Below are 57,671 nucleotides of genomic sequence, written 5' to 3' on the forward strand. Positions count from 1 at the left end.
CTGACTCTACATAAATCCAGCTTTCATCAGCTAACCACTGATTTTTTTCTAGGAGCGTGATGGTTTCTCCAAGTAGCCCTTTACGAAAAGGAGGGTCGATAAATACCACATCACAAGGCGTTCCTATTTGGCTGAGAACGCTGAGACTGCTGTTATTAATAACGCTCGCATTATCAGCTTCTAAGCGAACTTTGTTCTCACTAAGAAGCTTGGCATTTTGTTTATCAAGTTCAATAAACGTGACGTGCTCGGCAAAGCGAGATAAGGCTTCAAAACCTAAAGCACCGCTACCTGCGAAACAATCAAGACAGCGAGCATCACGGATCACTGGCATTAGCCAATTAAAGAGCGTTTCTTTGATGCGATCTGTGGTGGGACGTAAGCCCTCACTATCGCGTACAGGTAGTTTTCGCCCACGCCACTTACCACCAATGATACGAATTTGCCCCAAGGAGGCTGTTTGTGGTTTTTTTGCCATAATATGTATAGTTGCTTAGTTCATTGAGGAATGTATAAATTATTGGGGACTATTGTAGCGCTTCGGTTTCACGGTTTTAACAGAAAAATAAGAATAAATTGTCAGGATTTTTCTTTCAGATATGTGTTGCTGCGCGATGAAATGATAGACTGCATGTAATTTTATTGCGATTTAATTTTTAAACGCCATGTTTTTACCGCGAGGAGTGTAGTGGCTGATGGCTAAAGATAAGAAAAAAGGCTTTTTCTCATGGTTGGGATTTGGTCGTAAGAATGAAGAAGAAACCCAGCAACCTGATGTCGAACTGAAAAATGATGTTGTTCATGATACTGAGCAACAGGATGCCGCCACAGCAGAAGCTGAGCGTCAACATCAGGCAGAGCTTGATGCAATTAAAGCGGCGGAAGATGAAGCAGAGCGCCAATATCAAGCTGAACAAGATGCGATTACGGCTGCTGCTGAAGAAGCAGAACGCCAGCATAAAGCGCAATTAGAGGCGATGCGCATTGCGGCAGAAAATGCAGAGCAAGAGCGTCAAGCAGCAGAAGAAAAGCGTATAGCAGAAGAAAAAGCGGCTAGAGAAGCGTTAGAAGCCCAGGCTTTACGCCAAGCAGAAGAAGCCGCGGAACGCCAACGTCAAATCGAGCAGGCTGCGATTAAAGCTGCCGAAGAAGAAGTTGAACGTCAGCATCAAGCTGAGTTAGCCGTTATCAAAGCCGCAGAAGAAAAAGCGGAACGTGAATACCAAGCAGCGGAGGCCGCTCGTTTAGCGCAAGAGCAAGCTGATCGCGAACGACAAGAGGCGGAAATCACCCGTCTGGCGGAAGAAGAGGCAGAGCGCCAACGCCAAGCTGAACTCGCTGCTATCAAAGAAGCGGAAGAGAAAGCGGAACGTGAACGCCAAGAGGCGGAAGCGGCTCGCTTAGCGGAAGAAGAAGCTGAGCGTCAGCGTCAAGCTGAACTCGCTGCTATCAAAGAAGCGGAAGAGAAAGCGGAACGTGAACGCCAAGAGGCGGAAGCGGCTCGTTTAGCGGAAGAAGAAGCGGAACGTGAACGCCAAGAAGCGGAAGCGGCTCGCTTAGCGGAAGAAGAAGCTGCTCGTATAGCAGAAGAAGAGGCTGCTCGTATAGCAGAAGAAGAGGCTGAGGCGGCACGTTTAGCAGAGGAAGAAGCAGCTAAAGCTCAGCCAGTTGAGCAAGAGAAACCGAAAAAAGAAGGCTTTTTCAGCCGTCTAAAGAAAGGCTTATTAAAAACACGTCAAAATCTAGGTTCGGGTTTCCTTGGTCTATTCAAGGGCAAAAAAATCGATGACGATCTTTTTGAAGAGCTAGAAGAGCAGTTATTAATTGCGGATGTCGGTGTTGAAACTACCCGTAAAATCATTGATAACTTGACTCAGCACGCTTCCCGTAAAGAGTTAAAAGATGCCGAAGCGTTGTACGGTAAGCTGCGTGAAGAAATGTCTGATATTTTAGCCACGGTAGACAAACCATTAGAGATCGAAGGTAAAAAACCTTATGTTATTCTGATGGTTGGTGTTAACGGTGTGGGTAAAACAACAACAATTGGTAAATTAGCACGTCAGTATCAATCAGAAGGTAAGTCCGTCATGTTGGCAGCGGGTGATACATTCCGTGCCGCGGCGGTTGAACAACTGCAAGTGTGGGGCGATCGTAACAATATTTCAGTTGTTGCTCAGCATACTGGTGCTGATCCTGCTTCCGTGATTTTTGATGCGATTCAATCCGCTCAAGCAAAAGGTGTCGATGTGTTGATCGCCGATACTGCAGGGCGCTTACAAAATAAAGCGCACTTAATGGAAGAATTGAAAAAAATCGTCCGTGTGATGAAAAAGCTTGATGAGTCAGCCCCTCATGAAATTATGCTGACCCTCGATGCGAGCACGGGACAAAATGCGGTTAGTCAGGCTAAAATTTTCAATGACGCCGTAGGTTTAACCGGTATTACACTGACAAAACTCGATGGTACAGCAAAAGGTGGCGTAATCTTCTCAATCGCTGATCAATTCGGTATTCCAATCCGTTACATCGGGATTGGTGAAGGTATTGAAGATTTACGCCCATTTAAAGCCGATGACTTTATCGAGGCTCTATTTGCCCGAGAGGAATAATTTTCGATGATCCGCTTTGAACATGTGAGTAAAGCTTATCGCGGTGGCCGCCAAGCGCTCCAAGGGGTAGATTTCCATCTACGCCCTGGGGAAATGGCATTTTTAACGGGTCACTCAGGCGCAGGTAAAAGTACATTACTTAAACTGATTTGTGGTATTGAGCGCCCAAGCGCGGGTCATATCCTGTTTAATGGTCATGATATCAGCCGACTAAAAGACAGAGAGATCCCTTTTCTGCGCAGACAGATCGGCATGATTTTCCAAGATCACCATCTGTTATTTGACCGCACAGTTTATGACAACGTGGCGATGCCGCTGATTATTTCTGGTGCAAGTAGCGAAGATATTCGCCGACGTGTGAGCGCTGCATTGGATAAAGTCGGTTTGTTGGATAAAGCGAGAAATTTCCCAATCCAACTGTCTGGTGGTGAACAGCAGCGTGTGGGAATTGCGCGTGCAGTGGTGAATAAGCCAACGATGCTTCTCGCGGATGAACCGACAGGTAACCTTGATAACGAGTTATCTGAAGGCATTATGCGTTTATTTGAAGAGTTTAACCGCGTGGGTGTGACCGTATTAATGGCAACCCACGATATTGCGTTGATTGAACGCCGTAATTTGCGTGTATTGACCTTAAGCGAAGGTCGGATGCTTGGAGGTCAACATGGCTAAGGATGTCCGCAAAGCGAAGCCAGAACGTGCCATGCAATCAAAAAGCAAAGCACTCAAAGGCGGCTGGCGTGAGCAGTGGCGCTACTCTTGGCTAAATGCACTGGCTGACATGCTACGTCAACCGCTGGCAACCTTTTTAACTGTGATGGTCATTGCCATTTCATTAGCGTTGCCAAGCCTGTGTTATATCGTTTGGAAGAACGTTTCCCAAGCAGCTGAACAGTGGTACCCGACGCCTCAGTTGACGGTCTATCTGGATAAGTCTCTCGATGAGCAAGGTGGACAAAATGTGGTGACTCAGCTTGAAGCCCTTGATGGTGTTGCTCATGTGAATTACTTATCTCGCGACCAAGCGATATCTGAATTCCGTAGCTGGTCTGGCTTTAGCACCGCATTAGATATGCTAGAAGAGAATCCACTGCCAGCGGTGGCAATTATCACCCCGAAACTGGATTTTGAAGGTTCGAATGCTCTAGCAACACTGCGCGACCGTGTCAGTCAAGTTAACGGCATTGAAGAAGTTCGAATGGATGATAGCTGGTTCTCACGCCTAGCGGCATTAACACGGTTGGTAGGGCAAGTTGCATCAGTGATTGGCATTTTGATGATTGTTTCATTGTTCTTAGTGATTGGTAATAGTGTGCGGTTAAATATCTTTGCCCGTCGCGATACCATCAATGTGATGAAGCTGATTGGTGCTACTGATGGCTTTATCATGCGACCATTCTTGAATGGCGGGGTTGTGTTAGGCGCATTGGGTGCGGTGATCGCCCTCATTATGACATTCTTACTTGTGTGGCAGTTGTCTGATTTAGTGGCGCAAGTAGCAAGTGTATTTGGTACGCAATTCCACATTGAAGGGCTGTTGTGGGAAGAGGCTCTGTTGATTATTCTAATGTCTGCAATTGTGGGCTGGGTAGCAGCATGGCTGGCAACATTACAACACTTACGCCATTTCAGACCTGAATAATTTAATTGTTCCCATCGGTGCTAACTTATTGGTCCCGATGGGAAAAATAAATTTCTACGAACTTCTTTTCTAATTATGTGTCAGATATTGACCTGCGGTTAACTATTCTTGTATATAATTTATTTAACGCGGCTAAGCTGATAGACTACGGTTTGTCTGTATCGAATCTCTCCCATTTCAGTACAATTCATAGAGGATCTTAATGACCAAAGACATGCAATCATTAGCGCTTGTTCCACAAGGAAGTATTGAAGCTTACATGCGAGCTGCCAATGCTTACCCGATGCTGACCGCAGAGGAAGAAAAGGAACTGGCAGAAAGGCTGCATTACGATGGTGACCTCGAAGCTGCTAAGCAACTGATTTTATCCCATTTGCGCTTTGTTATTCACATCGCGCGTAGCTATGCAGGCTATGGTTTACCACAAGCTGACTTAATTCAGGAGGGCAATATCGGCCTGATGAAGGCTGTGCGTCGTTTTAATCCTGAAGTGGGTGTGCGTCTGGTGTCTTTCGCCGTGCATTGGATCAAAGCGGAAATTCATGAATACGTTTTACGTAACTGGCGTATCGTTAAAGTCGCAACAACAAAATCCCAGCGTAAGTTATTCTTTAACTTAAGAAAGAATAAAAAACGCCTTGGTTGGTTTAACCAAGAAGAGGTGGATATGGTTGCGCAAGAGCTAGGCGTGAGCACCAAAGATGTACTGGAAATGGAATCCCGAATGGCGGCGCAAGACATGGCATTTGATATGTCTGATGACGATGATAGCAGTGATTTCGGTGGACCTGTTGCGCCCGTGCTTTTTCTTCAAGATAAGTCTTCTGATTTTGCCAATACCATTGAAGATGATAACTGGGAAAGTCACGCAACTGACCGTTTAGCTGATGCGTTAGCCTCATTAGATGAGCGCAGCCAAGATATCATTCGTGCTCGTTGGCTGGATGATGACAACAAAACGACGCTGCAAGAGCTTGCCGACAAATACGGCGTTTCTGCTGAGCGTGTTCGTCAGCTTGAAAAGAACGCCATGAAAAAGCTGCGTCTTGCTATGGAAGATGAAGACGACGAGATGTAATCTCTCGTGTTTATCAACGTTATCTGCATTTATTTCCGCTTTATTAGCCTGGAATTTAAATGCAGATAGCTGATTCATTAACTGTTTTTGATAATTTTCGTTAGCGAGAATAGAGCTCTAAAGGTAGCCCATCTGGATCTGCTAAGAAGGTAAAACGCTTCTGAGTATACGGATCGATTCTTACCCCCTCACACACCACCTGATGTTGTGCCAAATAGGCAATCCATTCCTCGATATTATCCACTTCAAACGCTAAATGACGTAATCCAGTTGCTTCAGGATAACTGAGTCTTTTGGGCGGATTAGCGAAACTAAACAGCTCAATCTGATAATGCTCTCCAAAAGCTAAATCTGCTTTCCATGAGTCATTCTCTGGACGGTAATATTCTGAGAGAAGCTGCAATCCAAGGATCTGACAGTAAAAATGCTTACTCTTAGCAAAATCGGAGCAAATAATAGCAACGTGATGAATTTTATTAAGTTTCATACTAATGGCTCAATATTTAGCTGCCAATGATGAGTTTCTTCGGCGGGTTGAAAACCACAAGCAACAAGAAATTTCTCCAAAGCGATTTTGTTTTGCGGTTCCACGCCCTGCAAGTCAAAGATCCAATGGCGGATTTCAGGTTGTTGACGGAAAATTTCCTGTAAAAGATATAACCCAACTCCGCGACGGCGAGTGATTTCACGGACATTAAAATCACAGATCGTACCTTGTTGTTGATAAATAACCACTTTAGCCGCTGCTAATAATCGCTCATTAAAACGCGCTCCATAAAAACGTACACCAGACTCAAGATTTTGTTCGAGTTGAGTTCGACTCTGGTCTAGCCAGATTTTCGATAAGTCGATGTATTGTTGCTCAGTAGGATTGACCAGAGGGATGATGGTAAGTCTCATGTTGTTTTGATCCATTTCATGGTGCATGTTGCACGCTATTCTAACAGCAGAGTGATCTGTAACCGATTTTTTAATTTCAAAGAGAAAAATTTGGTATTGATGAATTTTCCGAGTTTCCCTCGGATTAAGCCAAATTTAACCGGAATATAACACTAGCATTTACAAAAAATACACGTTTTATCATTAGCTTTTTATTCTGCAATTGATGTAAATAGCTGCCTCATTCATTTGCTATTTAGCATAATTCTCTTGTTTAATGGTCTGAAATATATAGCCTTATTGGCTATGTTTTGAAATATCAGGCATTGAACCTGTCACCTATAATAATTGATTATAAATCAATCACAAACACTCACAATCATACACAATATTGATGGCGGGGACGCACGAATGAAGAATATTAATAAAGCATTATTAGCGGGTTGTATCGCAATGGCATTAAGCCCAGCAGGATGGGCGAAAGAGATTAAAATTGCAGTCGTCGGCGCTATGTCAGGTCCCGTTGCTCAGTATGGAGATATGGAATTTACGGGAGCTCGCCAAGCTATTGCGGATATTAATGCGAAGGGTGGAATTAACGGCGATACATTGGTTGCCGTTGAATACGACGATGCTTGCGATCCAAAACAAGCGGTTGCGGTCGCCAACAAAGTAATTAACGATGGCATTAAACATGTTATTGGTCACCTATGCTCCTCCTCCACTCAGCCCGCTTCAGATATTTATGAAGACGAAGGCGTTCTGATGATTACCCCTGCGGCGACCAATGCGGATTTAACCACACGTGGCTACCAGTTGATCATGCGTACAACAGGTTTGGATTCTGACCAAGGTCCAACCGCAGCAAAATATATCATGGAAAAAATCAAACCTAAGCGTATTGCAGTGGTACATGATAAACAGCAATACGGTGAAGGTTTGGCTCGCTCAGTACGTGAAAGCTTGAACAAAGCGGGCGTGAAAGAAGTGATGTTTGAAGGGGTCACTGCGGGTGATAAAGATTTCTCTGCACTGGTCGCTAAGCTGAAAAAAGAGAACGTCGATTTTGTCTATTTCGGCGGCTACTATCCAGAAATGGGGCAAATTTTACGCCAAGCGAAACAATCGGGTCTGAACATTCGCTTTATGGGACCTGAAGGTGTGGGTAACTCCTCGTTGTCGAATATTGCAGGCGACGCCTCTGAAGGCATGCTGGTGACATTACCGAAACGTTATGACCAACTTCCAGCTAACCAATCCATCGTCGATGCGATTAAAAAGAAAAAAGAAGATCCAACAGGACCATTTGTATGGACAACTTATGCCGCAATCCAAGGCTTAACCACGGCGATGCAGCGTACAGGCAGCACGGAACCCGATGTGCTGGCGAAAGATCTGAAAGCTAATCCAGTGGATACCGTCATGGGGCAATTAAGCTGGAAGCCAAATGGTGACCTGAAAGGTTTCGAATTCGGTGTGTTTGAATGGCACAAAGACGGAACCTCTACTGCACAAGAGTAGCTCTCATCTGTATTGAGAAATGATATTCAGTGATGAGCTGGGAGCTTGGTAACGGGCTTCCAGCTTCTGCTCTCCATAGAGGGACAGTAGTTTGAAAGGATAATCTTATGTCAGACCAAATTCTGTATTTTATTCAGCAATTCCTCAATGGCCTAACGTTAGGAAGCACTTACGCGCTGATCGCTATCGGCTATACCATGGTGTACGGCATCATCGGGATGATCAACTTCGCCCACGGTGAAGTGTACATGATTGGTAGCTACGTTTCGTTCATTGTCATTGCGGGCTTAATGATGCTCGGTATCGATGTGGGGTGGATCCTCATTGCAGCGGCATTTGTGGCGGCAATTGTGGTATCAAGCTCCTATGGTTGGAGTATCGAGCGGGTTGCTTACCGTCCCGTTCGTCACTCTAAGCGCCTGATTGCGCTGATCTCAGCTATCGGGATGTCCATCTTCTTACAAAACTACGTCAGTTTATCTCAAGGATCCCGCGATCTAGCGTTGCCAAGCCTGATTACTGGGCAGTGGGTATTAGGTGAAAGTGATGGCTTCTCTGCCATTGTCACCAAAATGCAGCTGACTATCTGGATTGTGACCTTCCTTGCGATGCTGGCATTAACGCTGTTTATCCGCTATTCCCGTATGGGACGCGCTTGCCGTGCGTGTGCGGAAGATTTAAAAATGGCAAGTCTGCTGGGTATCAACACTGACCGCGTGATCTCTTTGACATTCGTGATCGGCGCAACGATGGCGGCGGTTGCAGGTGTATTACTAGGGCAATTCTACGGCGTAATTAACCCGTATATTGGCTTTATGGCGGGAATGAAAGCTTTCACCGCAGCCGTATTAGGTGGAATCGGCAGTATTCCTGGCGCGATGCTGGGCGGCTTGATCCTTGGTGTAGCGGAAGCCATGACCTCGGCGTATTTAAGTACGGAATATAAAGATGTCGTCTCATTTGGTTTATTGATTGGTGTTCTGTTGATCATGCCAACTGGCATTCTGGGTCGCCCGGAGGTCGAAAAAGTATGAGAAAAGAAAATTGGATCAGTGCCATTATTGCCTCCGTCACCTTCTTTATTTTAGCCGTATTTATGATGGGGCTAAAATTAGGACTCGATGGGACTAAGCTGATAGTGGAATCAGGGGGAGACGTTCGTTGGAATTGGATCTTTGTCGGCATCGCCATTATCTTTGTGTATCAATTAATTCGCCCTGCATTAAGCAAAGTGTGGCAAGGCGTACCCAAAAAATCGTGGGCGTTACCGGATTTTGACGGTGGCTCGCTTAGACAAAAAATTATTGGGATCGCTATCATTATTGGGGCGATCATCTGGCCATTTTTGGTGTCTCGCGGCAGCGTCGATATTGCCACATTAACCCTGATCTACGTGATGTTGGGGCTGGGCTTAAACGTCGTAGTTGGATTGTCAGGATTATTGGTACTCGGCTATGCGGGCTTCTACGCTATCGGCGCTTACACCTTTGGCTTACTCAATCACTATTATGATTTTGGTTTCTGGGAAAGCTTACCGATTGCCGGCTTAACGGCAGCATTAGCTGGGTTCTTATTAGGTTTCCCTGTGCTGAGGTTACGGGGTGACTATTTGGCGATCGTCACCCTTGGGTTTGGGGAGATCGTACGTATTTTATTATTAAATAATACGGAGATCACCGGTGGCCCTAACGGGATCAGCCAACTGCCAAAACCAACTTTCTTTGGCTTAGAATTTAGCCGTACCGCTAAAGATGGTTGGGACACATTCCATAACTTCTTTGGGTTAGATTACAACCCTGGTGACCGGATCATTTTCCTCTATTTTGTGGCGCTGTTGCTGGTGGTGATCACCTTGATCGTGATCAGCCGCTTGTTACGGATGCCATTAGGACGTGCGTGGGAAGCGCTACGTGAAGATGAAATTGCGTGTCGATCATTAGGCTTAAGCCCGACGCGCATTAAATTAACCGCCTTTACGATCAGTGCAACATTTGCAGGGTTTGCCGGAGCATTATTTGCTGCACGACAAGGGTTTATCAGCCCTGAATCCTTCACTTTTGCTGAATCAGCCTTTGTACTGGCGATCGTGGTGCTGGGTGGGATGGGATCGCAAATGTCGGTGATTTTAGCCGCGATCATCTTGGTAGTATCAAGGGAGATGATGCGCGATCTGAATGAATACAGCATGTTGCTGCTGGGGGCATTGATGGTGCTGATGATGATCTGGCGCCCACAAGGCTTATTGCCGATGCAGCGCCGTCAAATGAAGCTGAAAAATGTGCAGGGAGGCGGATCATGACGACGCCTATTCAGCCTTCGGCTGTACCGTTATTGCAAGTCAGTGGCTTAACCATGCGCTTTGGTGGTTTGCTTGCGGTCAACAACGTGGAGTTGACGTTAAACCAAGGGGAAATTGTTTCACTGATTGGTCCCAATGGTGCAGGAAAAACCACCATATTTAACTGTTTAACTGGATTTTATAAGCCAACGAGCGGGGCGATCCTCTATCGAGACAAGCATCTTGAAGGGCTTCCGGGTCAAGCTATTGCTCGCCTTGGGGTGATCCGTACATTCCAGCATGTTCGCTTATTCAAAGAGATGACGGTGATTGAAAACTTATTAGTGGCTCAGCACCAACATCTGAAAAGCGGTATTTTCTCAGGCTTACTGAAAACGCCAGCATTTCGCCGAGCAGAAGCCGAAGCGGTGGATAATGCGGTGAAATGGCTAGAGCGGGTCAATCTTTCTGAGTTTGCTAACCGCCAAGCGGGGAATCTGGCGTATGGTCAACAGCGTCGCCTAGAAATTGCCCGTTGCATGGTGACGCGACCTGAAATTTTGATGTTGGATGAGCCAGCGGCAGGGTTAAACCCGAAGGAAACTAACGATCTGGATGAGCTAATTGCGGAGCTGAGAACCCATCATAATGTCTCTATCTTATTGATAGAGCATGATATGAAATTGGTGATGGGCATTTCTGATCGAATTTATGTGGTGAACCAAGGAACACCTCTGGCGAATGGAACACCAAACGAAATTCGCCAGCATCCTGATGTGATCAAAGCCTACTTGGGAGAAGCTTACTGATGTTGGAATTTAAACAAGTTTCCACTCATTATGGGAAAATACAGGCGCTGCATGATGTCAGCTTAAATATTCAAAAAGGTGAGATTGTCACGCTGATTGGTGCCAATGGTGCAGGAAAAACCACGTTACTCAGTACGTTATGTGGCGACCCTCGCGCCTCCTCAGGTCAGGTGCTTTATCGCGGAGCGGATATTACTCAGTTACCGACACCACAAATTATGCGCAAAGACATTGCGCTAGTGCCGGAAGGTCGGCGGGTATTTTCTCGTATGACCGTTGAGGAAAATCTGGCAATGGGTGGTTTTTTTGCGGATCGCCACCAATATCTCGAGCGTATTGAACGGGTTTATTCGTTATTTCCACGGTTGCATGAACGTCGTAGCCAGCGCTCAGGAACCATGTCCGGTGGAGAGCAGCAGATGCTTGCCATTGGGCGGGCGCTGATGAGTCAGCCTGAATTACTGTTATTGGATGAACCTTCATTGGGGCTGGCGCCAATTATCATTATGCAAATATTTGACACCATTTTGCAGCTACGGGAAGAGGGGATGACCATCTTTTTGGTGGAGCAAAATGCCAACCAAGCACTGAAACTCGCTGACCGTGGGTATGTGCTAGAAAATGGGCATATTGTTTTGGAAGATACCGGAAAAGCCTTACTGGCGAATGAAGCGGTACGCAGCGCTTATTTAGGCGGATAGTTTAACCGTATCGTCAGTTAACAATCATCAAGCAAAAACACCCCATAAAATATATCGGATATTTATGGGGTGTTTTATTTGGTGGCGATGAATGCGGAAGGTTAAGTATGAAACGCGTGTATCGCCTGTAACGGCTATCAGCTTAATGTGAGGCTTCTCCCATTTTTGTTATTTGCTTGTTTCTGCATAGAAAATCAAATGTATATACAAGTTTTTGTGTAGAAACAGCATCCTAGTTATTGTTGTCTAACTTTTCTCCACATCCCTTCTCCACTGTTGCGACAAAAATTCAAATTTCAATGTATATACTTTGTGAATTAAATGTATATATATTTAATTATCAACTAAGCAAACAGGGCAAAAAGATCATTTTTAATCGTTCTTTGTTTTTATTTAATGAGTTGATTTAAATGTTAAATTCAAAGATTCCCACGGTGTGGGAATGATCTGTTAGCCACTAACTCAACAATGATAAATAACCGAAATTGTTAATTTTGCGTTAAACCAAGTGGATGGATAGGGGATAAAAGAATGTTAAACCGTACAGATTCAACGCGCGTGATCCGTGCCCCGCACGGTAGCCAAAAGAGCTGCAAAAGCTGGCTGACTGAAGCCGTCTACCGCATGATCCAAAATAACTTAGATCCAGATGTTGCTGAGCATCCGCAAAGCTTGGTGGTGTATGGTGGCATTGGACGTGCAGCCCGTGACTGGGAATGTTACGACAAGATTTTAGATGTCTTAAAAACCCTCGAAGACGATCAAACACTGCTGGTGCAATCCGGTAAACCAGTCGGAGTGTTCCCCACTCATGTAGACGCGCCACGCGTTTTAATTGCTAACTCAAACATTGTTCCTCACTGGGCAAATTGGGATCATTTCAACGAATTAGATCGCAAAGGCTTGATGATGTACGGGCAAATGACTGCCGGCTCATGGATCTACATCGGTTCACAAGGGATTGTACAGGGAACCTATGAAACCTTCGTTTCTCTGGCAAAACAGCATTTTAACGGCAACCCAGCAGGGCGTTGGATCCTAACTGGCGGCTTAGGCGGTATGGGGGGAGCGCAGCCTTTAGCGGCCACCATGGCTGGCTTTAGCATGATTGCGGTTGAGTGCGATGAAAGCCGTATCGATTTCCGTTTAAGAACCCGTTATGTAGACAAAAAAGCGACTTCGCTAGATGAAGCGTTGGGCTATATCGAAGAAGCCAAAGCGAGTGGTAAGCCAGTCTCCGTGGGTTTATTAGGCAATGCGGCGGATGTATATAGCGAGTTAGTCAAACGCAATATCACGCCGGATTCAGTCACCGACCAAACTAGCGCCCATGACCCTGTACACGGTTATTTGCCACAAGGTTGGACATTAGCCCAGTGGCGTGACAAGCAACAAACTGCGCCAGCTGAAGTGACGAAAGCCGCGAAGAAAAGCATGGCAGTGCAGGTGGATGCCATGCTGCAAATGCAAAAACGTGGCTCGGCAGCGTTTGACTACGGCAACAATATTCGCCAGATGGCCAAAGATGAAGGCGTGAATAATGCCTTTGATTTCCCAGGATTTGTGCCTGCATATATTCGTCCGCTGTTCTGCGAAGGGATTGGTCCATTCCGTTGGGTGGCACTGTCGGGTGACCCAGAAGATATCTACAAAACCGACCAAAAAGTCAAAGAGCTGATCCCTGATGATAAACACCTTCATAACTGGCTGGATATGGCGCGCGAGCGTATTGCATTCCAAGGTTTACCGGCGCGTATTTGCTGGGTAGGACTGAAAGACAGGGAAAGATTGGGGCGCGCGTTTAACGAGATGGTGAAAAATGGGGAGCTAAAAGGCCCTGTCGTGATTGGGCGTGACCATCTTGATTCTGGCTCAGTTGCCAGCCCGCATCGTGAAACAGAATCCATGAAAGATGGTTCTGATGCCGTCTCTGACTGGCCATTACTTAATGCGCTGTTGAACACCGCAGGCGGGGCGACGTGGGTGAGCTTGCATCACGGCGGCGGCGTTGGAATGGGCTTCTCGCAACACGCTGGCGTGGTGATTGTGTGTGATGGTACCGATGCCGCAGACAAACGTCTTGCTCGTGTGCTGCACAACGACCCTGCAACTGGCGTCATGCGCCATGCGGATGCCGGTTATGACATCGCCATTAACTGTGCGAAGCAGCAAGGTCTTAACTTGCCAATGGTCAAGTAATGTCGAATGCCGGCTCTATGGAGTCGGCACCTTTTAGCCTCACATAAGGAATTCACGATGAATGCGGCAATGACTCAAAAACCACACGGACCGCTAGCTGGGATCAAAGTGATTGATTTAAGCCGTGTGCTCGCAGGGCCTTACTGCACGGGCATGATGGCAGACTTGGGCGCAGAAGTGATCAAAATCGAAGTGCCTGATCATGGTGATGATAGCCGTCATCTTGGTCCTTTTATTGACGGTGAAAGTGTTTATTACGGGCTGATCAATCGCGGAAAACGCAGCATTGAGTTAGATCTTAAAGACGATGGCGATCGTCAGATTTTATTTCAATTGATCAAAGAGAGTGATGTGGTGGTGGGAAACTTCCGCCCCGGCGTCACCAAGCGTCTTGGGATCGATTTCGACAGCGTTAAACAGCTTAATCCCAACATTATCTACGCCAGCATTTCAGGATTTGGGCAAAACAGCCCCCTTGCGAGCTACCCAGCTTATGACATTGTGGCACAGGCTATGTCTGGGTTGATGAGCGTGACAGGTTCCCCTGAGTCGGGTCCTACGCGCAGCGGTGAATCCATCGGGGATGTCTGTGCGGGCGTATTTGCCTCATGGGCGATTAGCAGCGCACTGTTTGCTCGCGAACGTCATGGTGAAGGTGCGCAATATTTGGATGTTGCCATGGTGGATGTGCTGCTCAGTATGCAGCTTACTGGACTATCTAATTTATTTGCCAATGGCAAGGCGCCAAGTTTAGTGGGTAATCGCCATCCTGTTTCAACGCCATTTGATACTTACCAAGCAAAAGATGGTTTGGTGGTGATTGCGATTGCCAGTGAAAAACTGTTCCAACGTTTCTGTGAATGTATGGGGAAACCGGAGTTATCCCAAGATGCGCGTTACTTGAGCGACCCAGTTCGTACGATCAATCAAGCGGCGCTACGTCAAGAAATTGAAAGCTGGACAGGAACAAAGCGTGTCGAGGAAGTGTGTGACTTATTGCTGAATGCCGGGGTTCCAGCCTCACCGATTCACAATTTACAGCAAGCAACGCAAAGCGAGCATGCCGAAGTTCGTCAGGTATTAACCCACTTAAATGATGGCGGTACCCCTCTGATTTCTCAGCCGGTTTTCTTTAATGGTGTGAAACCGAAAGTCACCCAAAGAGCCCCTGCTCTTGGGGAAGGCAATGAACGCTATAAATCGGCAGCTACTACCATAACCACAACAATAAAAAGCGCGGAGACGATGCAATGAGTTTTGATATTAATGAAACCGAATACGCCATTGTAGAGGCCGTTGAAAAAGTGTGTCGCGATATTCTGCAAGCGAACGCTCAACGTTATGACGAAGAAGAAATTTTCTGTGCGGAAAGCTTAACCGCACTGGGTGAAATGGGCTGCTGGGGAATTAACTTACCAGAGCAATACGGTGGTTTTGGCATTGGCAGTATTGCCATGAGCATGATTGTTGAAGCAGTGGCGGCTGCCTGCGCCTCGACATCATCCGCATTGACCGCCCATTTCTTAGCGACTGATTCTATCCTGATTGGCGGAACAGAAGAGCAAAAAAATTATTGGTTACCAAAAGCCGCAAGCGGTGAATTACTGGGTGCGTTTGGATTAACAGAGCCCGCCGCAGGTTCAAACCCCGCGGATATGCGCACGACAGCAACCCGTGAAAATGGCGGTTGGCGCATTCGCGGTAACAAACACTATATTACCAATGCCAAAGAAGCGGATTTTATTGTGCTGTACGCCAAAACAGATGTTGAAGCAGGTGCTCGTGGCATTAGCGCGTTTATGATCCCGAAAGGAACAGAAGGCGTGGCATTTTCTCACCCAGAAAAAACCATGGGGCTGCGTGGTAGCACTATCTATGAATTAGCACTCAACTGCTGGTTACCTGAATCGGCATTGCTGGGAGAAGAGGGCAAAGGGTTCCATACGGCGATGGAAGTGCTGGATAAAGGTCGTGTGGAAGTGGCGGCAACGTCATTGGGGATCGCTCGTGCAGCCATGGAAAGCACATTAGGCTGGGTGAAAGAGCGTCAAATTGGTAAGAAGCCGCTGGCGGCCTATCAAGGGACTCAATGGAAAATCGCCGATATGCATACACAGCTGGAAGCGGCACGAATGCTGACATGGAACGCGGCGGAGCTGAGAGATTCTGGGCAGCGCTTTAGTTTGCAATCTGCCACCGCAAAACTATTTGCGGCGGAATGCGCAGGTTTTGTGACGGATGCCGCGCTGCAACTGCATGGGGGGTATGGTTATATTCGCGATCTACCCCTAGAGCGCTATGTACGAGATGCTCGTATTTTGCGTATCTTTGAAGGGACGTCAGAAATTCAAAAAATCATTATTTCGCGCGCCGTTCTCGACGCTTAATTTTGATGAGTTCGACCCGATAGGTAAGACAGGACTTATCGGGGTTTTTCCAGCTATGAGTATCTAAGCAATAACAGGAGCACTACCCTGACAACAGGATCATGGACTTAAAAACACAACAACAATCAGGTTTAAGAATGTATTTCAATTATTAATGACGGGTAGATAAAACAATAACATACCTGCATCACGTCAAATGTCTGTGCTCACAACATAGAGAATTCATTGCTGACGACTAATTGGTCCATTCTTTAAGCCAGCCTTGCTTAAAGAGGAATTACCATGACAGTTTCCAACGATATCATCGGGCAAAAGCAGTCTCGCCAAGATAATGTTCCGCTTATCGAAGCACGTTCCATTGACTATATTCCTGAATCTGAGCGACACGGAACTTTGTCGAGCCAATTCACGCTGTGGTTTGGGGCTAACTTGCAAATCACCGCAATCGTCACCGGTGCCCTAGCGGTTGTGTTGGGGGGGGATGTATTTTGGTCGTTGATTGGCTTGTTTATCGGTCAATTATTGGGGGGCGCGGTTATGGCGCTCCATGCAGTACAAGGTCCGAAACTGGGTCTGCCGCAAATGATCTCCAGCCGCGTGCAATTTGGGGTTTATGGTGCCGTCATCCCGATTTTATTGGTCTGTATGATGTACGTCGGATTTTCTGCCAGTGGGACAGTATTAGCTGGGCAGGCGGTGGGGCAATTACTGAACGTCAGTGATTGGATGGGGATCGTGATTTTCGGGATTGTGATCATCGGTATCACTATCTGCGGTTACCGCATCATCCATATTCTCGGTAAAGTGGCGAGTGTCGTTGGCGTTATCGCCTTCTTCTATCTATTCTTCCGTCTGTTCTATATGAATGATGTTTCGGTGTTATTAGAGAATCGTCATTTCAGCTGGACGAATTTCCTATTAGCTATGTCGCTGTCGGCTTCTTGGCAGATTGCATTTGGTCCTTATGTGGCGGATTACTCCCGTTATTTACCGACCAAAACTCCAACCATCAAAGCATTTTTAGCCGTAGGTTCAGGGACAGTGATTGGGACTCAAGCCTCGATGATCCTAGGGGTGTTTGCGGCAGCGCTTGCTGGCAATCAATTTGCGGGTCATGAAGTTTCCTACATTGTTGGTTTAGGCAGCACGGGCTTAATTGCAGCGCTGCTGTATATCAGTATTTTCTTTGGCAAAGTGACGATTACGGCTTTGAATGCTTACGGTAGCTTTATGTCGATGGCAGCGATTTGGTGTGGTTTCCGTGGTAAGCATCAGATTTCCCGTGGTCAGCGTCTGTTCTTTATTATCCTTATGGTGAGCTTTTCGACGGCGTTAGGTCTGGCAGGGCAACATTCATTCTTAAAACTGTTCTCGGCTTTCTTGCTGTTTTTATTAGCGTTCTTTACGCCATGGAGTGCGATTAACTTAGTGGATTACTACTGGGTGACGAAAGGTCGCTACGATGTCCCGCAATTATCCAATCCGAATGGCCGTTATGGTCGCTGGAACAAAGTGGGGATCATCACCTATGTGGTTGGCGTATTGATCCAAATGCCATTTGTTGCCACCGGTTTCTACACCGGACCTCTGGTTGATAGCTTGGGCGGCGTGGATATTTCGTGGATCGTCGGTTTAGTTGCCACCAGTATCATCTACTATGTCGCGGTAAAAATTTGGCCAATGTCAGTGGCGCCAAGCCTGATATTGCCAGAAACCAAATAAGGTTTATTTCTTAGGTAACATCTTAATTTTCCAACGATAAAAATAGTCAGTGATGGCGTCCTAGCAGTGAAAATATTCACTGCTATGGGCTCCCTCAACTCAAAAATAGCCGTAACAAAGTACGCGATAGGAGTAGTTATGAAAATTTTAGTCGCAGTAAAACGGGTGATTGACCATAACGTTAAAGTTCGGGTTAAAGCCGATGGCTCGGGAGTGGAGCTGACGAATGTCAAAATGGCGATGAACCCCTTTGATGAGATTGCGGTAGAAGAGGCGGTACGTTTAAAAGAAGCAGGCAAAGTCACTGAAGTGGTGGCGGTCTCCATCGGTGAAGCCACGGCGCAAGATACGCTGCGTAGTGCGATGGCAATTGGGGCTGACCGAGCCATTTTGATTCAAAAACCCACCGAGATGGCACTAGAGCCGCTGGATATTGCCCGCCTTTTACAGCAGGTGGTGAGTCAGGAGCAACCGGATTTAATTTTACTCGGCAAGCAAGCCATTGATGATGATTGCAACCAAACTGGGCAGATGCTTGCGGCACTATTGGGTTGTGCGCAAGCCACCTTTGCTTCGCACATTATAGTCGAGGGGGAGAAGCTGCAAGTCACTCGCGAAATCGATGGAGGCTTAGAAACCTTATCTATGGGATTGCCTGCGATTGTGACCACAGACTTGCGCTTAAATGAGCCTCGCTATGCCACATTACCTAACATCATGAAGGCAAAGAAAAAACCATTAGACATCATCGATATTTCTACACTGAATTTTAGCCCATTAGGGCAAGTAAAAATCGTCAACGTGACTGAGCCGAAAAAGCGTTCTGGGCAGTGCACCATGTTGAATGATGCCGCCACGTTAGTGACTGAACTGCAAGCTAAAGAAGTGATTTAACAGGGAGCCTGAACATGAGCCAATTATCCGTTTTAGTCGTTGTTGAGCACGATAACCAAACCATTAAATCTTCAACCTATAACAGCATAACGGCGGCACGCGAAATCATTGCACAGGGCGGAAGCCTGCATGTGCTGGTGGCGGGAAGCCAAGTGGCTGCGGTAGCACAATCCGCGGCATCCATTCTCGGCGTCGAAAAGGTCATAACCATCGATGCAGAACCGCTCAAAAATGCGCTGGCAGAATCAATGACAAGCGCGGTGGTTGCCGTGGCGCAGGGCTATAGCCACATTATCTTCCCAGCGACCACATTTGGTAAAAATATTGCCCCTCGCGTCGCTGCCACGCTGGGTGTTTCTCAGATATCGGATATTATCCAAGTGGTAGATGCACAAACATTTGTTCGCCCAATTTATGCTGGAAATGCATTGGCAACGGTGCAAAACAATGGCAATCAAGTGGTGATCACCGTACGTAGCTCGGCATTTTCAGGGACGACTGCGACCCAATCACCGGTGGTGATAGAACCCGTTTCTGTTACGCAGTTAACTCAACTTTCGGAGCTGACTAGCCAGTCATTAACCCAGATGAGCCGTGCGGAATTAAGCTCTGCCAAAGTGGTGATTTCGGGGGGACGCGGTTTAAGTTCCGGTGAGAATTTTGCTTTACTGGAAACCATTGCCGACAAACTAGGGGCTGCGGTGGGGGCTTCACGTGCGGCAGTGGATGCGGGTTATGTGCCAAATGATTATCAAGTAGGACAAACGGGCAAGATCGTCGCGCCAGATCTGTATATTGCGGTTGGGATCTCCGGTGCCATTCAACATATTGCGGGCATGAAAGAGAGCAAAGTGATCGTCGCGATTAATAGCGAGCCTGAAGCACCTATTTTCCAAGTGGCTGACTACGGCATTGTGGGGGATCTGTTTGAGATCTTACCTGAATTCGATAAAGCGCTGGCGTAGGAGAGAGCAAAATGACTATCGACAATAGTGCGAATGTTTCGACGTCTTGTGCGCGAGAATCCATGGAGTTTGATGTCCTGATTGTCGGTGGTGGGCCCGCAGGATTATCGGCGGCAATTCGCATTAAACAACTCTCGTTACAAACAGACCGGGAGCTCAGCGTTTGCTTAATTGATAAAGGCGCCGAAGTCGGGGCGCATATTTTATCGGGGGCAGTGATCGACCCCCGAGGACTGAATGAGTTATTACCCGACTGGCAGCAAACCGTTTCTGCTTCGCTCACCTCCGTCAGTGAAGATCGTTTTTTATGGCTCAAAGAAAATAAAACCAGCAAGTTGCCATTATCTTTGTTACCTACTTGCCTGAAAAACCAAGGTAATGTGATTGGTAGCCTTGGGCAAGTCAGCGCAGCACTTGCAGCGGAAGCGGAGCAACTCGGTGTCGATATTTTCCCAGGGTTTGCGGCTACCGAAATCCTTTTTGATGATGCAGGACAGGTTATTGGCGTCACCACTGGCGACATGGGGCTAGACAAACAGGGCAACCCAACGGCTTTGTATCAAGCAGGTATGAATCTGTTAGCCAAAATGACTTTCTTTGCGGAAGGATGCCGAGGGCAACTGGGTAAACAGTTAATTGCCCGCTTCGATTTAGCGGCAAACCGCGGTAAACAGACTTATGGACTGGGTCTCAAAGAAATTTGGCAAATTCCCAAAGAGCAACATCAAGCGGGGCTAGTGGTACATTCAATCGGTTGGCCGCTGGATAACCAAACCTATGGGGGCGGATTTGCTTACCACTATGGAGAAAACTTGGTCGCGGTGGGGCTGGTGGTAGGGCTAAATTATGAGAATCCTTATTTATCCCCATTCGATGAATTCCAGCGCTTGAAAACCCATCCTGCCTTCAGTGCTTTTTTGCAAGGGGGGGAGCGCGTGAGTTATGGGGCGCGTACCATGGTGGCGGGGGGCTTACCCGCATTACCAGAGTTAAGCTTCCCTGGCGGTGCATTAATTGGGGATGATGCGGGCTTTTTGAATGCAGCACGTATTAAAGGCAGCCACTGTGCGGTGAAAAGCGGCATGTTAGCGGCAGAGGCTTTATTTGAATCGTTCGCCGAAGATGTCGTCGATTATGTGGAATTTACCCGTCAATTTCAGCAAAAATTCGAACAAAGCTGGTTGTATGACGAGCTTTATCAGACCCGTAATTTCAAGCCGTATATGAAAAAAGGATTAGTTATGGGGTCGTTGATGTTCGGAGCAGAGCAATGGTTATTAAAGGGGCGTAGCCCTTGGACACTGAAGCTCAAACTGGATGACCACCAAGGGCTTAAACCTGCCAGTGAATTTCAGCCGATCCACTACCCAAAACCGGATGGCAAGTTGTCATTTGATAAACCTTCATCGGTGTTTTTATCCAATACAAACCATGCGGAAGAGCAGCCTTGTCACTTACGTTTAAAAGATAATGAAATTCCTATTCGCGTGAATTTATCCACTTATGCTTCACCGGAAACGCGATATTGCCCTGCGGGGGTGTACGAAATAGTGAGTGAGCAGATGCAGGAGAAACTGCAAATAAATGCACAGAACTGCCTGCATTGCAAAGCGTGTGATATTAAAGATCCTCTGCAAAATATTACGTGGACAGCACCTCAAGGGGGAGAAGGACCTATTTATCAAGGTATGTAGTTTATTGTGACGATATCGTTTGTTGTGATGTTGATGTGTTGATACCTGACGTAATGTCTGTGATGTGGAGATTATCGAACGGTATTTTAGTTGTTTATCAGTCGTTTTGGGGCCAGAGTGCCCCATTTTTTATGCTTGTTATATTTTATGACGGCTTAGCGCTGAAGATTAATTCTCAATGCGGGAATGTAATTTCAATTTATAGCGTGAGCCTGCGCTGATCATATTGACGTAGCTGATCAACGTGTTACCCGTCCATGTGCGGCGACTTAGCTGCAAACAAGGAGCATGTTCTTTGATGGATAAAGCCTGAGCGATAGGCTTATTGGCTAAAATTGCTTCAATGGTGTGCTCCATTTCACTAACAGGGAAATGGCGCTGTAAATAGCCGCTTGGGGTTTCACTATTGCCAAAATGCTGCTGAACAAATTCAGGGGCAATCCCATGATTTACATAGCGTTCTTCTAGCATCAGCGGAATGTCATTTTCAAAATGTAGCATTTTGCAGTAGCCAATATCGCTGCCTTCTGTGACACCAAGTTGTAGGGCAATTTCTGCGGTGGCAGGGATGATTTTTAGCTGTAACTGGTGACCAGCATATTTATTCCCACTAACTGAAATTTCATCAAAAATATCAAAGGCTTTAGTGACGGGAAGCTCATGCTTTTGAGTGGCGACAAAAGTCCCTTTTCCTGCAATCCGATTTAAGATGCCTTTTTGACTGAGTTCAGAAATCGCTTTATTTACCGTCATACGGCTAACATTAAACTGGGCACATAACTCAAGTTCAGTGGGGATCTGAGTTTCAGGTTTGAAAATCCCTAAATCAATACTCCGCAGAATGTAAGATTGAATTTGCTTGTAGGCCGGTTTTGATGTCATCGCGTTTATTCAAATTTGTGGTTAACGGTAGGGATAAAATAACGGTTTCTTGGGATGTAATGTATTCAAAATAACTCATCTGCGCCAGTCTAGCAGTAATTATTTCCTTTACTAGAGCCTGGTTGCATTTTAAGAGTAAAACAGGCATTTATCAGCTTTTAACTGATATAGCTTTGAATCTGTAATTATCTGAATTGTTCTATTATAGGGTAAGTTTAACTAGGGCAATATACCTTTATTTATTATCATAATGTTAAATTAACTATAACAAATAGGCATCATTGATGGGTGTTCAATATTTTCACGTTAAGCTAATTCAGTGCGATTATAAACAGGTTTCACCTGAGGGCATGGTGAGGCTAATAACTTCGGATAAGGTGTTTTTTTTCAATGCTGAAGATTTTGAAAACAGCCAAATATTTTTGGAACGATTGAATAAAGACGATACGTTGATTATTTCTGCTGAACAACTGAATGATGGGAGCTATTGGCTTAATTGGGTGTATCACCCAGAACATGGACGTTTGGAACCCGATAGAAACCTTAAATTCGACAAAGGGTTAGTAAAACAGTACCTGCTATCTTTTGGGCTTGCTGCACTTTTTATTCCCGCGTTTTTTTGCGTGTTTAATGATGAAGAGAGTACATGGTTAATTGTTTTAGGGTCATTATTAGGCATGGCGGCTTTTGTGGGTGCCGTTCTGTTGTCGATGTGTATTTCACAAACCTTCACTATTTTTAGCCGAAAACGAAAAACCATCTTACGCGCATTAGATTTAGTCATAGTGGGCAAGTTTCAGGTAATTTCTGGCGAAAATCTGATTCAGATTGAGGGAATTAAAAACCCGAAACCCAAACCGCTCAAAATAGATTCTCGAAAGCAAAAGCCTATCCCTGAAACCTCATTACAGGTGACAAAAGGCAAAGTAAATATTAAGAGTATCAAGACGATTGAATATTATTATCGCGGGGGAACATACACCCGCAATGAAATAGAGCTTCAAGTGAATAAAAGCCATCTGAACCTCAAGTTAGATGGCTCAAAACCTTTCTTTAATAACCACAGCTTTTTTCTCGCTCAAGGGGATGAGGTAGAAGTCTATCACTCCAAAGTTGAAGATGGTTTTCCCGAGAGCGTCGTATTTGGCCTATATAACCACCAAGATAATTTAGCTTATACGCTGTCTGCTCGAGGTATGGCGCAAGAACGTGGTCTGTATCTGGCGTTGTGGGGGATCACGGGCATTATCTTGGCGCTATTCTTGGCGATTTTTGGCGCGACAGCAATTAGCGATGTTGTCGACAGGGGAAATCACTGGGATTATTGGGATTGGCTGTATTTACTCGATAATGACCTGATATTCATTGGTTTTGCCAGCTCGATAACCCTGGGTATATGTTTCTTAATTGCCCTTGGTATGGCGGCGTATTATCGGTTTTCGAAACGGGGTAATGGCTATTACCAAACCCAAGCTGTCCTGAGCGCATTACGACGCCAACAAGGTAAAGATACTTATGTCATGGAGGTTCGTTAATGAATCCATTTCTAAGTTGGCGTTTTCTGGTGACGGGTGCCGTTTTCTTGGTGTGTTTAGGATCAACACTGATACTGGTATTTGGTGGAAATGATACGTCATGGCAGTGGAAAGAGAACAGCCAAGAGAGCAATGCTTATATTGCGGATTATGATTACGCCAAAACGTATCCTGCGAAAGACGGCACACTGATTATTGCGCAGAAAAATGGTCGTTCATCCTACTATTACAACCGGTCAGATTTGTTCTCGCCTGAACAGGAAGATAGTTATCAGGTGTTATTTGCCAATAAAGATGGCGTGCGTTTTATCACGCAATTTAGCGACAGTTTTTATAACGCGGTGTGTGAAGAGTCTCAGTGCCTTTTAATGGTGCGCGATGGGTATCGAATTGTGAACTTAGCGGGTAATTCGATTACGCCTCTAACGCCTTGGAAAGATGGGTATGGTGAATACATTTATGCGGCAATTACCGGGAAAATGTACCAAAGTGGTCAGGGGGAACCTTATGTCCTGATCGACAACCAAAAGATCTTCACCAGCGCGGATAAAGGGCTTACGTGGCAATATTTAATGGATCCTCGCGAGCTTGTGAAGCGTTTTTATCCTGAAGAAATCGCGGATAATTCGACATTTTCTTATGCGGTTCATGATGGCAATGTGATTGTGTGGTACAGCTACGGTAACGAAATGGGGTCTCTTGAAGTGGTGGTGAACATCGTACAGAAAAACGTGGTGAGCCATCGATGGTTGCCTATTCGTATTAATGAGGCGGTTCAGAATCAGAATGGGGATATTTATTTGGCGGCTCAGGAGCCTTCCCGCCGATTGTTTTCCCTTTATCAGTATCAAGGTGGCAATTTTAAGCTGATCAAAGAAGCGGGTTATAACCATCTGCAAGATATGGTTATCTGGGGTGATGGCTTGCTGGTGATGGAATCAGCGAGAAGCGGGCAGAAATGTTTGATCCTTGATTTTACCAGCAATCAATTGCACCGCCGTTCAGAGTTAGAGTGGTATCAAAAATTATATATTCCTGAATTACGTGGATTCATCGAATTATCAAGTAATTACACTGACTCACCAGAGTTAACCGCGGGCGAGAAGGTGCATTATCGTCTCGCGTATTAATTTCAAAGTATTAGTTTCAAAATAGAATAGGGGCGATATGCCCCTATTTGCTAACTACTCGGTTATCTATGGGCGTTTTCGTGGTAGTAAAATCACGGCTGTTGCTGCTATCACTGCCACTACCGAAAAGGCGATAAAGTTCCAGCTGGTCGCTATCCCCAAACTGGCGATATACGCGCCAAACATAGGCCCTGTCATCGCACCAATTCGAGAGAAACTTAATGCCCAGCCGGTCGCTGAAGCGCGGGCTTTTGATGGGTAATAATTGGCGATGTAGCCTGTTAAAATCAGCGCTGCGGAAATACTGCCGACCCCAGCAAATGCTACAAGTAAATAGTTAATATAGATATTTTGTTTGAAAACCATGCAGCCAATGCCTATTGCGCCGAGCAAGAAGAAAAAGGCAACCGAACCGCGAACGCCGCGTTTATCTGCAATTTTTCCTAAAAATAAGCCCCCCAATGCGGATGCTAAGCTAAATACCACAAGGAAAGTTAGGCTGGAACCTAAGTTATAGCCTTCTTTGCGCATAATCGACGGTAGCCACGTATTTAAGCCATACACCAGCAACATGCCGCAAAATAGCGCTATCCAGAAACATGCGGTTGCGCGCAAATGTGTCCACGCAAAAACTACGGAGACTATCTCTTTTAAACGTTGAGGTTGCTGTTTTTGCTGTGCGGGTGGAGCTTGATATTCAACCTCTAATTTCTGCGCCAGAGATTGTGCTTCGGTGTGGCGCCCTTTGTGGGTCAGAAATTCAAGGGATTCAGGCAAGATGCGTGCCATTGGCCAAATTAACAAAAGCGGTAATGCGCCAAAGCCAATCACACTGCGCCATCCAAATTGTTCTAGCAACCACATGGCGACCAGTGCTGCGCTGAGGATCCCCAATGAGTAACCGGAATACATAATGCCATAGTTAAAAGAACGTTTTTCAGCAGGAGAATATTCGATGGTTAACGCAGCTGCGACGGGAATAACACCCCCGAGTCCAATGCCACCAATAAAACGCATTAGCCCAAACATCCAAGGTGTTGGGGCAAGGGCAGCGGCAAGCATCGTCAATGAAAAGAGTGTGACGCAGGCTAAAAGCATACGGCGGCGTCCGTAAAGTTCACTCAGCGTACCGATAATAAATGCCCCAAAAAACATTCCGACTAAAGCGTAGCTACTGAGAGCGCCAAGTTCTAAAGGGGTGAGGTTCCACTGTTTATATTCTGCGAGAGTGGGAAGAACAGCGCCCATCACGCCAACATCATAGCCTTCAAATAGAATGCTCATCCAGCAGATAAATAACACTTTCGAGGTGGTTTTTGTGGTGCCAAAAGATTTAATCGCGACTGTCTCTGTTGTCATACATCACTCTCTTATGGGGTGCTTTGTTGGGTTGAATGCAGAGTTGCAGGTATTTTTATTATTTAAATTGCCGCTTATACACTCATCTTTTCTGCAATAAATAACAATTGAAAGTGTTAATGAAAAGTTAAAATTATGCACTAAGTGGATAGAGTTAGCAGTAAATATGAAATAGTGATGACGCCTGGGAATTTATCCACAAAATAAAACTCTAATGTGGTATTGCAGTTGTGTTATTACTCAAAAAAAGGCGTTATATGAACTTAAAAGCAGTGTGTCTCGTAGGGTTTGCGATCGCAGCATTGCCAATGTTGGCGTCAGCACAATCAACTTCAGCATTAAAATCCCCAGAAAAGAATGTGTTATGCGATAAATATGTGTGCGTTAGCGCCAAAGAGGGCGTTTCTGTTGCGCTAACGAAAAAATACCTAGGTGATAAACGAGCGAAAGCGATTGAGCAAGGTGGCGATTTTGATAAAACAGCCGTGACGTTTGCCAATGGAATTTTCTGCGATATTAACGAGCAAAAATGCTATGTGGACCGTTACTTTGAAGCGGATGGTAAGCGAAGCGCAGAGTCCAAAGAATACACTCAAAAACTGTTTGGAAAACAATAGTTATATTTAGATTGTTAAAATCCTTACTAAAAGTAAAGCCTTTGTATAAGGCTTTACTTAATTAAAATAAATTCAACTTTAAATGACTTTTTAACGTTAAAAAATTAAGTTTAAGATTACTATCTATTATTTAATTATAAAATAACCTCAATTTATTAACGTTTATTTAATAGTGATTAAAATAAATAATATTGTGACCATAGTCATAGTGCGGAGTAGGATTTAAAGCTTTTTGTGATGCGGATACAAATAATAGACAATTGCTATTATATTTATCTAAGAATTGTTATATACCATACTCAAGGTTGTACTAATTCCTTGCTAATGGGAGCCATAGTATGTTTCTTCTAAGTGAGTTGTTAATGTCGAGGCGCTTCTTCTATTTGAAGAAATGGTTCAATATTGATATTTCTTTAGCCTTTTTCTTTCCGCACAAATAACCTTTCTTTTTTCTCTCTCTTAAGATCTATTCGCTTATTTTTATAAGTTCGAATTTCTGTTTTTATTATTTAATGAAAAATTAAAGGTATTATCATGGCTAAAAGAATCGTAGAACCGTTCCGTATTAAAATGGTAGAAAATATCCGTATTCCATCAAGAGAAGAACGCGAAGCGGCATTAAAAGAGGCGGGTTATAACCCATTCTTGTTACCGAGTAGTGCTGTATATATTGACCTGTTAACGGACTCTGGTACTAACGCAATGAGCGACCACCAATGGGCAGCGATGATCACAGGTGATGAAGCGTACGCGGGTTCTCGTAACTATTATGATTTAAAAGATAAAGTTAAAGAGATGTTTGACTACGACTATGTTATTCCTGCTCACCAAGGTCGTGGTGCTGAGAACATGTTATTCCCTGTTTTACTGAAAGTGAAACAAGAACAAGGCGGCGCGAAAAAGCCGGTATTTATTTCTAACTTCCACTTTGATACTACTGCTGCTCACGTTGAATTAAATGGCTGTAAAGCGATTAACATTGTTACCGAAAAAGCCTATGACTCAGAAACTTATGATGATTGGAAAGGTAATTTCGATATTCAAAAATTAAAAGATAATATTGCAAAACATGGTGCTGAAAACGTGGTAGCAATTGTTTCTACCATTACCTGTAACAGTGCGGGTGGTCAGCCAGTTGCGATGGATAACTTGAAAGAAGTTTATGAAATCGCAAAACAGCATAATATCTTTGTGGTAATGGACTCTGCACGTTTCTGTGAAAACGCATATTTCATCAAAGAGCGTGATCCAAAATATAAAAATTCCACAATTAAAGAAATCATTCTGGATATGTATAAATATGCTGATGCGCTCACTATGTCAGCGAAAAAAGACCCACTGTTAAACATTGGTGGTCTGGTCTGTATTAAGAATGACGAGAAAATCTTTACGTTGGCAAGACAGCGCTGCGTACCAATGGAAGGCTTCGTGACCTACGGTGGTTTAGCGGGTCGTGATATGGCGGCAATGGTACAAGGCTTAGAAGAAGGGGCTGGGGAAGATTACCTGCATTATCGTATCGGTCAAGTGAAATATCTGGGTGACCGTTTACGTGAAGGCGGTATTCCAATTCAGTATCCTACTGGTGGACACGCTGTATTCGTGGACTGTAAAAAACTGGTTCCACAGATCCCAGGTGACCAATTCCCTGCGCAAGCTGTGATTAACGCGCTGTATTTAGAGTCAGGTGTTCGTGCTGTTGAAATTGGTTCATTCCTATTAGGTCGTGATCCTGAAACGGGCAAACAAAAACATGCTGATATGGAATTCATGCGTTTAACTATCGCACGACGTGTTTATACCAACGACCATATGGATTACATTGCAGATGCTCTGATTGGCTTGAAAGATAAATTCGCAACGCTGAAAGGTTTAGATTTCGAATATGAGCCACCAGTATTAAGACACTTCACTGCAAGATTAAAACCTATCAAATAATAGGTAGTTCTGTAATAGGCAGCTCTGCGGGTTCCCGTGCAATGCGGGAACCTTATCCCTTATTTTTAAGGTGACCAACATGAACAATTCGGCAGCCAAGAAAGAACCCTCCATAATGGTAGGGGGTTTTGTGCTAGGCGGAGCCATGATCGGGGCAGGTATGTTTAGCTTGCCAACAATTATGGCTGGGGCTTGGTTTATTAACTCGATTGTAATATTACTGATTGTTTGTTTCTTTATGTTTCACTCAGGGATCTATATTTTAGAATGTATATCCAAATATGGAGCCGGCACTAACTATTTTTATATCTCTAAAGAATTATTACCTAAATGGGCCTGCTATATTGCCAATGCAGCATTAATATTTGTTTTATATATATTGATATATGCTTATATTTCTGCAGCCGGATCCGTTATCAAAGAAGCGTCGGCAATATATGGATTTGATGTTAACTTAAGAGTGATATTTGTTGTCTTCACTTTACTGTTGGGCGCAAGTATTTGGTGGAGTGGTATTGCTGCAAGTCGATTAACATCATTATTTTTATTTATTAAAATTGTTTTATTTATTCTCGCTTTTTCAGGGTTATTCTTAATTGTAAAAACTGATTTATTATTAACATCTCCAGTGGGAGATAGTCAGTTATCTTTACTACCATTTGTCTTTATTATTATTCCTTATGCCATTACTTCGTTTGGTTATCACGGTAACGTCTGTAGTTTGTATAAGCTGTATCATGAAAATGAACGTAAAGTGGTTAAAAGTTGTGTGATTGGTTGTGTACTGGCTTTAATACTCTATTTCCTTTGGATATTAGGCACCATGGGAAATTTACCTCGAACAGAATTCCTCACCATAATTAATAAAGGCGGAAACCTCGATGCGTTTATTGAGTCACTGTATGCAGTATTAAGTAGCCCACATATTGCGACGTTCTTATTATGGTTCTCGATTAGTGCTGTATTTTGTTCATTCTTAGGGGTTGCGATTGGTTTATTCGACTACATTCTGGCGTCACTAAACTTTAATGATAACTCTTCAGGCAGAATGAAAGCAGCACTGTTATGTTTTATACCTCCTCTAGTTTTATGCATGTTATTCCCAAATGGCTTCTTAATTGCGATTGCTTATGCGGGGATGGCGGCGTGTATCTGGGCAATTATTTGCCCGGCAGTCATGGCATTAAAAGTGAGAGAGCGTTTCCCTAACTCGACCTTTAAAGTGTGGGGAGGCAAAGGGCTAATCTATGCAGTTATAGCCTTTGGTGTTGTTGGTATTATTTGTCAGTTGTTAGCGCAGTTTAATGTATTACCGATATACCGTTAATTTTTCAAATTAAGATGCAGTAATCACTGCCAAAGGTACAGCGAGGGTTTGCTGTACCTTTTTTATGGAAAACTAATAACGAGCAAATACGGATTGGCTACCATCCTTTTTAAAACTCATCACTGAATAGGCTTGTTTAAATCCGCTTGGTTGCTCCATTCCTAAACTGCCTGCAGGCATGCCTCCGACAGCAATACCCGCAACGTCATCGGGTAGTGTATTGATTTTCGCTAAGCTATCGAGAGGAACGTGACCAACAACCAGCTTGCCATTAATTTTGGCGGTATGGCAGCTGCGTAATGAGTTAGGTAAATTGGCTTCTTGATTGATTTTATCGATCTCTTGATAGGTGACATCGTGAATTTTTACGTCATAACCTGCGGCTTTTACTGCTTCACCCCAAAGATGGCAGCAACCGCAACTTTCTTCTTTGTACAGGTCAACAACTTGGCTTGCTGCAACAGAGGAAAATGACGCCGCAAATAGTGCAGTGAATAACAATTTTTTCATATCAGTATTACTCCAAAAATAAGACATTGTTATTTAAATAAAAAATAAGGGTGCGAAATTTAAGCAGGTTTGTATTTCTCTTATTTGAATTCTTATGGAACCCCTGAACCATAAAGCTTCCCGTAGGGGGAAGCTCAAGAGCTAAAACAGATTTTTGCTTATATTTACAGAACCTGATGATGGCGTTTTCTTACAGAAACAGAGCAATACTTTGGGAGGTCAATCACAAACTGGAAGATAGGGTAATTGTATGAAAATAGAACTTACATGGATAAAAAACAGGCATTATGTCTCTAAAATCAATCATTAAGCCAATTTTTAATCGAATTATTTTGAGCTTTTTTTGATGTCTAAAAGTTAGAAAGCAATTGAAAATAATTAAATTTTTCTCTTTTACCGCCGATAAATTAAACAAAGATCATTTTATTTTATCAAAAGAGAAATTCCATGCAGAAACTTCGAAATTATTCAATACGTGCTGTGATGCTCGTACTACTTGGCATTTTATGCCTAAACCTTGGGGGCATAAGCCTGTATAGCGGTTGGTCCTTATCGCGCATTTCTGATGGTATCCATGTTGACCGACAACTGGTGAAACAGATGACGGTACTCAGTCAGGGCAATGACCAATATTTTCGTTTTGTCACTCGCTTAACCCGTGTGATGGAAACCAAAAATGAGGGCAAAGAAGGGGATTACGCCTTAGTCAAAGACGCGCTTGTGAACATGGAGCGTTATCTTGAGGAGATGAAGTCAATTTCCCCAGGCCCGATGGATAAAGCCATTTCCGATCAAGTGATTAATAGCTGGCAAGCGCTGCTAGATGAAGGCGTGAAACCACAATTAGCCATTTCCATGGGGGATGATAAGGCGGCTTATTTGGCACATGCCCATAATGTCACGCCAGCATTGAGCCGCACATTCGGCGCGGCTATCACCCAGTTTAACCAAACTGCGGATGTGATGATTGAGCACACGCGAGAAGCAGTTGATGAACATATGAATATGACGCGGATAGTGATTATTATTGCGACCATTTTTGGTTTGCTGATTTTGATCTTCACTGACCGCTATCTCGCTAAGATGATGCAACGACCGCTGGAGCTGATACGTCAATACTTCGATAAGATTGCGAAAGGGGATTTAAGCCAGCCAATCGAGCCATTTGGTCGTAACTGTGTGGGTAAACTTTTTCCTCTGTTAGAAGAGATGCAGAACAGTTTACGTGATGCGGTGTTGACGATCCGCAATGGTAGCGAAAGTATTTATCGTGGTGCGACAGAAATATCTAACGGCAATAGTGACCTTTCCTCACGAACGGAAGAGCAAGCCGCAGCGTTGGAAGAAACCGCAGCGAGTATGGAGCAAATTACAGCTGCAGTACAACTGAATGTGGAAAATACCCATCAAGCTAACCAATTAGCCGCTGAGGCCTTTGTAGTGGCTAATCAAGGGGATGCGATTGTTGATTCCGTGGTGAGCACGATGGATGAGATCTCCCAGAGCGCCAAAAAAATCTCTGACATCATCAGCATGATGAATGACATCAGCTTCCAGACCAATATTTTGGCACTGAATGCCTCCATTGAAGCGGCGCGAGCAGGGGTTCATGGCCGTGGATTTATGGTGGTTGCTGCCGAAGTTCGTAAGCTTGCTAGCCACAGTGCCGATGCGGCAATGGAAATTGAAAAGCTGATTGCGGAATCAAGTTCGTGTGTGGAAAAAGGCACGCATTTAGTTCATGAAATGGGCTCGACAATGAGCAATATTCTGCAAGGGATCAACGAGGTGACGGCGATTATGAAACAAATCACGACAGCTTCGGAGGAGCAGAGTAAAGGTATCGCACAGGTGGGGGTTGCCATCACTCAAATGGACAGTGTGACACAGCAAAATGCGTCTTTAGTTGAGCAAGTGGCAACAGCAGCAAGTTCATTAGAACATCAAACTGAAGAGCTGCAGGAATCAGTCAGTAAATTTCAGTTAACAAATAATGAGCGTAATTTTACCGAAGTGACGGTTGCCTAATATTGGCAACCATTGCATCGGTTTGAGAAGCCAAAACTCAGTATGAATTTGCGTTTGTACTGGGTTTTTTTATTTATAGAGGAGTTTTACATGATTAAGCCAACTCTCCGCTTTCTTCCCTGCTAAATACCGCTCAGAGGCGGTTGTTATTACGTAACCCAGTCGACTGTAGCTGTCTTTCAAGGTTGTTACATGTATTGGCGTGGGAACAAAATTAAACAGTAGAGGGGCACTTAATTGAGGATTGGCATGAAACCCGATAATTGTTCCTGGTTTCTCTGAGGTTAGAAAACGAATCGACGTATACTGTTTATTGGCGCAGAGTTTCGGGGTGTACACCATGTCTTTGACGTGCAAAGAAAGGTAGCACTCAACTAAATCAAACCCTGTTGATTGATAGCAAAGGGTATCAATCATCCCCCCGGCAACGCGGGGGTTAATTTCAATGAGTTTTATTTCACTGTGACTAAGCTTGAATTCAACGTGAGCAACGGTGTGGGATAAGCCGATTTGAGTGAGCCACGCTATGATCGTTTTCGTGATGTTTTCGATATCAAGAGTGTCATCGGGAAAGTCATGACCAATTTCGACAGCATATTGCCCTGATGTGGTGTATTTTTTGGTGACACCGAGTATTGTCCACTCGTTATCTTTAGAGTCCCAGTAAGCTTCTGCACTGTATTCATCCCCTTCAATGAACTCTTCAACAAGATAATGAGGGGAGAGCTGATATCCTCGACGGTTAACCCGAAATTCAGATAACGCCTGCACAGCAGTGAGTGCATCTTCCTCTGAATAACATATTGTTACTTGGTTGCTACCACTGTCATCGCAGGGTTTTATCACTACAGGGAACTGCATATTGTTCAGGTCAAACTTGTCATGGATATTGCCAACTTTGTAGCGACAATTGGCATTATGTTGGTGTAAATACTGCCGAGTCAGATGCTTGTAACGACAGGCTGTTAGGGCAATTAAACTTGGCGAAGGTAAATTGAAGGCGTGGGATGCTGCGGCAGCATTGATTAATCGATAGTCATCGAAAGCGACGATACCGTACAGGTTATAGTCCAGGGCATGGTTTAAAATCGCTGCCATGGAGTCTGTATTTAGTTCCACAACTTCATCAATATAGAGCATTGGGTTATCAGCCAGTTGAGCATAATAATGACGTTCTTTGGTGAATAAAACCGTGTGATAACCTCTCTCTTTTGCCAATTTGATGGCGCTGACGCCAGTACCGGAGATATTACATTCGAGAAATAGGATGGTTTTCATCAGTGCTCCTTAAATGGATAAAATATTCAGCGGTGAATAGAACAATGAGGATTAAAAGTAGGCTAGTAGGGATATAGGTGTGCATTTGAGTGTGATTAGCAATAATACCAATATAAGCACCAAGGGACTCAGCTAATCCCCAACAGAATATACAAATAGATAACGAGAGTTTTTTACGGGTGAACGGGCATTTTTCAATCGCTAAACTGTTGTTATAGGGACTCCAAATTAATTCGCTAAAGGTAAATAGGATTATCAGCAAATAAAGTGTGATTAATGCGCTGAAGTTTAAAAATAAAAGCAGGCTCGCAATCAGAAGAAGGCTGAATTTGTAGATAATAGATTGATAGGATTTTTTCTGTTTATCAATATATTGGGTCACTTTGATTTGCAAAAAAATGATCATAGAGGCATTCAAAGCGAATAGATAAGAAACCGTAATATAGTCTCTAGCATTTTGATAATTTAGCTCAAATAAGTAAGCCAAATTGCGGAATACAAGCCCCAGCATAAAGAAAGGAATGGCGCTATAACAGAGAAAAATCCCCCATTCTAAAAAGCTGGCAGAGGCTTTCGTTTGTTGGCTTTGTGTTGGTTGAGTATGTTTTGTATTCGTTAAGGTTAATGAGTACAGGGCAGCAATGAACATAATGGCGGCAGGAAGAAAGATCACTCCGGAATAAAAACTATGATAAAACCATTCGCCCACAGCACCACCGACTGCCGACGAAATATTCACAATGACATTTAAGATTGAAAAACTTTTCACTCTTTCTGAGTGATTATTATTTTCAGCAATAAATAAACTGGTACTGACATTCGCAATAGAAAACCCCGCACCAATCAATGCGGAAGATAACAGAATTGGGTAAAAATTTGAAATGAAATAGGGTGAAATAATAGATGTTGAGGAAATTAGATAGCTTAAAAATAGCGTTTTTTTATAATTAAGAAAATCAATAATAAAGTGGGTAAAGAGAGAAAAGGCACGGCTAATGAAAAGGAAGACAAAAATAATAATTGCGGTTTCACTCTCACTGATATTTTTATAGTGAATAAGATAGAGGGAGAAAAAAGGTAGAAAACTGTAAAAAGAGGTACCCGATAAAAATCGAGTGGTCATAATTTTATTTATCATATTGTATGCTTTCTATTTTTTTTAATAATAGCTCAAGTTGGTAGAGCATTGTCTCTGAAATATTGCTGCTAGTGACAAAACGCACAATATCAGCTGTCCAAGCGGTGGCTAACACCCCATGGCTTTTTAACTTTTGAACAACGTGCTCAGCATCTGGCACTTTTATCATAACGATATTAGTTTCGACTGGATAAGCGAGTTGAAAATAACGTGAAAGAATAGACGCGAGATGAACTGCATTTTGGTGATCGGTGTGTAACCGAGAGTCATAATATTCCAGCTTATTTAAGGCAATAGCTGCCAGTAATCCTGATTGATGTAGCGCTCCACCATACCATTTTCGGTATCGTTTAGCGTTTTCTATATGATGCTGACTTCCTACTAACACTGAACCAAATGGCGCTCCAATGCCTTTTGATAGGCAGATATTGAGAAGATCGATATCTTTGGTATATTCTTGCGGAGGAATATTAAGGGAGATGCAGCTATTTAATACTCGGGCACCATCTAAAAACAGAGACATGTTTTTTTCAATACATAGCTGCTTGAGTTTCTTGATTTCTGCTAATGGGAATACGATTCCACCGTAGGTACTGATGCTACTTTCTATCGCAATGATTTTGGGAGTAGAGTATAAATTTGACCAACGAGCTTTATGATTAATTGCTTGAATAACATCTTGTTCAGTTAAAATACCACTTTGTGTTTTAACATTATTAATAATTAAGCCGTTTAATGCTGAGGTTTGGGATGATTCAAAAAAACAAATGTGGTAGCCGACTTCAGTAATGACTTCATCACCTATAGTGGATAAAACTTTTAAACCAATCTGATTGCTCATTGTGCCTGATGGCATAAATAGCGCATTTTCTTTATTAAATAATTCTGAGATATAGGATTCTAGTTTTTTGACATAAATATCTTCATTATAACAATCATCGCTAATATAATTAAAATTGATATTATTTAGGTCATCTTTATTTATCCTTGTTAGCGTATCACTTCTTAAATCGATAGTTACCATTTAAGTCCTTTTAGTTTTCATTGATGAGAACAAGAAGATTTTTGAATTTATAAACCTAGATAGAAAATGGCAAGATATAAAAATGAGGATTTTATTAATTGTGATAATGCTCATGAATAAAGGCTAGGATTAAAACAAGATGAATTTATTTATAAAATATATGATTTGCGAATTAGAAAGAAGGGTGATTATTAAAAATAGGGGGATCGTGTTCAGATCGACAGGGACAAAAAAAGCCCTTTCTAAAATCAGAAAGGGCTTCTAAAAACACTGCATTAACCGACTAGGATTAGTTCATGCCGTATTTTTTCAGTTTCTTACGCAGAGTTCCGCGGTTGATACCCATCATCAGGGCTGCACGGGTCTGGTTTCCACGGGTATATTGCATAACCATGTCCAACAAAGGCTGTTCTACCTCAGCCAATACCAGCTCATATAAATCGTTAACATCTTGATTATTTAATTGAGCAAAATAGTTCTTCAGTGCTTGCTTAACTGAGTCACGTAACGGTTTTTGAGTTACTTGATCTTGTGAATTTACAGTAGCAACGGTTAGTACGTCAGAATTTACGCGTTGTTCGAACATAGTTCTGTCAGCTCTTATCTTTTATTTACGCAAAAATTTTCAAAAAATGCTTCCAACACCTCCAGCTGTTCGCTGGCATCCTCAATGGCGTTGAAGGAGCGCCGAAACTGGTCATCAGGTGCATGTTCTTGTAAGTACCAAGAAACATGTTTGCGCGCTATACGGGCTCCCTTGCCTTGACCATAAAAGTCGTGCAGTTCCCGTACATGCCCTAACATAATGCTTTTCACGTCAGCCATTGGCATCGGTGGCAATATTTCACCTGTGTCCAGATAATGTTGGATTTCCCGAAAGATCCAAGGTCTTCCCTGAGCTGCTCGTCCTACCATCAAGGCATCCGCCCCTGTGTAGTCTAAAACAGCCCTGGCTTTTAGCGGGTCAGTAATGTCGCCATTGGCAATAACCGGAATGGAAACAGTCTGCTTAACTGCCCGAATGTTGTCATATTCAGCTTCGCCGTTGAACAGACAGGCTCTGGTTCTGCCATGAATGGTCAGGGCTTGAATACCACAATCTTCGGCCAATTGGGCAATCTCTATGCAGTTACGCTCTTCAGGTGACCAGCCTGTGCGGATTTTCAGTGTGACTGGCACATCCACAGCGTTTACAACGGTCTCTAGGATTGATTTTACAATCTCCGGATAACGCAGTAAGGCTGAGCCTGCTAGCTTACGATTCACTTTCTTAGCTGGGCAGCCCATATTGATATCAATGATTTGAGCGCCGCTCTCAACGTTAATTTGAGCTGCAGCAGCCATTTCATCGGGATCATTGCCAGCTATTTGAACGGAACGTACCCCGAGTTCATCGCGGTGAACCATCCTGAGTCTCGATTTATCTGTCTTCCAAACTTGTGGGTTAGAAGAAAGCATCTCCGATACCGTCATTCCAGCACCCATCGCATAACACAGGGACCTAAACGGTTTATCTGTGATGCCTGCCATGGGGGCAGCAATAAGACAGTTTCTCAACTGATATTGTCCGATTCGCATAACTAAATGGGGGCCATACTGTGACTGCAAGGGCGCGTATATTACGCATTTTTTACGAGATATGAAAGGACAAACTTTGAGCAAACGGTTATTTATCACTAACTTTTTTATCTTGCTTTTTAGAAAATAATAAAATTAGTGTTATTTAACAAGTTGTTAGGTGTTTTTTAACAACAGGCGCTAAAAATAACGATTACTTTGAATATCCAAGACTCACTTCTCGAGCAGAACAGATTATCATCAGCTATTGAGCAATATTTGAGCTGTAAGATAATCCATTCTGCAATTAATTTCAAAGAAATTATTCTTTGATTTTTACCGCAAACCCATTAAAAATGCTTGACACCAGTGATACGGCACCACTCATCTTTCTCTGCAACAGGGTCAATATTGAAGTCAGCACGATAAGCATCAGCAACACTTTCAGCTTGGCTGGCTAATACGCCAGACAGACCTAAATGACCACCGGCGCGCGGTAGCACACTGATCATCGGTGCAAGCTCACGTAAAGGGCCTGCAAGGATGTTAGCGACTACGACGTCAGCCTGAAGGTCTTGAGGTTGGTCTTTGGGTAAATAGAGCGACAGACGCTCTGAGACGCCATTACGCTCCGCATTATCGCGGCTCGCAAGAATCGCTTGTGGATCGATATCGATCCCGATCGCACGCGCTGCACCGAGCTTTAATGCTGCGATAGCTAAGATCCCTGATCCGCAACCGAAATCGATAACGGTTTTGCCTTCAAGATCCAATCCATCCAGCCACTCAAGGCATAACGAAGTCGTCGGGTGGGTTCCCGTGCCAAAAGCTAAGCCAGGATCTAACATCACGTTAACTGCAGTTGGATCTGGCACATCGCGCCAGCTAGGGCAGATCCATAAACGTTGACCGAAACGCATTGGGTGGAAGTTATCCATCCATTCGCGCTCCCAATCTTTATCTTCAATTTGTTCGATTTTATGAACGAAGCCGGCGCCGAGTAATGGGCTGTTTTCTAACTGAGTGACCACCCATTTCATGTCAGTTTCAGCGTCATATAGACCGATAACATCGGTATCGCCCCACAGGCGAGTTTCTCCAGGAAGTGGCTCGAAAACAGGTGTGTCGTGGCTGTCTTGGAAGGTGACGGACACGGAGCCTGTTTCCATGAGTTCATCGCCAAGGGCTTCTGCGTCTTTTGCGTTTGAGTTTAGTCTGATTTGTATCCAAGGCATTGTTTTTTCTCTTTTAAAATGCTCGTCATTCTTCACGCCATAGCGTTGTTGGCTGCGCTCACTAACCCTAGTCACATACTTGTGTATGCTCCTAGGGATTAGCTCGTTTGCCGTCTAGCTATGACGCGAATTATTTAGCGCATTGCATTTGTTCATTTACATTAGGTAAAGTCAAAATCAATGAGTGCTAGTTACCTGTTCATTTGGTGCCGATTGTACTGGATTTTTGCCAAAAAGATTACCAATCAAAAAGGCAATCAGGCTCAGGAACAGTGATGGCACAATGGCGTGGAAGCCCATAATTTCAATCTTAAATGAGGCGAAAATAGCGTAGCAAACACCGCCAACAATCATGCCGCTCAGGGCGCCAGTGCCGTTGGCTTTTTCCCAATATAATCCGAGAACCAATGGCCACAGGAATACCGCTTCTAATCCACCAAAAGCTAATAAATTCAGCCAGATAATCATTTGTGGTGGATTCCACGCAGCAATCAATAATAGCGCCCCTAAAATTAACGTTGAGAAGCTGGAAATGCGCGCCAGTTTTTTCTCATTTTTAATTTGCTCAGGTGCGGCGTTAAGGTAGATATCTTTCACGATCGTCGCTGAAGATTGCAGTAACTGGGCGTTAATGGTGGACATAATTGCGGCCATTGGTGCTGCCAGGAAAATCCCCGCGGCAAATGGTGGAAGAACCTGAACCATCAAGGTCGGGATCACTTGGTCTGGAATGGTTAAATCCGGTAGTATGGCACGCCCCAAGGCACCCGCGAAGTGCATACCAAACATCAAGATGGCCATCACGATGGTGCCCAGAATAATACCTTTATGAACGGCTTTGCTGTCTTTGTAGGAGATACAGCGCACCGCAGTGTGCGGTAATCCGATAACCCCAAAACAGACTAGCACCCAGAATGAGGCCATAAATGGTCCGCTGAGGATATCGTTGGCTCCTTCTGGGGAGACCAGTTTCGGGTCGATAGCATGCATTTTTTCCACGGCAGCAGGTAAACCTCCCGCATGGTAGATAATGGCAACCAGCAAAATAACGGTGCCAAGCAACATGACCAGCCCTTGCAACGCATCGTTGAGGACACTGGCTCGGAAACCACCAATCGCGGTATACAGCGCGATAGAGATACCAAAAATCATCAATCCATAGGTATAAGGAATGCCGGCTGCGGTTTCGAGTAGTCGTGCGCCACCGATAAATTGCACCGTCATTGCCCCAAAGAACGCGACTAATAAACTTACGCTAGCAAACCAAACGAGAAAACGACTTTGGTAACGGGCGTAGAGCATGTCGTTAAGGGTAACTGCATTATAGCGGCGAGCTAAGATAGCAAATTTTTTGCCAAGTACGCCCAAAGAGAGTCAGATCGCAGGTAGTTGGATCATGGCGAGGAGTACCCAGCCTAACCCATATTTGTAGGCGGCACCGGGACCTCCGATGAAGGAGCTAGCGCTGATGTAGGTTGCGGTGATGGTCATGGCTAAGACAAAGCCGCCCATCGAGCGATTACCTAGAAAATACTCGTTAAGAAATTCGCCTTTCGTGCGTTTTTTATAAGCGTAGAGCGAAAGGAGAAAAACGAGGAGCAGATAGCCGATTAAGGGCAGGAGAACTTCAGTCTGCATCTTTCTCCTCCAGCGAGATATCTTTGAATACGAGTTTAACCATCATGATGCATAGCAAAATAAAGATGATAGGGAGAATCAGACATGACCATTCAAACCATAACGGTAATCCGGTAACACCAAGTGTGTTACTGGGTAGATAAGCACAAAGTACCCAACCTATCATGTAGGCAATAGTCAGATATAGCGCCCAACGAGCTTCCCTGTTTGATTGAAGAAAACGTTTGTCCATCCGCTTTTCCTCCTCATGTTGACAAAAATAATCGGGGATTGTACGACAATCTGAAGGGGGAGTGTGAAAAATAGCGTAATAAAACCGATAATCCTGCCATTTATAGGCAAAAAAATACCGGAAATTGACTTTCCGGTATTTATTTTTAATGACGAAAATATCGATTATTCAGGGGATTATTCTTGAATACCGAGTTTTTTCTCCAAATAGTGGATATTGGTTCCACCTTTGGCAAAGTTTTCATCATTCATGATCATCTGTTGTAATTCGATGTTGGTTTTAATCCCATCGATGATCAGTTCGTTTAACGCGTTTTTCATACGAGCAATCGCGATTTCACGAGTTTCACCGTAAGTGATTAATTTACCGATCATTGAGTCATAGAACGGAGGTACAGAGTAGCCTGCGTAAATATGAGATTCCCAACGAACACCGAAGCCACCCGGAGAGTGGAAACGAGTGATTTTACCTGGGCTAGGCAGGAATGTATGCGGGTCTTCTGCGTTGATACGACATTCAATCGCATGACCGTGAACATTGATCTGATCCTGAGTCACAGATAACGGTAAACCAGAAGCGACACGCAGTTGTTCTTTGATTAAGTCAACACCGGTGATCATTTCGGTCACTGGGTGCTCAACCTGAATACGGGTGTTCATTTCGATGAAATAGAATTCGCCGTTTTCAAATAAGAACTCAAAAGTACCAGCGCCACGATAGCCGATTTCGATACAGGCTTTTGCACAGCGTTCACCGATATTACGGCGAATTTCTGGGGTGATCCCCGGTGCTGGTGCTTCTTCAACCACTTTTTGGTGGCGGCGCTGCATTGAACAGTCACGTTCAGCTAAATAAACAGCATGACCTTGACCATCTGCCATCACTTGGATTTCAACGTGACGTGGGTTTTCAAGGAATTTTTCCATGTAAACCATGTCGTTGTTGAATGCGGCTTTTGCTTCTGCACGGGTCAGGTTAATGGAAGATTCGAGATCTTTCTCATTACGAACCACACGCATACCACGACCACCACCACCACCAGATGCTTTGATGATAACTGGGAAGCCGATGCGTTTAGCAATTGCTTTGTTCTTTTCAGTGTCGTTACCCAATGGACCATCAGAACCTGGTACACATGGAACGCCTGCTTTTTTCATCGCGCTAATCGCAGAAACTTTGTCGCCCATTAGGCGGATAGTTTCAGCTTTTGGGCCGATAAAAATGAAACCTGATTGTTCTACTTGTTCTGCAAAGTCAGCGTTTTCAGACAGGAAACCGTATCCTGGGTGAATCGCCTGTGCGCCTGAAATTTCAGCCGCAGCAATGATAGCAGGGATATTCAAGTAGCTTTTTGCTGAGGCAGCCGGACCAATACAAATAGTTTCGTCTGCCAGCAATACGTGTTTTAAATCTCTATCTGCCGTGGAGTGAACCGCAACAGTTTTGATGCCGAGTTCTTTACATGCACGCAGAATTCGCAGTGCAATTTCCCCACGGTTAGCGATAACAATTTTTTCCAGCATGGAAACGCCTCGTTATTCGATGACAACTAATGGCTCGTCAAATTCTATTGCATCACCGTTTTGCAACAAAATAGCTTTAACAACACCAGCTTTATCTGCTTCGATTTGGTTCATCATTTTCATCGCTTCAACGATGCAAAGAGGATCGCCAACTTTGACAGTTTGACCAACTTCAACGAATGGTTTTGCTTCTGGGCTTGGTGAGCGGTAGAAAGTACCAACCATTGGTGAGCGAACTTGGTGACCAGAAACTGCCGCAGGTGCTGCTGGAGCCGCTGCTTCTTGTGCTGGAGCAACCGCGTTAGCTAATGCAGGTTGTTGAGCAACTGGTGCTGAGTAGAACTGTTGAGGTGCAGCCATCATTTGAGGTGCTGGTGATACACGACTGATACGTACTGACTCTTCACCTTCAGAAATTTCCAGTTCAGAAATGCCAGATTCTTCAACAAGTTCGATCAGCTTTTTAATTTTACGAATATCCATGGATATGATTCCGTACTCTTATATTTGAATTGAATTAATTAGTCGCACACGATTAACCGCGGCTTGTAATGCAAAACTGTAACCATCTGCGCCAAGACCACAAATAACTCCATTGGACATATCGGAGAAATAGGAGTGATGACGAAAGGGTTCTCTAGCATAAATATTAGACAGATGGATCTCGATAAATGGGATACAAACTGCTAATAGCGCATCACGCAGAGCAACACTTGTATGCGTGAATGCGGCCGGGTTGATTAGGATATAATCAACATTACCTTGTGCTGCATGAATTCTATCGATAAGTTCATGCTCTGCATTTGACTGAAAATGGCTCAGTTTCACCCCTAATTTTTCTGCTTCTTGCATCAGGTTCGATACAATTTCAGAAAGCGGTCGAGCCCCATATTTCTCAGGTTCTCTGGAACCCAGCATATTTAAGTTCGGGCCGTTAAGGAGCAAAATATGAGTATCTTCTGTCATTGTGTTGCTAACTCCGACGATATGTCAATAATCCGACAACATAACGCGATGTCGACGGTTTGTCATCTTTTATCATAAAAATAAATAGATTTTCCACTGACAAGGAAGAGCATTATAATTATTTCGTTGCATATAGCAGCAAAATACTGGTCTTATCAGAGAAATTACCCGAATTTATTTTATAAATTGTGCCGTAATCCACATTGTGGCGACACAATCACGCGTGTTGATGATTTAATTTTGAAGGTTTACTAGGGTACGCCCAGTGACTTCGTTTTTTAAGAGTTTTTTTGCGTGTTCGACACACTCTTCTAATGAAATCTCGCAGCTAACTTGATCATAAAACGCATCAGGTAAGAGTTGCGCTAAGCGTTCCCACACTTTTTGGCGTTTTGCCGCAGGGTAGTAAACGGAATCGACCCCTTGCAGACGGATATTACGCAAAATAAATGGCATAACAGTTGTTGGCAGTGAGAACCCGCCAGCCAGCCCGCATGCAGCCACAGCTCCATTATAGTTCACTTGCGCCAAGATATTGGCCAGCACGTCACCACCAACCGTATCGATAGCGCCTGCCCAACGCTGTTTATCAAGCGGTTTGGCTGGATGAGTAAATTCACTGCGAGGTAGTACGCTTTTCGCACCAATTTTCAGTAAATAGTCGTGATTTTCTGCGCGACCTGAAATCACCACAACTTGATAGCCCAATATAGAAAGTAATTGGATTGCGACACTCCCAACACCACCACTGGCGCCGCTCACTACAATTTCTCCACTTTCAGGAGTGATCCCTGCATCTTCAAGGGCATTCACGCACAACATGGCAGTAAATCCAGCGGTGCCGATGATCATGGCATGTTTCAGTGATAATGCTTCAGGAAGAGGGGTTAAATAATCGGCAGGAACTTTCGCTTGTGTGGCGAGTCCACCCCAGTGTGTTTCGCCAACTCCCCATCCTGTTAATAATACGTGTTGGCCAATATGAAAACGGGGATCTTCACTGTGATGAACGACGCCAGAAAAGTCAATTCCGGGTACCATTGGATATTGACGGACAACGCCTGCTTTTCCATTAATAGCTAGCGCATCTTTATAGTTAATTGTCGACCAGTGAATATCGACGATGACATCGCCTGCGGGTAATGACTCAGTAGGTACATTGAGGATTTCTGGGACGATTTTATCGTCTTGTTGCTGTAAAACGAGCGCTTTCATGATCCACCCCTAATTTTATGATTAAATAAGTGTTTTTTTTAATTTACACACAGGTAAAATCGTTTTCATTGACGCCAGAATGGTATTCAAGCTATTACTTATGTAATTAATTTGTAAAAATGCATTTTTTTCTAGCATAACTAGGCTTTTATCATGCAAAATGTCCTACTCTGACTAATACATCAGCGTGTCGACATGGTTATGGCTTAATTTAAAGTTGATAATAGAATCAGCGAAATTTAAGTTCACTTATTTTGTTGTTAAAAAGCTAGATGTATAGCAATAATTAAAATATAAAAAATTTATTTGAACTTGTAGACGTAATCGCTTGTCACACTGGGAAGAACGTAAAGATGGAGTATATAACAACCAGAGGGCTGTCCATTTTTCGTGCGCGAATGATGAAAAATTTCAAAGGCGTTTGAATTAAGGGTGATTTTCGGGGTTTTTATCTGCTTCGTTTTGTTATAGAAGCATGTACGATTTTAGTATGTGAAAATAGATGAATTAACCATATTTATGAAGTGATTGATTTACGCCTTGAGGCAGCTTCAAGTGGTTGGTAGAGTAGACGGGTTTTTATTCGTCCCCAGCTTGCAGGATAATCCTTTCGTTATGTTTAAAAAATTTCGTGGCATGTTTTCTAATGACCTGTCGATTGACTTGGGTACGGCCAATACCCTCATTTATGTCAAAGGACAAGGCGTCAAATTAAATGAACCCTCTGTAGTTGCAATTCGTCAGGATCGCGCGGGCTCGCCAAAAAGCGTTGCTGCGGTTGGTGGTGAAGCGAAACAGATGCTGGGGCGTACACCGGGTAACATTTCCGCAATTCGACCAATGAAAGATGGTGTGATTGCAGACTTTTTCTTAACTGAAAAAATGTTACAACACTTTATCAAGCAAGTTCATAGCAACAGCTTCCTGCGTCCAAGCCCTCGTGTTTTAGTCTGTGTGCCTGTTGGTGCAACTCAAGTTGAGCGTAAAGCTATCCGTGAATCTGCATTAAGTGCAGGTGCCCGCGAAGTTTTCCTAATTGAAGAGCCAATGGCAGCGGCAATCGGTGCTGGTTTACCTGTTTCTGAAGCGACAGGTTCCATGGTTGTCGATATCGGTGGTGGTACCACTGAAGTCGCTGTTATCTCTCTGAACGGTGTAGTTTACTCTTCTTCTGTTCGCATTGGTGGTGACCGTTTTGACGAGTCAATCATCAACTATGTGCGTCGTAATTATGGTTCCTTAATTGGTGAAGCAACAGCTGAGCGTATCAAGCATGGTATCGGTTCTGCTTTCCCAACTGATGAAGTTTATGAAATTGAAGTTCGCGGTCGTAACTTGGCTGAAGGTGTACCTCGCGGATTCAAAATGAACTCCAACGAAATTTTAGAAGCATTACAAGAGCCACTGACCGGTATCGTGAGTGCGGTAATGTTAGCGTTAGAACAGTGCCCACCAGAATTAGCATCTGATATTTCAGAGCGCGGTATGGTATTAACGGGTGGTGGTGCTCTTCTGCGTAATTTAGATCGTTTATTAATGGAAGAGACTGGCATTCCGGTCATCGTTGCTGAAGATCCTTTAACCTGCGTTGCTCGTGGCGGCGGTAAAGCGTTAGAGATGATTGACATGCACGGCGGTGACCTGTTTAGCGAAGACTAAATCACGCCATAAGCGACTGGAGTTTTTTAGCTCCAGTCGCTTTGACTATTTTTTTATTCTCCGACCATTAGCGAAACTTAGCCATACATGAAGCCAATTTTTAGGCGAGGTCCTTCCCTACAGTTACGCATTTTTATTGCAGTGATAATTGCATTGGTGCTGGTGGTGATTGACCATCGATTTGAGCCTTTCAATAAAATCCGTAATTATTTAGACACGGCGGTTAGCCCATTCTATTTTTTAGCTAACGGACCACGTCAATTCCTTGATAATATCTCTGACACCCTTTCAACGCGGGATCAGCTCCAGTTTGAGAATAAAGCTCTACGCCAAGAGCTATTATTAAAAAAAGCGGATAACTTGCTGCTTGAGCAACTCAAACAAGAAAATGCCCGTTTACGCGAACTGTTAGGTTCCCCATTACGCCAAGATGAACATATGATGGTGACGCAAGTCATTTCAGGTGCGAACACGCCTTATCGCGACCAAGTCGTGATAGATAAAGGCAGTAATGACGGCGTTTATGAAGGCCAGCCAGTTATCAGCGATAAAGGCGTGGTAGGTCAGGTTGTTGGTACCAGTAATTTTAATAGCCGCGTTTTATTAATTTGCGATACTGCCCATGCATTGCCTGTGCAAGTCTTACGTAATGATATCCGTGTTATTGCTGCGGGCTCAGGATGTGCGGATGACCTGCAATTAGAGCCACTTCCTGGAAATACAGATATTCGTGTTGGTGATGTGTTAGTGACTTCGGGCTTAGGTGGACGATTCCCTGAAGGGTATCCTGTTGCTGTTGTTTCAGCGGTGAAGCATGATACTCAACGTGCCTATACTATCATCTCTGCAAGACCAAGTGCTGAGTTACAACGTCTACGTTATTTACTCCTGCTGTGGGGCAATGAAAGTGATCCGAAAACCCCATTACAGCCATCCGATGTTTACCGGGCTGCAAATGAGCGTTTAATGAAAGTGTTGCCGCAGGTGTTACCAACACCAAGCGAGATTCAAGGACCACCATTACCACCGTCCATGCAACCTACACAGCCTCAACCTCAGCCATAAGATAGAGTGAGGGAAACGGTATGATGAAAGGGTGGAGAGGAAATCATAATGGATGAGTATCGCGGTAATGGGCGCATCATTATCTGGCTATCTTTCTTTATTGCACTGATTTTGCAGGTAATGCCGTGGCCTGAACAATTGGCATTTTACCGACCATCATGGTTACTGCTGATTTTAATATACTGGGTAATGGCATTACCGCATCGCGTCAGTGTGGGTACCAGCTTTATTTTAGGAATTATTGTCGATTCTATTCAAGGATCAGCTCTGGGCGTACATGCGCTCTCCTTCAGCATCATTTGTTATCTCGTGGCATACAAGCATCAGCTTTTACGTAACATGGCACTGTGGCAGCAAGCTTTGATTATTGTTGCATTAACGGTGGTGCAAGACCTTGCTGTTTTCTGGGCAGAATTCCTTTCCTCACAAGTCTTATTCCACCCACAAGTATTCTGGAATAGTTTGGTGAATGGTATTCTGTGGCCATGGTTATTTTTACTGTTACGAAAAATTCGCCGCCAATTTTCAGTATGTTAAGATTGTGGCCGTTGATGATAACTGGAATGACAATTTATGAGCTTAATTTATCTTGCATCAGGTTCACCGAGACGACGTGAATTAGTCCAACTGCTAGGTTATTCCTTTGAAATCTTGCGTCCCGAAGTGGAAGAAAAATGGCAAGAAGGGGAATCGCCTCAGGCGTATGTCCAGCGCTTAGCGCGAGATAAATCCCGAGCGGGTGTAGCAATTGCTCCTGCGGATCATCCAGTTTTGGGTGCAGATACTATTGTGGTTCTTGACGGTAAAATATTAGAAAAACCGCGAGACGCGGTCCATGCTCAGCAAATCCTCAGTGACCTTTCTGGTAAAACGCATCAGGTAATGACCGCCATTGCTGTGTCGAACAAGCATGAGACTCTAACCTCATTGATTACGACAGATGTGACATTCCGCGAGTTATCTTTGCTGGAAATACAGGATTATATACAATCTGGCGAGCCAATGGATAAAGCGGGCGCTTACGGTATCCAAGGTCTCGGTGGACGTTTTATTCGATGCATTAATGGCAGCTATCATGCAGTGGTGGGCTTACCATTGGTCGAAACAGAAGAATTAATACAACGATTTTTAGCGTTAGGTGATGGGAAGGGGAATTCATGACTACGGAACTATTAGTAAACGTAACACCATCTGAAACGCGCGTAGCTTATATTGATGGTGGGATCTTACAAGAAATACATGTCGAACGAGAGGCGAAAAGAGGGCTAGTAGGGAATATCTACAAAGGTCGTGTGAGCCGAGTTTTACCTGGTATGCAGGCGGCCTTTGTTGATATTGGTCTGGATAAAGCAGCCTTTTTACACGCCTCGGACATTATGCCTCACACCGAATGCATTGCGGGTGACGAGCAGAAAAACTTTCATGTTAGAGATATCGCTGAGCTGGTGAAGCAAGGGCAAGATTTAATTGTCCAAGTGGTTAAAGACCCACTTGGCACCAAAGGCGCAAGACTCACCACAGACATTACGTTGCCTTCTCGTTACTTGGTTTTCATGCCGGGAGCTTCCCATGTTGGTGTATCTCAGCGTATTGATAGTGAAGAAGAAAGAGAGCGTTTAAAAGAGTGTGTCGCACAATATTGCGATGAAAACGGCGGGTTTATCATTCGTACCGCCGCAGAAGGTGTGGCTGAAGAGGATGTTAAACAGGATGCTGCATTTTTAAAACGCTTATGGGCGAAAGTGATTGAACGCAAAAAACGTAATGTCACGCGTACTAAAATTTACGGTGAGCTTTCACTGGCATACCGTATCATTCGCGACTTTGCTGGCGCATCCCTCGACCGTATTCGCGTGGATTCTCGTTTAACCTACACGCAGTTGGAAGAGTTTATTGCGGAATATGTGCCGGAAATGACGGCGAAGCTTGAGTTATACCAAGGCAACCAACCTATCTTTGACTTGTTCGATGTGGAAAATGAAATTCAACGCGCGATGGACAGAAAGGTTGAATTGAAATCGGGCGGGTATCTGATCATTGACCAAACGGAAGCGATGACTACCATCGATATCAATACGGGCGCATTCGTGGGTCACCGTAATTTAGAAGAAACTATCTTTAATACCAACGTTGAAGCGACTCAAGCCATTGCGCGCCAATTACGATTAAGAAATCTCGGTGGTATTATTATCATCGACTTTATCGATATGTCTGATGTTGAACATCGTCGCCGTGTGTTAGCCTCACTTGAACAAGCTTTAAGTAAAGATAAGGTAAAAACCACCATTAATGGATTCTCTCAGCTAGGATTAGTTGAGATGACACGTAAAAGAACCCGTGAAAGCTTGGAGCATGTGCTGTGCGATACCTGCCCAACTTGCCAAGGCCGTGGTACAGTGAAATCGGTTGAAACCGTATGTTATGAAATTTTGCGTGAAATTGTGAGAGTTCACCGCACAATCGATGCTGATAGATTCTTAGTGTACGCATCAAAAGCGGTGGTGGATGTGTTGACCGGGGATGAATCTCACGCATTAGCGGAAGTTGAAATCTTTGTAGGGAAACAAGTTAAAGTGCAGATTGAGCCGTTATATAGCCAAGAACGCTTTGATGTCGTCATGATGTAGCATTCTGCTTGAAGGAGAAACTGGTGAAACGACTGCCACGTATCGTACTCGTGACAACCGCTGCCGTATTGTTGCTGTGTGCGTTGGTACTCACCAGTTTGCGTTTTCTATTACCCAATATTGATAATTATCGCCAAGAAATTATCACTTACGTTGAAAATCACAGTGATATCTCACTGGATATTGGTCAGATTGAAGGGGCTTGGCGCTATTATGGTCCCGAGCTTATCATTTCCGATGTTGTTGTCAAAAATCCAATAACCGATATACAAGTCAACAAAATCACTATCGAATTAGATATTTGGAATTCGCTATTATCTTTGCGTTGGCGTTTTCGTGATTTGACGTTTTATCAACTGAATGTGGATTATAAAGTCCCGCTGAGTTTTGATGGACCGGAAGATGAAACCACGAACTATGATGGCGTGGATGACCTGTTTTTACGGCAGTTTGACCATTTTATTTTAAAAGATAGCCAATTGACATTTTTGACGCCATCAGACCAAAAGATGACGTTACTATTGCCTGAACTTTCATGGCTTAACCAAGATGCCCGCCACCGCGCCCAAGGTTTCGTTAGCCTTGAAACGCTAAATAAGCAAAATAGTTATCTGCAAGTGAAGCTGGATGTGTCGGATAAAAACGGCGTACTCAGTGACGGCATATTCTATTTGCAGGCTGATAACATTGATATGCAGCCTTGGCTCAGCAAGTGGTTACGGGATAATACGGGGCTGCGGGACGCCAACTTCAGTTTATCATCGTGGATCACCCTCAAGAATAATCGTATAGATAATGGTCTGATCCAGCTACGTCAAGGTGAAGCGAACTGGGGGGAAGAGCCTCTCACACAAAATCTTCAAGTGAATGATTTATTGGTGCGTATGAAGCGCCAAGGTAACGGTTGGCTGTTTAATATTCCTGAGCTAGATACCCTGAAAACCAATGAATATATCTGGCCGCAAGGGAGCGTCTCCGTTCTGTATTTGCCTTCATCGGCAAAATATCAAAATAAAGATCACTGGCGCATTCGCGCAAAAAATATTGAGCTAGAACGTCTAAGTGAAGTCTTGCCGACATTCTCGTTTGTTACGCCAGAATTAGTGCAAGATTGGCAGCATCGTCAACCGACGGGATTAGTCTCGGAATTTGCTCTCGACCTAACGCAAGACACTGAAGACCATACGCAAATCAGTATGGACTGGCAGGATGTTAGCTGGAAAAAATGGAAAGAGCTTCCTTCTGTAAACCATTTCTCAGGGGTACTTATTGGCGGTGCTCAACAAGGGATCCTCTCATTTTCGCTGAAAGATAGTATCGTGGATTATCGCGATGAATTTAAAGCACCTTTTGAGATTAGTAACGCCAGCGGCAAATTAAATTGGATCAATAACAGCAGCGAATTCAAATTGTGGAGTTCCGGTGTGAATTTGCAAGCTAAGGCCGTCAAAGCCAATGGCGACTTTAGCTATGCGAAAGCGAAGCAGCATGATATTGCCGATTTGGCTATTTTAGCGGGGATCAGCACCGATGATGCAGGGGAAGCTTGGCGCTATTTCCCTCAAAAGCTGATGGGACAGGAGCTAGCGGATTATCTGACCAAAGCGATCATTGCTGGACATGTAGACAATGCGACGTTGGTGTATAAAGGCGACCCCGCACATTATCCTTACTATAAAAATGACGGGCAGTTCCAAGTGTATGTGCCGCTGCGTGATGGCACATTCGAATACGATGACCAATGGCCTGCATTACTGGATTTAAACCTCGATTTAGATTTTAGCCGCGCAAGTTTAGCGATGCATACGGACTCGGTGAAATTAGGGGATGCAACGGCAGAAAATCTCGATGCAGTAATTCATGATTACTTCGATGAAATGTTATATATCGATGCGGGAGTGAGTGGCACGGGCAAACAGATCCAACAATACTTCACCCATACACCACTCAAACATTCCCTTGGCGATACGCTGGATGAGCTACAAATTGATGGTACCGTAACCGGTAAGCTTAATCTCGCGATTCCATTATCGGCTGGAAAAGATGTTGTCGCGAAAGGGCAAGTCAATCTTAATAAAAATAATGTGTTTGTACGCCCAATCGATAGCACATTGCATGGATTGACTGGCAGCTTCAAATTTACCAATGGGGATTTAGTCAGTGATAACATCACGGGGCAATGGTTAGAACAGCCAGTTTCTTTGGATTTCACGACATTAACGCGCCCGAAAGATTATTTGGTGGATATTAACCTTGGCGGAAATTGGGAGCTAAATAAAGTTCCCATGCTGCCAAGTGATATCAAAGGGAAAGTCTCTGGCGTGAGTGATTGGAAAAGCCAAATTCATATCACGTTACCAGAATCATCCAAGCAAGCGACAGGCTTACAGATTGAGGTAGCCGCAGGATTAAATAAGCTAAAAAGCCAGTTACCTGCACTGAATACTGAACTACTGCAACAGCTTGGTAAGATGAATATTCAAGCAAAAGGCACGACGGAGCAATTAACGGTAGGTGGTGATATTGGTCAGCGTCTTGGTTTTAATTCTCAGTGGTCGCTCACCAGCTCGCCATTGAAACTACAAAAAGCTCACATTGCCCCATGGAATAATCAGGTTCCTGCATTACCAAACGGCTCGACCATTTTAGTGGATTTACCTGCGGTAGAAGATGTCAATTGGGAGAAATTAGCGAGTGGCTTTTTATCTTCTTCTGCCAGCGAACATGTGGGGCAAATTGGCTACCCAGATACCCTTGAGGTTAAAGCGCCATCCGTTTATTTGGCAGGTCAGCGTTGGAAAGATTTGAGCTTCTCTTATGATTTATACCGTGATGAACAGCAAATTAATGTAGAAAGTGCAAACCTAAAAGGGCAGCTACAGATTTGGAAACAGCAGCCATGGGCGCTGGATATTGAATACCTGTATTACAATCCTGAAGGTTCGCTAGCGTCAAACGAAAAGACCCCTTCATCGGAAGTATTCGACTTTAGTCAGTGGCCTAAAGTGAACATCCATTGTGCCGAGTGTTGGGTGAGTGGGCAAAAACTGGGAGAAATCTCGGCGCAAGTCACGCCAGTGGGGCAGCACACTTTAAAATTAACCGCAGGTTCACTGAAAAACAGTGCCAGTGAGTTAAAGCTTGATGCCTTATGGCGCAGTAATGATGGCAATAAAACTGAGATTGCAGGCTCGCTAACTGGCGAGGCTTTCGATGAAACTGCCGCTTATTTTGGTGTCTTGGTGCCGATTATCGACTCTCCATATTCGATTGAATTTGACCTGAACTGGGCGCAGGTTCCTTGGGAGCCTGAGGTTGCGACACTGAATGGGAAAATGTCAGCAAAATTAGGGAAAGGTGCGATTGCCCATATGGGGGGCGGGCGTGCTGGGCAGTTACTACGTCTAGTCAGTTTTGATGCATTATTGCGCAAACTTCAATTAGATTTCCGGGATACGTTCAGTAATGACTTTAACTTTGATTCGATTAAAGGCAATGCGGTCATCAATCAAGGTATTCTAACCTCGAAGGATCTTTATATTGATGGATTAGTCGCGGATATTGCCTTGAATGGGGATATTGACCTTGTTAAGCGCCAAATTAATGCGGAAGCGGTCATTACCCCTGAAATTTCTGCTACAGTAGGTGTAGCTACCGCATTCGTGATTAACCCGTTTGCGGGCGCGGCAGTATTTGCGGCATCGAAGGTCCTTGGTCCGTTGTGGAGTAAAATTTCGGTTATTCGCTATCGCGTAAGCGGTAGTCTGGATGAACCTAAAATTGATGAAGTACTACGTCAGCTTAAGGAGACTCAAGAGTAATGAAAACGGGTAATGTTGCACTTTTGCAGTTATGTAGTGGTAAGAATACAAAACACAACTTGGCACAGATAGAGCAGCAAATTAAACAGTTGCCTGATACCGTGCAGTTAGTTCTTACTCCTGAAAATGCATTACTATTTGCTGATGCTGCAACCTATCGTAAACAGGCTGAAACAGAAGGTAATGGCCCATTACAAGACGCTATCCGTGGGATGGCTATCCGTTACAATGTGTGGATCCTGATTGGGTCAATGCCATTGATTAGCCGTGAAGATCCTGAACGTATTACCAGTAGTAGCTTACTGTTTGATGCGAAAGGGAATATCACTGCGCGTTACGATAAAATTCATATGTTTGATGTGAACATCGAAGATGAACAAGGCGAGTATAACGAATCGGTTATTTATCAACGTGGTGAGCACCTGACTGTGGTTGATACACCAGTAGGTCGCTTAGGTTTAACCATTTGTTATGATTTACGTTTCCCTGGCTTATTCCAAGCATTACGTGAACAAGGTGCGGAGATTATTTCCGTCCCTGCGGCGTTTACTCGTTATACTGGACAAGCTCACTGGGAGCCACTGTTAAGAGCCCGTGCGATTGAAAACCAGTGCTATGTTTTAGCGCCAGCGCAAGTTGGGGTGCATGGTACGCGTCGTACATGGGGACATACTCTCGCCGTAGATGGCTGGGGTAAGGTGATGAAAAAGAATGTGGATGCTGTTTCCGCGTTGGTCGTGAATGTCCAGCCAGACAGCTTAAAAGTGATGCGTGAACAGATCCGAGTGGTGAAACATAACCGCTTTAGACCACAATTAACATCATTGATTAAAAAATAAACTAAATAAGAGTAACGAATATGAGTTTAGCTTCTGTCAGCGAACATTTGCTGGCTGCCAACGGTCTTGGTCAAGATAATCTGTATGATATTTTAGGGCTGCTATCTGAGCGCCGTGTTGATTATGGGGATCTCTTTTTTCAGTCTAGCTACCATGAATCATGGGTTTTAGAAGATCGAATCATTAAAGATGGCTCCTACAATATTGACCAAGGTGTTGGGGTTCGAGCGATTACGGGTGAAAAAACGGGTTTTGCCTATGCAGACCAAATTTCATTGCTGGCACTAACCCAAAGCACCACTGCAGCCCGTAGTATCGTGACTGAACAAGGCTCTGGAAAGTCACAGATTTTAACCAATGTAGACTACAAAAAACTCTATTCTGAAGTGGATCCTTTGCGTAGCTTACCGCGTGAGCAGAAAATTGAATTGCTGCATCGCGTTGACCAAGTGGCGCGCGCTGAAGATCCTCGCGTAATTGAAGTGAATGCCAGCTTAACTGGTGTGTATGAGCAAGTGTTAGTTGCTGCCACCGATGGCACATTAGCAACGGATATTCGCCCTCTGGTGCGTTTATCGGTGAGTGTGCTGGTGGAACATGATGGCAAACGTGAACGCGGAGCAAGCGGCGGCGGCGGTCGTTATGGTTATGAATATTTCCTCGAAATCCATCAAGGGCAAGTACTCGCGGAGCAGTATGCCCGTGAAGCGGTACGCATGGCGTTAGTGAATTTATCTGCAGTTGCCGCTCCTGCAGGCATGATGCCTGTAGTATTAGGTGCAGGCTGGCCAGGTGTTCTACTCCATGAAGCGGTAGGTCATGGTCTAGAAGGTGACTTTAACCGTCGTGGCACCTCTGTTTTCTCAGGAAAAATGGGAGAGCAAGTCGCATCTTCCCTGTGTACCGTGGTGGATGATGGAACCATCGCAGGGCGTCGCGGTTCATTAGCGATTGATGATGAGGGGGTTCCTGGTCAATACAATGTGTTGATTGAGAATGGAATTCTACGTAACTATATTCAAGATAAACATAACGCGCGTTTAATGGGAGTGGCGCCAACTGGGAATGCGCGTCGTGAATCTTACGCTCATTTACCAATGCCTCGCATGACAAATACCTATATGTTAGCGGGTGAATCAACACCGGAAGAGATTATTGCCAGTGTTGAAAAAGGGTTGTATGCGCCGAATTTCGGTGGTGGTCAGGTGGATATCACATCGGGTAAATTTGTGTTTTCAACCTCTGAAGCTTACTTAATTGAAAATGGTAAAATTACTTCACCAGTGAAGGGGGCGACCTTGATTGGTTCTGGTGTTGAAGCTATGCAGCAGATCTCCATGGTAGGTAATGACCTGGCGTTGGATAAAGGCGTAGGTGTTTGTGGTAAAGAAGGGCAAAGCGTGCCAGTGGGTGTGGGGCAACCGACACTGAAACTCGATAAAATGACCGTGGGTGGCACCGCGTAATCACACGTTAAGATAGTCTTTTATTTTTCGCCCTAGTCACGAATGTGACTGGGGCGATTATTTATCCGCACAGCAAAAATAATTGAGGCGTTATGAATAAGCGTATTATTTCTTTAGTGTTAATGGCAATTTTGATTGCGGTTAGCCTGTACTTTAAAGGTGGCGAGCAGGGCGCACCGGAACCATCTTCTGGTACATCATCAACCACACAAACTATATCAAGTACACAAAGCATACCGCCTTCCCGCGAAGCGATAACTCCGCGTGAAACGCCAAAAACGATTGATCAGCTGACCGCTCAGAACAATGTGGTCAGTTTTATGGAAAAATATCAAAAACTCCCCGCATTTTACATGACAAAAAAACAGGCAAGAGAAGCGGGTTGGGATGCTAAAAAAGGGAATTTATGTGAAGTTTTGCCCGGTAGAGCCATCGGTGGCGACCGCTTTTCTAACCGTGAAAAAGGCCTGCCTATTGCCGATGGGCGACAGTGGTTTGAAGCTGATATAAATTATCGTTGCGGGCATCGTGGTGCAGACCGTCTACTCTATTCCTCTGATGGAATGATCTTCGTTAGTACAGACCATTATAAAACGTTCCAACAAGTTAAATGATTGGGGGATAGCGATGAGCAAGACCGTCGTTTTTGATTTTCGTGAAATAGATAGCCTTGAGGAATTTTATCGGCAATTTCAGCAACAGTTCTCGCTTCCTAAATGGTTTGGCCATAATCTCGATGGGTTATGGGATGTGATTACTGGGGAAATAGAGTTACCCGTTACGCTGATTTTTAGCCATTTAAAGGCGGTTCAGCGTACGCAATTTTCATCGGTGATTGAATTGATGAATGAAGCAGAAGAAGAGCTAGATGAAGCGTTTATTTTTCTCATAGATATCACGAATAATGAGAATGATGCTTCACAAACCCCATGCTAGATTTGCGAAATGATTCTGCGTTTAGCCATTTTTTGTGGCGATTAATATTGAGGACGATTAAGTGGACGGTAAAAAAGTTATCATTGTTCATGGTTATACAGCATCACCGAATGATAATTGGTTTAACTGGTTAAAAGATGAATTAGAAGCGGTAGGGGCGACGGTTGATGTACCTGCATTACCAGAATCAAATTCTCCTGACCCGCAAAAATGGCAGCAATGTTTACTTGATGCCAATATTCAGTTTGATGAAAATACTATTTTAGTTGGGCACAGTTTAGGGTGCATTACGGTATTACGCTTTCTGGAAAATAATGCGCCAGAAGGGGCTAAAATTGGCGGCTATGTGCTAGTTTCTGGGTTTGATCGCTCGCTGGATTCGTTGTCTGAGTTGGCTGACCATACTCAGTTTTCATTGGATTATAATAAGCTGATTGGCATAACGGATAAGCGAGCTTCGATTATCTCTTCCAATGATTGGGTCGTGGATCCTGATGCTTCAATTGAGTTAGCAAAAGCATTAAAAACCTCTGTCACGATGGTGGAAAGTGCTGGGCATTTTCTTGATAGAGAAGGTTATACTCGACTTCCTGCATTACTCAATCTTCTACGATTTTGGTATTAAAAAATTCCCCTATGTTTTTACCACATAGGGGGATCTGAATATTTTGAATTTATTTACTTTAGATAACTCGGCACAGAGGATTCAAATAGTTGAATCAGCTCAGGATCCATATATAGGTAGTCG

Annotated in this window: 51 protein-coding genes and 1 pseudogene (2 of these 52 cut by a window edge); 33 read left to right on the forward strand and 19 right to left on the reverse strand. The window is 44.1% G+C overall.

Annotated features, from left to right (window positions below; genetic code table 11):
• On the reverse strand, positions 1 to 478 hold the 5' portion of the coding sequence (rsmD, locus tag GKR71_RS09855; protein WP_036956004.1) for a 16S rRNA (guanine(966)-N(2))-methyltransferase. Its footprint begins 140 nt before the window's first position; the window shows 478 of its 618 coding nt (coding positions 1-478); the start codon lies at positions 476 to 478; its stop codon lies beyond the left edge, outside the window.
• A gap of 217 nt (positions 479 to 695) precedes the next feature.
• Between rsmD and ftsY the strand changes: the two genes are divergently transcribed.
• The 4 genes from ftsY (at position 696) to rpoH (ending at position 5,329) form a co-directional block, all read left to right on the forward strand.
• On the forward strand, positions 696 to 2,609 hold the full coding sequence (ftsY, locus tag GKR71_RS09860; protein ID WP_154634234.1) for a signal recognition particle-docking protein FtsY: 1,914 nt from the start codon (positions 696 to 698) through the stop codon (positions 2,607 to 2,609).
• A gap of 6 nt (positions 2,610 to 2,615) precedes the next feature.
• Complete coding sequence (gene ftsE, locus GKR71_RS09865; protein ID WP_036956008.1) at positions 2,616 to 3,281, forward strand: cell division ATP-binding protein FtsE; 666 nt, start codon at positions 2,616 to 2,618, stop codon at positions 3,279 to 3,281.
• The gene (gene ftsX / locus GKR71_RS09870) at positions 3,274 to 4,251 is read left to right on the forward strand and encodes a permease-like cell division protein FtsX (protein WP_154634235.1); all 978 of its coding nucleotides are present in this window, start codon (positions 3,274 to 3,276) and stop codon (positions 4,249 to 4,251) included. Before ftsE ends, ftsX begins: the two co-directional genes overlap by 8 nt.
• Before the next feature lie 202 nt (positions 4,252 to 4,453).
• Positions 4,454 to 5,329 (forward strand): RNA polymerase sigma factor RpoH, encoded by an 876-nt coding sequence (gene rpoH, locus GKR71_RS09875; RefSeq protein ID WP_036956011.1) that lies wholly within the window; start codon positions 4,454 to 4,456, stop codon positions 5,327 to 5,329.
• A gap of 100 nt (positions 5,330 to 5,429) precedes the next feature.
• Here rpoH and gloA2 read toward each other — a convergent pair whose 3' ends face one another.
• On the reverse strand, positions 5,430 to 5,816 hold the full coding sequence (gloA2, locus tag GKR71_RS09880; protein WP_154599762.1) for an SMU1112c/YaeR family gloxylase I-like metalloprotein: 387 nt from the start codon (positions 5,814 to 5,816) through the stop codon (positions 5,430 to 5,432).
• The gene (gene panM / locus GKR71_RS09885; RefSeq protein ID WP_108478508.1) at positions 5,813 to 6,229 is read right to left on the reverse strand and encodes an aspartate 1-decarboxylase autocleavage activator PanM; all 417 of its coding nucleotides are present in this window, start codon (positions 6,227 to 6,229) and stop codon (positions 5,813 to 5,815) included. Before panM ends, gloA2 begins: the two co-directional genes overlap by 4 nt.
• 390 nt (positions 6,230 to 6,619) lie before the next feature.
• Here panM and GKR71_RS09890 point away from each other — a divergent pair, with 390 nt between their 5' ends.
• The 12 genes from GKR71_RS09890 to GKR71_RS09945 all read left to right on the forward strand — a co-directional run bounded on the left by GKR71_RS09890 (position 6,620) and on the right by GKR71_RS09945 (position 21,378).
• Positions 6,620 to 7,729, forward strand: coding sequence for a branched-chain amino acid ABC transporter substrate-binding protein (locus GKR71_RS09890; RefSeq protein WP_036956015.1), 1,110 nt, complete (start codon positions 6,620 to 6,622; stop codon positions 7,727 to 7,729).
• Between the two features lie 107 nt (positions 7,730 to 7,836).
• Positions 7,837 to 8,763, forward strand: a complete 927-nt coding sequence (gene livH / locus GKR71_RS09895) for a high-affinity branched-chain amino acid ABC transporter permease LivH (protein ID WP_036956017.1) — start codon at positions 7,837 to 7,839, stop codon at positions 8,761 to 8,763.
• Positions 8,760 to 10,028, forward strand: a complete 1,269-nt coding sequence (locus tag GKR71_RS09900; protein ID WP_036956019.1) for a high-affinity branched-chain amino acid ABC transporter permease LivM — start codon at positions 8,760 to 8,762, stop codon at positions 10,026 to 10,028. The genes livH and GKR71_RS09900 overlap by 4 nt, the downstream gene beginning before the upstream one ends.
• Complete coding sequence (gene livG / locus GKR71_RS09905; RefSeq protein ID WP_036956021.1) at positions 10,025 to 10,816, forward strand: high-affinity branched-chain amino acid ABC transporter ATP-binding protein LivG; 792 nt, start codon at positions 10,025 to 10,027, stop codon at positions 10,814 to 10,816. The genes GKR71_RS09900 and livG overlap by 4 nt, the downstream gene beginning before the upstream one ends.
• Complete coding sequence (gene livF / locus GKR71_RS09910; RefSeq protein ID WP_036956023.1) at positions 10,816 to 11,517, forward strand: high-affinity branched-chain amino acid ABC transporter ATP-binding protein LivF; 702 nt, start codon at positions 10,816 to 10,818, stop codon at positions 11,515 to 11,517. Before livG ends, livF begins: the two co-directional genes overlap by 1 nt.
• Positions 11,518 to 12,048: 531 nt before the next feature.
• Positions 12,049 to 13,716 (forward strand): urocanate hydratase, encoded by a 1,668-nt coding sequence (gene hutU, locus GKR71_RS09915; protein WP_036956025.1) that lies wholly within the window; start codon positions 12,049 to 12,051, stop codon positions 13,714 to 13,716.
• Between the two features lie 57 nt (positions 13,717 to 13,773).
• Positions 13,774 to 14,970, forward strand: a complete 1,197-nt coding sequence (locus GKR71_RS09920; protein ID WP_154634236.1) for a CoA transferase — start codon at positions 13,774 to 13,776, stop codon at positions 14,968 to 14,970.
• Positions 14,967 to 16,103, forward strand: a complete 1,137-nt coding sequence (locus tag GKR71_RS09925) for an acyl-CoA dehydrogenase family protein (RefSeq protein ID WP_036956029.1) — start codon at positions 14,967 to 14,969, stop codon at positions 16,101 to 16,103. The genes GKR71_RS09920 and GKR71_RS09925 overlap by 4 nt, the downstream gene beginning before the upstream one ends.
• A 282-nt stretch (positions 16,104 to 16,385) precedes the next feature.
• Positions 16,386 to 17,825, forward strand: coding sequence for a purine-cytosine permease family protein (locus GKR71_RS09930; RefSeq protein ID WP_154634237.1), 1,440 nt, complete (start codon positions 16,386 to 16,388; stop codon positions 17,823 to 17,825).
• Between the two features lie 138 nt (positions 17,826 to 17,963).
• On the forward strand, positions 17,964 to 18,719 hold the full coding sequence (locus GKR71_RS09935) for an electron transfer flavoprotein subunit beta/FixA family protein (RefSeq protein WP_108478422.1): 756 nt from the start codon (positions 17,964 to 17,966) through the stop codon (positions 18,717 to 18,719).
• Between the two features lie 14 nt (positions 18,720 to 18,733).
• Positions 18,734 to 19,684: an electron transfer flavoprotein subunit alpha/FixB family protein gene (locus GKR71_RS09940; RefSeq protein ID WP_154634238.1), complete on the forward strand. Its 951-nt coding sequence runs from the start codon at positions 18,734 to 18,736 to the stop codon at positions 19,682 to 19,684.
• Between the two features lie 11 nt (positions 19,685 to 19,695).
• Entirely contained in the window at positions 19,696 to 21,378 is a 1,683-nt protein-coding gene (locus GKR71_RS09945; RefSeq protein WP_036956038.1) for an electron transfer flavoprotein-ubiquinone oxidoreductase, read from the forward strand.
• A gap of 168 nt (positions 21,379 to 21,546) precedes the next feature.
• On the opposite strand, the gene GKR71_RS09950 is transcribed toward GKR71_RS09945, so the two are convergent.
• Positions 21,547 to 22,260, reverse strand: coding sequence for a UTRA domain-containing protein (locus tag GKR71_RS09950; RefSeq protein WP_036956041.1), 714 nt, complete (start codon positions 22,258 to 22,260; stop codon positions 21,547 to 21,549).
• 431 nt (positions 22,261 to 22,691) lie between these two features.
• On the opposite strand from GKR71_RS09950, the gene GKR71_RS09955 reads away from it, so the two are divergent.
• Both GKR71_RS09955 and GKR71_RS09960 read left to right on the forward strand, forming a co-directional pair.
• Positions 22,692 to 23,795, forward strand: a complete 1,104-nt coding sequence (locus tag GKR71_RS09955) for a hypothetical protein (RefSeq protein ID WP_230083150.1) — start codon at positions 22,692 to 22,694, stop codon at positions 23,793 to 23,795.
• Positions 23,795 to 24,925 (forward strand): hypothetical protein, encoded by a 1,131-nt coding sequence (locus GKR71_RS09960; protein WP_154634240.1) that lies wholly within the window; start codon positions 23,795 to 23,797, stop codon positions 24,923 to 24,925. Before GKR71_RS09955 ends, GKR71_RS09960 begins: the two co-directional genes overlap by 1 nt.
• Positions 24,926 to 24,991: 66 nt before the next feature.
• Here GKR71_RS09960 and GKR71_RS09965 read toward each other — a convergent pair whose 3' ends face one another.
• Positions 24,992 to 26,284 (reverse strand): MFS transporter, encoded by a 1,293-nt coding sequence (locus tag GKR71_RS09965; protein ID WP_036956049.1) that lies wholly within the window; start codon positions 26,282 to 26,284, stop codon positions 24,992 to 24,994.
• Positions 26,285 to 26,541: 257 nt separating this feature from the next.
• Between GKR71_RS09965 and GKR71_RS09970 the strand changes: the two genes are divergently transcribed.
• The 3 genes from GKR71_RS09970 (at position 26,542) to GKR71_RS09980 (ending at position 30,166) form a co-directional block, all read left to right on the forward strand.
• Complete coding sequence (locus tag GKR71_RS09970; protein ID WP_154634241.1) at positions 26,542 to 26,901, forward strand: YcgJ family protein; 360 nt, start codon at positions 26,542 to 26,544, stop codon at positions 26,899 to 26,901.
• A 534-nt stretch (positions 26,902 to 27,435) separates the two neighbouring features.
• Positions 27,436 to 28,839 (forward strand): tryptophanase, encoded by a 1,404-nt coding sequence (locus GKR71_RS09975; protein WP_036956054.1) that lies wholly within the window; start codon positions 27,436 to 27,438, stop codon positions 28,837 to 28,839.
• A gap of 79 nt (positions 28,840 to 28,918) precedes the next feature.
• On the forward strand, positions 28,919 to 30,166 hold the full coding sequence (locus GKR71_RS09980) for an aromatic amino acid transporter (protein WP_036956056.1): 1,248 nt from the start codon (positions 28,919 to 28,921) through the stop codon (positions 30,164 to 30,166).
• A gap of 72 nt (positions 30,167 to 30,238) precedes the next feature.
• Here the strand turns inward: GKR71_RS09980 and GKR71_RS09985 are convergent, their stop codons facing one another.
• On the reverse strand, positions 30,239 to 30,676 hold the full coding sequence (locus tag GKR71_RS09985; protein WP_036956058.1) for a DUF411 domain-containing protein: 438 nt from the start codon (positions 30,674 to 30,676) through the stop codon (positions 30,239 to 30,241).
• Between the two features lie 447 nt (positions 30,677 to 31,123).
• Between GKR71_RS09985 and GKR71_RS09990 the strand changes: the two genes are divergently transcribed.
• Positions 31,124 to 32,704, forward strand: coding sequence for a methyl-accepting chemotaxis protein (locus GKR71_RS09990; protein WP_036956060.1), 1,581 nt, complete (start codon positions 31,124 to 31,126; stop codon positions 32,702 to 32,704).
• Positions 32,705 to 32,773: 69 nt separating this feature from the next.
• On the opposite strand, the gene GKR71_RS09995 is transcribed toward GKR71_RS09990, so the two are convergent.
• The 12 genes and pseudogenes from GKR71_RS09995 to acuI form a co-directional block, all read right to left on the reverse strand.
• Positions 32,774 to 33,982, reverse strand: a complete 1,209-nt coding sequence (locus GKR71_RS09995) for an ATP-grasp domain-containing protein (protein ID WP_036956063.1) — start codon at positions 33,980 to 33,982, stop codon at positions 32,774 to 32,776.
• Positions 33,954 to 35,120: an MFS transporter gene (locus GKR71_RS10000; RefSeq protein ID WP_230085060.1), complete on the reverse strand. Its 1,167-nt coding sequence runs from the start codon at positions 35,118 to 35,120 to the stop codon at positions 33,954 to 33,956. The genes GKR71_RS09995 and GKR71_RS10000 overlap by 29 nt, the downstream gene beginning before the upstream one ends.
• Complete coding sequence (locus GKR71_RS10005; RefSeq protein WP_154634242.1) at positions 35,110 to 36,144, reverse strand: threonine aldolase family protein; 1,035 nt, start codon at positions 36,142 to 36,144, stop codon at positions 35,110 to 35,112. Before GKR71_RS10005 ends, GKR71_RS10000 begins: the two co-directional genes overlap by 11 nt.
• A 289-nt stretch (positions 36,145 to 36,433) precedes the next feature.
• Positions 36,434 to 36,730: a DNA-binding transcriptional regulator Fis gene (gene fis / locus GKR71_RS10010; protein WP_004258438.1), complete on the reverse strand. Its 297-nt coding sequence runs from the start codon at positions 36,728 to 36,730 to the stop codon at positions 36,434 to 36,436.
• A gap of 14 nt (positions 36,731 to 36,744) precedes the next feature.
• A complete protein-coding gene (dusB, locus tag GKR71_RS10015) occupies positions 36,745 to 37,722 on the reverse strand; it encodes a tRNA dihydrouridine synthase DusB (protein ID WP_036956067.1) in 978 nt (325 codons plus the stop codon).
• Positions 37,723 to 38,051: 329 nt separating this feature from the next.
• Positions 38,052 to 38,936: a 50S ribosomal protein L11 methyltransferase gene (gene prmA, locus GKR71_RS10020; protein ID WP_036956069.1), complete on the reverse strand. Its 885-nt coding sequence runs from the start codon at positions 38,934 to 38,936 to the stop codon at positions 38,052 to 38,054.
• A gap of 177 nt (positions 38,937 to 39,113) precedes the next feature.
• Positions 39,114 to 40,574 (reverse strand): annotated as a pseudogene (panF, locus tag GKR71_RS10025) (sodium/pantothenate symporter).
• A complete protein-coding gene (locus GKR71_RS10030) occupies positions 40,564 to 40,806 on the reverse strand; it encodes a DUF997 family protein (RefSeq protein ID WP_108478429.1) in 243 nt (80 codons plus the stop codon). The pseudogene panF and the gene GKR71_RS10030 overlap by 11 nt, the downstream one beginning before the upstream one ends.
• Positions 40,807 to 40,982: 176 nt before the next feature.
• Positions 40,983 to 42,329 (reverse strand): acetyl-CoA carboxylase biotin carboxylase subunit, encoded by a 1,347-nt coding sequence (gene accC, locus GKR71_RS10035; RefSeq protein WP_036956076.1) that lies wholly within the window; start codon positions 42,327 to 42,329, stop codon positions 40,983 to 40,985.
• Between the two features lie 12 nt (positions 42,330 to 42,341).
• Entirely contained in the window at positions 42,342 to 42,812 is a 471-nt protein-coding gene (accB, locus tag GKR71_RS19895) for an acetyl-CoA carboxylase biotin carboxyl carrier protein (RefSeq protein ID WP_154609985.1), read from the reverse strand.
• 18 nt (positions 42,813 to 42,830) lie between these two features.
• The gene (gene aroQ / locus GKR71_RS19900; protein WP_036956081.1) at positions 42,831 to 43,295 is read right to left on the reverse strand and encodes a type II 3-dehydroquinate dehydratase; all 465 of its coding nucleotides are present in this window, start codon (positions 43,293 to 43,295) and stop codon (positions 42,831 to 42,833) included.
• Between the two features lie 234 nt (positions 43,296 to 43,529).
• Positions 43,530 to 44,510 carry an acrylyl-CoA reductase (NADPH) gene (gene acuI / locus GKR71_RS10045; protein ID WP_154609984.1) on the reverse strand — a complete coding sequence of 327 codons (981 nt, stop codon included), beginning with the start codon at positions 44,508 to 44,510 and terminating at the stop codon, positions 43,530 to 43,532.
• Between the two features lie 615 nt (positions 44,511 to 45,125).
• Between acuI and GKR71_RS10050 the strand changes: the two genes are divergently transcribed.
• The 11 genes from GKR71_RS10050 to GKR71_RS10100 all read left to right on the forward strand — a co-directional run bounded on the left by GKR71_RS10050 (position 45,126) and on the right by GKR71_RS10100 (position 57,548).
• Positions 45,126 to 46,169 carry a rod shape-determining protein gene (locus GKR71_RS10050; RefSeq protein WP_006662897.1) on the forward strand — a complete coding sequence of 348 codons (1,044 nt, stop codon included), beginning with the start codon at positions 45,126 to 45,128 and terminating at the stop codon, positions 46,167 to 46,169.
• Between the two features lie 87 nt (positions 46,170 to 46,256).
• On the forward strand, positions 46,257 to 47,234 hold the full coding sequence (mreC, locus tag GKR71_RS10055; RefSeq protein ID WP_036956086.1) for a rod shape-determining protein MreC: 978 nt from the start codon (positions 46,257 to 46,259) through the stop codon (positions 47,232 to 47,234).
• A 48-nt stretch (positions 47,235 to 47,282) separates the two neighbouring features.
• Positions 47,283 to 47,771: a rod shape-determining protein MreD gene (gene mreD, locus GKR71_RS10060; RefSeq protein WP_036956087.1), complete on the forward strand. Its 489-nt coding sequence runs from the start codon at positions 47,283 to 47,285 to the stop codon at positions 47,769 to 47,771.
• A 36-nt stretch (positions 47,772 to 47,807) separates the two neighbouring features.
• Positions 47,808 to 48,395 (forward strand): Maf family protein, encoded by a 588-nt coding sequence (locus GKR71_RS10065; RefSeq protein ID WP_036956088.1) that lies wholly within the window; start codon positions 47,808 to 47,810, stop codon positions 48,393 to 48,395.
• Complete coding sequence (gene rng / locus GKR71_RS10070; RefSeq protein ID WP_036956090.1) at positions 48,392 to 49,861, forward strand: ribonuclease G; 1,470 nt, start codon at positions 48,392 to 48,394, stop codon at positions 49,859 to 49,861. Before GKR71_RS10065 ends, rng begins: the two co-directional genes overlap by 4 nt.
• A gap of 23 nt (positions 49,862 to 49,884) precedes the next feature.
• On the forward strand, positions 49,885 to 53,682 hold the full coding sequence (gene yhdP, locus GKR71_RS10075) for an AsmA2 domain-containing protein YhdP (protein WP_230085061.1): 3,798 nt from the start codon (positions 49,885 to 49,887) through the stop codon (positions 53,680 to 53,682).
• Positions 53,682 to 54,521 (forward strand): deaminated glutathione amidase, encoded by an 840-nt coding sequence (nit1, locus tag GKR71_RS10080; RefSeq protein WP_108478432.1) that lies wholly within the window; start codon positions 53,682 to 53,684, stop codon positions 54,519 to 54,521. The genes yhdP and nit1 overlap by 1 nt, the downstream gene beginning before the upstream one ends.
• Positions 54,522 to 54,541: 20 nt before the next feature.
• The gene (gene tldD, locus GKR71_RS10085; protein WP_154599768.1) at positions 54,542 to 55,987 is read left to right on the forward strand and encodes a metalloprotease TldD; all 1,446 of its coding nucleotides are present in this window, start codon (positions 54,542 to 54,544) and stop codon (positions 55,985 to 55,987) included.
• A 92-nt stretch (positions 55,988 to 56,079) separates the two neighbouring features.
• Positions 56,080 to 56,601 (forward strand): ribonuclease domain-containing protein, encoded by a 522-nt coding sequence (locus GKR71_RS10090; protein ID WP_036956095.1) that lies wholly within the window; start codon positions 56,080 to 56,082, stop codon positions 56,599 to 56,601.
• A gap of 13 nt (positions 56,602 to 56,614) precedes the next feature.
• Positions 56,615 to 56,923 carry a barstar family protein gene (locus GKR71_RS10095; RefSeq protein ID WP_036956096.1) on the forward strand — a complete coding sequence of 103 codons (309 nt, stop codon included), beginning with the start codon at positions 56,615 to 56,617 and terminating at the stop codon, positions 56,921 to 56,923.
• Positions 56,924 to 56,984: 61 nt separating this feature from the next.
• Positions 56,985 to 57,548, forward strand: a complete 564-nt coding sequence (locus tag GKR71_RS10100; protein WP_036956097.1) for an RBBP9/YdeN family alpha/beta hydrolase — start codon at positions 56,985 to 56,987, stop codon at positions 57,546 to 57,548.
• A 53-nt stretch (positions 57,549 to 57,601) separates the two neighbouring features.
• Here the strand turns inward: GKR71_RS10100 and GKR71_RS10105 are convergent, their stop codons facing one another.
• Positions 57,602 to 57,671, reverse strand: the 3' end of a protein-coding gene (locus GKR71_RS10105) for a low molecular weight protein tyrosine phosphatase family protein (RefSeq protein WP_036956099.1). The gene runs 251 nt beyond the window's last position; 70 of the gene's 321 nt are visible here — the last part of the coding sequence; its start codon lies off the right edge, out of view — the gene reads right to left on this strand; its stop codon occupies positions 57,602 to 57,604.

The organism is Providencia sp. wls1922, assembly GCF_009706505.1.
Lineage (GTDB): Bacteria > Pseudomonadota > Gammaproteobacteria > Enterobacterales > Enterobacteriaceae > Providencia > Providencia lanzhouensis.

Bases quoted from the DNA above. Each gene is read 5' to 3' on its own strand.
- ftsY (WP_154634234.1), top strand. From the start codon at position 696: ATGGCTAAAGATAAGAAAAAAGGCTTTTTCTCATGGTTGGGATTTGGT.
- ftsE (WP_036956008.1), top strand. From the start codon at position 2,616: ATGATCCGCTTTGAACATGTGAGTAAAGCTTATCGCGGTGGCCGCCAA.
- ftsX (WP_154634235.1), top strand. From the start codon at position 3,274: ATGGCTAAGGATGTCCGCAAAGCGAAGCCAGAACGTGCCATGCAATCA.
- rpoH (WP_036956011.1), top strand. From the start codon at position 4,454: ATGACCAAAGACATGCAATCATTAGCGCTTGTTCCACAAGGAAGTATT.
- gloA2 (WP_154599762.1), bottom strand. From the start codon at position 5,816: ATGAAACTTAATAAAATTCATCACGTTGCTATTATTTGCTCCGATTTT.
- panM (WP_108478508.1), bottom strand. From the start codon at position 6,229: ATGAGACTTACCATCATCCCTCTGGTCAATCCTACTGAGCAACAATAC.
- GKR71_RS09890 (WP_036956015.1), top strand. From the start codon at position 6,620: ATGAAGAATATTAATAAAGCATTATTAGCGGGTTGTATCGCAATGGCA.
- livH (WP_036956017.1), top strand. From the start codon at position 7,837: ATGTCAGACCAAATTCTGTATTTTATTCAGCAATTCCTCAATGGCCTA.
- GKR71_RS09900 (WP_036956019.1), top strand. From the start codon at position 8,760: ATGAGAAAAGAAAATTGGATCAGTGCCATTATTGCCTCCGTCACCTTC.
- livG (WP_036956021.1), top strand. From the start codon at position 10,025: ATGACGACGCCTATTCAGCCTTCGGCTGTACCGTTATTGCAAGTCAGT.
- livF (WP_036956023.1), top strand. From the start codon at position 10,816: ATGTTGGAATTTAAACAAGTTTCCACTCATTATGGGAAAATACAGGCG.
- hutU (WP_036956025.1), top strand. From the start codon at position 12,049: ATGTTAAACCGTACAGATTCAACGCGCGTGATCCGTGCCCCGCACGGT.
- GKR71_RS09920 (WP_154634236.1), top strand. From the start codon at position 13,774: ATGAATGCGGCAATGACTCAAAAACCACACGGACCGCTAGCTGGGATC.
- GKR71_RS09925 (WP_036956029.1), top strand. From the start codon at position 14,967: ATGAGTTTTGATATTAATGAAACCGAATACGCCATTGTAGAGGCCGTT.
- GKR71_RS09930 (WP_154634237.1), top strand. From the start codon at position 16,386: ATGACAGTTTCCAACGATATCATCGGGCAAAAGCAGTCTCGCCAAGAT.
- GKR71_RS09935 (WP_108478422.1), top strand. From the start codon at position 17,964: ATGAAAATTTTAGTCGCAGTAAAACGGGTGATTGACCATAACGTTAAA.
- GKR71_RS09940 (WP_154634238.1), top strand. From the start codon at position 18,734: ATGAGCCAATTATCCGTTTTAGTCGTTGTTGAGCACGATAACCAAACC.
- GKR71_RS09945 (WP_036956038.1), top strand. From the start codon at position 19,696: ATGACTATCGACAATAGTGCGAATGTTTCGACGTCTTGTGCGCGAGAA.
- GKR71_RS09950 (WP_036956041.1), bottom strand. From the start codon at position 22,260: ATGACATCAAAACCGGCCTACAAGCAAATTCAATCTTACATTCTGCGG.
- GKR71_RS09960 (WP_154634240.1), top strand. From the start codon at position 23,795: ATGAATCCATTTCTAAGTTGGCGTTTTCTGGTGACGGGTGCCGTTTTC.
- GKR71_RS09965 (WP_036956049.1), bottom strand. From the start codon at position 26,284: ATGACAACAGAGACAGTCGCGATTAAATCTTTTGGCACCACAAAAACC.
- GKR71_RS09970 (WP_154634241.1), top strand. From the start codon at position 26,542: ATGAACTTAAAAGCAGTGTGTCTCGTAGGGTTTGCGATCGCAGCATTG.
- GKR71_RS09975 (WP_036956054.1), top strand. From the start codon at position 27,436: ATGGCTAAAAGAATCGTAGAACCGTTCCGTATTAAAATGGTAGAAAAT.
- GKR71_RS09980 (WP_036956056.1), top strand. From the start codon at position 28,919: ATGAACAATTCGGCAGCCAAGAAAGAACCCTCCATAATGGTAGGGGGT.
- GKR71_RS09985 (WP_036956058.1), bottom strand. From the start codon at position 30,676: ATGAAAAAATTGTTATTCACTGCACTATTTGCGGCGTCATTTTCCTCT.
- GKR71_RS09990 (WP_036956060.1), top strand. From the start codon at position 31,124: ATGCAGAAACTTCGAAATTATTCAATACGTGCTGTGATGCTCGTACTA.
- GKR71_RS09995 (WP_036956063.1), bottom strand. From the start codon at position 33,982: ATGAAAACCATCCTATTTCTCGAATGTAATATCTCCGGTACTGGCGTC.
- GKR71_RS10000 (WP_230085060.1), bottom strand. From the start codon at position 35,120: ATGATAAATAAAATTATGACCACTCGATTTTTATCGGGTACCTCTTTT.
- GKR71_RS10005 (WP_154634242.1), bottom strand. From the start codon at position 36,144: ATGGTAACTATCGATTTAAGAAGTGATACGCTAACAAGGATAAATAAA.
- fis (WP_004258438.1), bottom strand. From the start codon at position 36,730: ATGTTCGAACAACGCGTAAATTCTGACGTACTAACCGTTGCTACTGTA.
- dusB (WP_036956067.1), bottom strand. From the start codon at position 37,722: ATGCGAATCGGACAATATCAGTTGAGAAACTGTCTTATTGCTGCCCCC.
- prmA (WP_036956069.1), bottom strand. From the start codon at position 38,936: ATGCCTTGGATACAAATCAGACTAAACTCAAACGCAAAAGACGCAGAA.
- GKR71_RS10030 (WP_108478429.1), bottom strand. From the start codon at position 40,806: ATGGACAAACGTTTTCTTCAATCAAACAGGGAAGCTCGTTGGGCGCTA.
- accC (WP_036956076.1), bottom strand. From the start codon at position 42,329: ATGCTGGAAAAAATTGTTATCGCTAACCGTGGGGAAATTGCACTGCGA.
- accB (WP_154609985.1), bottom strand. From the start codon at position 42,812: ATGGATATTCGTAAAATTAAAAAGCTGATCGAACTTGTTGAAGAATCT.
- aroQ (WP_036956081.1), bottom strand. From the start codon at position 43,295: ATGACAGAAGATACTCATATTTTGCTCCTTAACGGCCCGAACTTAAAT.
- acuI (WP_154609984.1), bottom strand. From the start codon at position 44,510: ATGAAAGCGCTCGTTTTACAGCAACAAGACGATAAAATCGTCCCAGAA.
- GKR71_RS10050 (WP_006662897.1), top strand. From the start codon at position 45,126: ATGTTTAAAAAATTTCGTGGCATGTTTTCTAATGACCTGTCGATTGAC.
- mreC (WP_036956086.1), top strand. From the start codon at position 46,257: ATGAAGCCAATTTTTAGGCGAGGTCCTTCCCTACAGTTACGCATTTTT.
- mreD (WP_036956087.1), top strand. From the start codon at position 47,283: ATGGATGAGTATCGCGGTAATGGGCGCATCATTATCTGGCTATCTTTC.
- GKR71_RS10065 (WP_036956088.1), top strand. From the start codon at position 47,808: ATGAGCTTAATTTATCTTGCATCAGGTTCACCGAGACGACGTGAATTA.
- rng (WP_036956090.1), top strand. From the start codon at position 48,392: ATGACTACGGAACTATTAGTAAACGTAACACCATCTGAAACGCGCGTA.
- nit1 (WP_108478432.1), top strand. From the start codon at position 53,682: ATGAAAACGGGTAATGTTGCACTTTTGCAGTTATGTAGTGGTAAGAAT.
- tldD (WP_154599768.1), top strand. From the start codon at position 54,542: ATGAGTTTAGCTTCTGTCAGCGAACATTTGCTGGCTGCCAACGGTCTT.
- GKR71_RS10090 (WP_036956095.1), top strand. From the start codon at position 56,080: ATGAATAAGCGTATTATTTCTTTAGTGTTAATGGCAATTTTGATTGCG.
- GKR71_RS10095 (WP_036956096.1), top strand. From the start codon at position 56,615: ATGAGCAAGACCGTCGTTTTTGATTTTCGTGAAATAGATAGCCTTGAG.